Origin of the sequence: Enhygromyxa salina, from assembly GCF_002994615.1 — a bacterium.
GTDB classification, from domain to species: Bacteria; Myxococcota_A; Polyangia; order Nannocystales; family Nannocystaceae; genus Plesiocystis; species Plesiocystis salina_A.
Genome location: NZ_PVNK01000118.1, coordinates 1 through 57,671 on the forward strand (window position 1 = coordinate 1; position 57,671 = coordinate 57,671).

Here is a 57,671-nt window from a genome sequence, read left to right on the forward strand (position 1 = left end):
CCGTCTGCGACTTTGCCACGCACGGCCGCGAGCGGCCGGTCGCTCCTCGCTGCGCTCGTCGCTCGGTGGGCTGGTATGGGCTTCGCGGTGGCCTCCGTGGCCCCCTAGAAGGGGGCTCGTTTAGACCCCCGCGGCCGTCTGCGACTTTGCCACGCACGGCCGCGAGTTTCCTTAGACCCCCATGGCCGTCTGCGACTTTGCCACGCACGGCCGCGAGCGGCCGGTCGCTCCTCGCTGCGCTCGTCGCTCGGTGGGCTGGTATGGGCTTCGCGGTGGCCTCCGTGGCCCCCTAGAAGGGGGCTCGTTTAGACCTTGCGGTCACCCTGCTCTTTGCCACGCACGGTCGTAAGTTTCCTTAGACCCCCATGGCCGTCTGCGACTTTGCCACGCACGGCCGTAAGCGGTCGCGGAGTTCGCTGGGAGGGGCTTTTGGGCATCTTTAGACCACTAGCAGCCCGGGGTGCAACGCCTCGCGCCGCCTCGCTTGGCCTTTTCGCCGATGGCTTTGTCGCCAAAACTTGCAGTACGCCCGGTACAGCGGCGTTTTGGCTTCGCGCCCTCGGCGAAAATTCCGGCGCGAGGCGACACGATGCATTGCACCCCGGGCTGCTAGCTTGCCGCGGTCAGGCGGTCAGCACGGCGTGCACGCGCACGCCATGTCGCAGTTGGGCATGCTCGCGGGCACTGACGCGCCCGCACACGTCGCGCTGCATGCTCCGGCGCCGCAATTAACGCTCGCACCCATGCATACCGCGTCATCGGGACCGCACTCGATCGCGCACGAGCCCGCGCCACACACCAACTCCATGTCGCCGCAAGCGTCGACCCCTCCGTCGCAGCTGACGGTGCACGGGTAGAGAGCGGGGCACGTCACGGTCGAGACATCGCACGCGTCCGGGCCGTCGCAGATCAGCTGACACTCGAAATCCTGTGGGCACACGATGTTGGTCTCCTCGCAGACTTGGTTGCCGATGCACTCGATCACACACACGTTCCCAACACATTCCGTGCACTGGTTGGGGCATATGCCGCCAGGCGCGACGGGGTCGATGCATTCGCCGTCACCGTCGCCATCGCCATCTCCATCTCCATCTCCGTCGCCATCGCCATCTCCATCTCCATCACCATCTCCATCGCCGTCGCCGTCGCCATCTCCATCGCCTGAGTCTCCATCACCTGGGTCGCCGTCGCCGAGGTCACCATCGCCGTCACCGTTCGAGCCATCGCCGTCGCCAGCATCAGCGAGTGGGTCTTGGAACTTGGGGTTGGGCTCGATCAGGCACCCGCAAATCGCCAGCGTCAGACCGATCGATGGCAGGCGTGAGAGCATGGCAGCGCGACGTCACCGGTCAACGCCATGGCGAGGACCCGAGACCCGACCACAATAGCTCGAACACGCGTCCGCATGAAACCAGTCACTGCCATGGATCCGCAAAACAGGTCGACTCGAAGATAGCGAAAAAGTTGCGCCAAGGCAGTTACCCCTGCCATTCGCTGTCCCCAAGCGTGACGGTCCACAGCTCGCCGTCGGCATCCTCGAACGCGATCTCGAACCCGCCGATGGTCCACGTCCCGCGACCGCGGTCCTCACTGATCCAGATGTCCGTAGCGTTCGCGGCCATCAAGCGGTTCGACTCACCGTCCCGGTCATGACTCGAGATCACGAACAGGGCCGCCCCGGCCGGTATCTCGTAGCCGAGGGCCGCCCCGTCGAGCGGGCCGCAGACCTCGTAACCTTCGGCCTCCTGCCACAGCCGCATGTCGACCCGATCGGCCACGAGCGAGTCGACGCCGTCGGTGATGACCACAGGGTCGTCCTCGAACAGGTCGAGCTCTTCGATCGTGAACAAGGTGCCCGCGCGATCGTAAGAAAATTCGGCGGCCGCACAGCCACGCGACGTACAGCCGACGTCAAGGGTCGCCGAAGCCAAGACCGTGCCGCCAAAGTTCGACGGACCGACGAGCTCCGCACGGGGACCCGCGCTGAGCTCCAAGGCCACGAACACGTCCCGTTCGGGCTCGTGGTCCGCCTGCGGATCCTCGCCTCCTGCCGCGAGCAACCCGAGCAGAGCGAAGGTCAGCCCGAGCGGGTGTGAACGCGTGTGGATGGTCACCATACCATTGTGGTAGCTGGCCAGACCGAAGGGCGCCCACCCCAGCCCTCGCAAGCTTTGCGCCAGACGCAAGCGATCAGAGCACGCGAATCTCTTCGTTGCCAGCCTGGCGCAGCGCGACCGAAACCCGCTCGATGATCCCCTCGCGCTCTTCGTCGGTGATCTTTTTGCCATTATCCCAGCGCTTGATCGATCGCCGATTGATCACCCCCCGCCCGGCAAAGGCCTCGAGCAACGTCGCCCGACCCCCCTCCTGATAAAACGCCCACTCGCCCCGCATCACGAAGCGAACCTTGGCGAAGTCCCCGGTGTCTCCGATCGGCACCAAGGTCCCGGTGAAGGGATCTTGAGCCTTGAGTTCGGCGATAAATTCACGATTGGCTTTGCTGACCATTGCTCGCTCACCCGCAGGGGTTTCCGTCGATTCGCCGCCGCGTAATGCTGTTGACGTCGGGGTTGGCAGCGAGGGTCGGGCGTTCGAGCCGCCACCATGTCCGCTCGCCCCAGGCGCCGAAGCGCGTGGCGCCGGTCGAGAATACATTGACATCCCCCGACGCGCCCTCCGCGAAACGGCGCGAGGCGGCGTCCCAGACCTGCGCGGCCTCGGCACCGCTCAGCCCGCTGGTCGGTGTGTCGAACAGGTTGAGTCCGTCGAGGTAGCGCCCGCCCGCGGTCTGCTCGAGCGTGGTCTTGCCGTTGGCCGCGGCCCAGCGCTGGGCGTCGGCCATCCGCGGACCCGACCAGAACACGGCGCCGTCGCGCGCGGTCGAGAAGTCGAGGGTGTTCTCGGCCTCGTTCAGGAGGGTGCCGAAGTCGTAGGGCTGGAGCCCGAGCGGATCGAGCTCGACGGTGGTGTCGGGGACGTAGGCGTAGAGATCGACGCCCGGCTGAATCCCGAGCGCGTCCTGGCTGAGGTAGCGGTCGGCGTCGGGATCGAAGTAACGATAGCGGTTGTAGGCGAGCCCGGTCTCGTCGTCGACGTACTGGCCCGGGAACGAAAACGGGCAGGCGACGGGCGTCTTGGCCTGGTCCTCGGCCTCGGCCTCGGCCCGGGTGTCGCGACGGACCCCGGAGATGTCGTGGTCCATGCGCCAGGCGAGGTCGCCGGCCTCGTCGTAGAGCTCGGTTGGCGTGCCGAGGTGGTCGGTCGCGACGTAGTGGCGCGCGCCCTGGTGCTCGCGCGCGACGAGGCGAAAGCCGTCGGGGTCCCAGTGCCAGGTGACCAGCCCGTCTTCGTCGTCGGCGTCGAGCTCGTGGACGATGACGTTGCGGTCCCAGACGAAGATCGTCTCTTTGGTCTGGCCCGCGGCGATCAGGCGCTTGGCCGTGCGCCGGCCGAAGGCGTCGTAGTCGAATTCGACCCGGGCGCCGTCGGGCCGCTCGACCTCACGCAGCATCCCGTGGCCATTCCAGCGGTAGTGCCACACGCCCCCGTCGGGCTCGATCTTGCGGACCCGGTTGCCGTCGTCGTCGTACTCGTAGCGGACCTCGCCCGCGTCGGTCCGCACGCGCTCGAGCTGTCCGCCGGGTGCGTAGCTGCGATCGCTGCCGTCGGGGGTCTTGAACACGTTGCCGACCGCGTTCATGGCCCGGTGAAACTCGGCGTCGCGGCGGCGCTCCCGGACGAGGCGGCCGCGGCTGTCGTGGTCGAACTCGCGGTCGCCGAGCGGCGACTCGATCGCGGCGATCTGGTTCTCGCCCCGCCAGTGGTAGGTCCGCGCGTCGAGGGCCTGGACGCCGCTGCCCTCCCCCGCGGCGCTCGCAACCGAGGGCGCCGCGCTCGAGACCGTGGCCGCGACCATCGCCGCGCGCAACCCCGCTCGCCAGGTGGTGCGCCGCGCGGTCGGGCGCCCGGCCTCGTCGTGCTGCCACGCGAGCTCGATGCCGTTGTCGAAGCGCCGAGTGGTCTCGCAGCCGAGCGCGTCGACGTCGAGGGCGACGTTGGGCTCGCTTTGGTTGTTGACGTCGAAGAAGAGCTGGCGCGTGGTCCCGAGCACGTCGCGGCCAACGCTCACGTGGCCGCCGAGCGAGGTCGTCAGGGCGTCGCGGGTGCCGTTTGGGCCGTAGTACGAGCAAACCTCGTGCTCCCCGCTGCGCTCGAGCACGATCCGACCGAGGCTGTCGCGCTCGAGCTCGACCTCGCCGAGTTCGTTCTGACCGCGGATCACGGTGCCGTCGACGCCGTAGCCGAAGCGCGCGAAGCTGCCGTCGTCGTGCCTGGTCTCGACCAGGCGATCGAGGGCGTCGTAGGCCATCTCGGTCACGGCCCCGCTCGCGCGGACGATCTTGGTCACGCGCCCGAGGGCGTCGCGCTCGTACCTGCGCGTGCGCCCGTCAAAGCCGATCTCCTGGATGATCCGCCCGTTGTCGTCGAGCTCGAACTGGAACTGCTCACCGGCCTCGTTGATGACCGCGCGGAGCTGGTCTTCAGTGTCGTAGTCGTAGCGGACCGCGACGCCGGCCTCGGCCCGGGTGACGACGCGGTGCTTGTGGCCGTACTCGAATTGCACGTGGCGGGTCGCGTCGCGGAACTCGAGCACGTTGCCCTCGGCGTCGAGCACCCGCCGCTGCCGGACCCTGGTCGGGCCCTCGGTCTCGACGATCCGGCCCTCGGCGTCGTAGCGCAGCTTGGTCAGGCCGCCGCGGGCGTTTTGGACCTGCGTGAGCCGACCCTGGCCGTCGTAGGTGTAGTGCGTGGCCACGCCGTTGCCGAGCGTGGTCGCGATCACGCGCTTGCGCTGGTCGTAGGTCAAGGTCGTGACCGCGCGCTCGTCGTAGCCCTTGACGACTCGCGTGACGAGGCCACCGCGCCACTCTTGCCAGGTCCTCTCGCCCGAGGGGACCTTGCTCTCGACCAGGCGGCCCTGGTGGTAGGTCCACGACCACTCGCCCCGGCGGGCGTCGATGGCCTTGATCGGGCGATCTTCCTCGTCGTACTCGATCTTCAAGACCGCCCCGTCCAGGCCGATCTGCTCGACGAGGTTCCCGCGTCGGTCGTAGCGCATGACCCGTTCGTTGCCGTGGGGATCCTGCTCGAGCGTGCGCTTGCCCGTGTCGGGGTCGTAGTCGTAGCGAAACACCTTGCCCTTGGCATCGGTGACCGCCACGACCTGGTTGCGCTCGTTGTATTCGTAGATCGTGGCCTGCTCGAGCGAGTTTTCGACGATCGTCTTGCGGCCCTTTTGATCGTAGGTGATCAAATGATCGTAGATGCCCCCGTCGCCCCAAGTCCGCACGCACTTGGCCAGTGATCCGACGCTGTCGTACTGAAAATAAAAAGACAGCCCGGCGCGATCGGTCTCCTGGACCATGAGGTGGCCCTGGTAGGCGTAGCGCCACGCGGCGCCCTCGGCGTCGCGGACCTCGATCAGATCGTCGTTGTCGTCGTAGAGGTACTGGCGGTGGCGGACGTGGCCCTCGCCGCTGGGCGCGGGCAGGTCGAGCGAGGTCAAGCGGCCGCGCTCGTCGTGGTTGAAGCGAAGCGTGCGTCCGCCACAGTCGCGGACCCACTCGAGCCGCCCGCGCGGATCGTAGGTCAGGCGGATCTCGTGCTGAGCGTCGCCCGAGCGGATCTGAACCAGGCGAAACAGCTCCGGATCACCGCCGGCCACGGCCATGTAGACGTGGACATTGCCGTTGGCCTGGCGGACCTCGTAGTGCCCCGGCTGGACACAGGTCAGCGTCATCTTGTGGATCACCCGCGTGGCCGTGTCGCCGGCTCGGAGCTTGCGCTCGGGCAGGTGCCACAGCGGAAACTCGACCTCGCGTCCGTCGCCGCAGCGGACCACCGCGCGGGCCCGCTCCATCCACAGCGACTCGTCGAGGCTGTGACTCCAGCCGTAGCCGAGCGTGCCGGCCCTGGACGAGCCCGCCGACTCGTAGACGCGCTCGATCTTCAGGGGCAGCGGCCCGGGCAGCTGGGCGTCGATGATCTCGGTCGAGAGGTTGCCGGTCACGACGTCGACCGGGTGACCGGTGACCGTGCGAACGGTGCGGTGCCACATCTGGCGCCAGCGGCTCGCGTTGGCGGGGGGTTCGCAGCCGCCGAGCGCCCGGCTCATGCGCTGCAAGAAGCGCGAGTTGGCCCGCATCCGGCGAAACAAGGCCGCGCCGCGCCGCAGCAGGGCCTTGGCCCCGCGCATGATCGCCTTCATCGCCAGGGCCATCGCGATAGCCTTCAGATCCGGGACCATCGGCCGCATGTTGAGCACGGGCATGCCCTTGGGGATCGCCAGGACCACGCTGACCGGGAGGCGCACGGGGTCGTTGCAGCTCAGCGCGATGTCGCCGAGGCGCACGCCGTAGGACCCCGCGAGCGAGATGTTGTGCGACCCGAAGTAGAGCTCGGCGTCGTTGCCCGGCATCGGCGGCGGAATGAACATCACCCCCGGCGCCGGGATGTGCGGCATCGTCAGCTTGTTGGTGACCTCGGTCCCACAGTTGGTCACCGGCATCGAGTTGACGAACACCAGCCCGGGGCCACCGCCGAACGCCATGCCGATCCCGGCCCCGATCGCGAGCCCGAGGGGATCGAAGACCATGCCGACGAAGGGCATCGGCACCGGCGTCGGCACCGGCGCGGGCGCGGGCGGAGCCGGGACGCCGACGATGTGCGTGTCGAGACCGAGGACGGGATCGAACCAGCTGCTCTGGAGGACCATCTCTTTTAACCTGGAGTCGCAGGGGACGCGGCGGCGCCCTCGAGTTCGATCGCCTGGGCGTCGAGGGACATGGCTTGTTGGTGGAGGCCGTGCTTGCGACACAGCGACGCGAGCGCGCGGGCGGCCTCGCTCGCGCTCGAGTTGGGTCGTTGATCTTCCTCGACGGCGTTGACCGCCTCGAGCGCGCGCCAAAACATGTTCGCGGCGTCCTGCTCACGGCCCGAAGACGCGAGCAGCTGGCCCGCCATGCGGTAGGCTTCTACAGCCATGATCTTCGGCACGGGAGTCTGTGTCTCCTGCGAGGCCAGGCCGAGCTCTCCAGCCTCGTTGTAGGCCACGATCGCCTCGTCGCCACGCTTGGCGATCACCAACGCGGCGCCGATCGCCATCTGGGCCTGCAGCTCGAGCTCGACGAAGCCGGCCTCGCGGGCGCGGGCCTTGGCCGAGCCGAAGGTCTCGATCGCCGGCTCGGCGCCGCCGGCCTGGATCATGTATCCGCCGAGCACGAGCTCGTTGACGACAGCCTCGCGCGTGAGCCCGTTGGCGACGCACATGTCCCGCGCCTGGCCCTGGGCTGCGACCGCCGCGAGCGGGTCGGTCTGAGCGAGGGTCGCGGCCGAGACCACGTGGACGCGCAGCTGGTGCATGGCCTGCTCGTCCATGAACACCGGGGGGATCCCGACCTCCTGGGCCAGGGCCTGCTTCTGGTCGGGGGTCAGCGGCGGCTTGGCGCTCTTGCGGGGCGGTGGCGCGACCGCGGGCCCCGCCGCGCCGGTCAGCTGGGGCCCCGTCGCACCGGGCGGGGCGTTCTTCATCGCGTTGACCCGATCTTGCATCTGCTTGCGCAGGGCTGGTTCGTCGATCCGCGCGTCGACCCGCTCGGCCGCGTCACCGAGCTGCTCGACGACCGGCAGCGTGAGCTCGTCGTCGACCTCGACGACCACGAAGCGCGCGGCCGCCAACCGGGGCTCGCCAAGCACCAACGCCAGGTCCTCGCGCCAGCGCTCGGCGTCGCGGATCCAGACCGGCGCGAGCACGATCACGAGCCCGGTCATCGGCGGCTGGAGCCGGTCGAGGGCCGCCGCGAGCTCGAGGCAAAAGCGGGCGAGCGGGCGCTCTCCGGCGAGCTCCGGCCACAGCGGCGTCAGCGGGACGCTCGCGGGCGCGCTCTCGACCAGACCCTCCCAGTCCGCGCGCAGCTCATCGCTGCGCAGGGTCCAGCCCGCGTCGCCCGGCTCGGTCGGAGCCTCGAGCACGAAGTAGGGCTCGGTGTTGTCGTCGAGCAGCTCGCTCGCGGTCAGGTGCTCGAGCACCGTGTTGCGCAGCATGTTGCTGGTCGCAATGTAGAGCAGCCGGAGCTCGGGCGTGTGCACGAACCACTCGCCTGCCTCGACGACCTGTTCGATGGGCTCGGTCAGCGCGTCCATGCCAGAGCCCGCGAGTGTAGCCCAAAACGCCGACTCGGTCCTCAGTCATCGGGACCCCGGGCGGTCGCGCCCGCCCATGGGCCGGGGGTATTGCTCGAGCGTCCTCGTCGTCTTTGTCGTGGTCGTCCCCACACACATCTCCTCCGGTGTTCGACCGAGGACCACAGCCACGAGTTCTTCGACTGCTACAAGCTCGAGCACCATCGTGGGGCAGCCTCGGCCTGATGACCCCTCACGACGTCCACCATGGCCCCGCGCTCGAGAAAAGCGAGGCCCGCGGCCCGGCCCCCACCGCAGCCTTCGCTAGCAGCCGTCGTTGCCGACGGAGATCAACCAGCCTTCGAACAAACGAACAAACCATTGAACCCAGAATTCATCTCACTTTTGTTGACATCTTCCGCGCTGATTTACCCTAACTGCCTCAGGTCGGCGCGAGTCTTCTTGAGGCGCGTGTTCGCGGTCGAGGTCCTGGTCTGCCAGCGCTGCGACGGCTCATCGCATGGCGGGCTTAGCGCACCCCAGAGTCGACTGGTCGGAGTTCCTATGTTCCAGCGCACATGGTAGCGTTTCGCCATGGCTGCAGAAGCAACGATCAAGTGAACAAGGTCAGATCGATCGTGCGTCTCGCCGTCATGGTATGTCCCGTCATGCTTCTTAGCTATGCTCCTGAGCAGCCGGCACCTGGTGAGAACGAGCCGCTTGGGCCCGCTCTCCCCGACCAACCGCCCCTCGATGGAGTGTCTTGTCATGGCGGTGGCGCATCAGGCATTCCGAGGGCGCGCGCTGATCGACAGTCTGGAGTTCCACGGCTCTTTTTCAGATCCAGGTGACGCATGCAACTGAGGCTGATCACTACACAGGCGTTTGTGCTTCTGCTGCTGTCCGGGGCGGCGTGCGACAATCCCAAATCCGACACCGACCCGTTGGCAGAGGGAGTGCGGTTCGACACCGCGAGTTGTCGGTCCGCAATGGACGAACTGGCCAATTGCGGCCCGACCGCCGACTGCCGCCCAGACGACGACCCGGCGAGTGCGCCACTGAGCCTGCGAGTCCTCATCGACTGCGCAGCGGCTGCGTGTGCTGGGATGGCGGCTGACGAGATCGACCAGTGTCGTTTCGACGCGATGCTGTTCCCGGGCCCGACGTGCGACGTCGCTCGAAAGCTCTGCGAAGAGGGAGACGACCCTGCGGCCTGGTTGGCAGAACCGCTGTGATGCATGGCGCCGGGCTGACCGAGGGCTGGTGAACACCGAATCCAACAAATTCTGGCTTCTATCTCGATAGGAAAAATTTGGCGAGGGCCGCCGAACGCTCGCTTGGCGCGAGGATCGGCGACCCGCTTGGTTCGGCTGATTGGACGACCGGACTAGAACAGGCTGCCCTTGGACAGCACGCACTCGCCGGCCTCGCAGACCGCCTCGGAGTCGGTGCACAGATAGACCTGCGGGCACTGGACGAAGGGATCACACTTTGGACCCGACGTGCTGCACTGCTTGGCGACCGCGATCTCCTGGCCGCCCGCGTTGCACGGACAGCAACCGGGGGTGGTCTTGATGCAGTCGTCGTCGCTGACGCAGCCGCAGAACGAGTCGGTCTCGACCGCGGGGCTCTCGGGCGCTGCGATCTGGGCGTCAACCACGTTGGCTTCGGCGTTGCCGACGCTTGCGAGGCACTCCACGTACTTGGGGGTCATCGCCCAGCCGCAGCTCCAGCCCGGGCCGTTGTTGCCGCAGGTGGTGTACTGCAGGCACTCGTACTCGGCGCGCCACTCACAGGTGGTGAAGACCGGCTCGCTTGCGCAGATCTGGCCGCTGCAGCCGGTGGCCTGACACTGCTGGACGAAGCCGATCAGGCCCTTGTCCGGGTTGAGAACGGGTTGATCGATGCGCAATTGATCGAGCACGGTGTGGTCGGCCAACGCTCGCTCGGCGAGGTCGATGGCCTCCGCGAGCTCGGCGGGCAGCTCGGCCTCGGGGTTGACCTGTTGGCCGTCCCAGCTGGCGATCATGCCGTCGCCGTCAGGCGTCAGCACGAGCGCCTGGCTCGCGCCATCCGCACGGACTTCGAGCGCGCCCTCGACAACGACGACGGTGCCGCCGTCGACGACCACGGTGCCGGGCGCGAGCACGCTCGGGTTCACTTCCGGGTTCACTTCCTGGTTGGCCGCCTCGAGCGCGTCGCCGGGCTCGTCCTGGCCCTGGCAGGCGCTGAGCCCCGCGCCGAGGCAAAGGAGGATAGACATGGAGATGATCGATTGAATGTGTCGCATGGGGGATGGGGATCCGATCAGTCGTCGGATCGCAGTCTAATTACGCGAATCTGACGGCGCTCGCTACTGACCCAAATTACAAAACCGATCTGTGCGCGATCGTTCGCGGTCACCAGCCGATCGGCTGGGGTGGCGCTCCGCGATGTGCATTGCTCTTCGTCGTTCGCGGGGGGCATCGCTCGGACCGGAGGACATGAGCGGGCACGCCGAACCCGCGCGGCGATCGGGTCCGAGACACGGGCGCGATGGCCAGGGTCGTGGCGTCGAGCCACGCCGCGTGAGCCAGCTCGCCGTGGCCATCTGGTGGACCCGCAGCCCAACCTGGGGTGGGGGCTGCGCTGGCCTCGAGCCGTGGACTTGCCCAAGATCGGGGGGTGGTCGCTACAGCTTGCGTTCGTACAGCAGCGCCTGGACATCGGGCCCAGCTCGCTCAGCGAACAGGCGTTCTCCGTGCCACGTGAAGTCTTGCATGCGAACACCCACGCTCGCGCTAAAACCAAGTTGCTCGGCGAGCTCCACCGTCGCGGGGTGGGTACAGATCGTCACGACCGATGAGAAGCCGGCCCGCGTGATGTTGTGAAGGGCGTGGGTCTCGAGCGCGTGGGCGACCTCCAGGCCATCGATACGAGCGAGCGCGCCGGTCATCGCTATCTCTGCGACCTCACCTGGGCCGAGCGAACCACGCTGGGCCTCGTAGCGGCGCATGAGCTCGCCGAGCAGAGCGAGGGTCGGGCCCATCGCTGGACGTGACGCGGGGTTCAGCTGGGCGGTGAAATCGTGCGCGAGGCAAAAGCCCACACGCTGGCCTGTCTCGCGCTCGACCGCCGTCCAGGCCAGCCGCTCGGCGAGGCTCTGGTCGACGACGGCGCCGGCGTAGGGGCTGAGGTCATCGGCCCGAAGCCCACACAGTTGCGACAGGATCTCGCGCTCGACAAACACCGAGGTCGAGAGCAACGCGAGCGCGTCGCGTTCGGCGAGGGTCGCGGCCTGGATGTCCCAGCGCGAAGGCGTCGGCTTCGCTTTTGGGCGCGGGTTCGGGCTCGGGGCCGCGCCGGACTCGGACCCGGAGCCAGACTCGGACCTGGATCCGAACCACTCGGCGAGCGCCGCGACGCTCTGACTCCGCAGCCAGCCGGGCTCGACCTCACGCAGGCCAAAGCGCTCGCGCAACCGGGTCAAGAACGCCGCGGTCGTGAGCGAGTCGCCGCCGCACGTCGCCAGGCTGTGTTCGCGGTCGACCTCCGAGCAGCCGAGGCTCAGGGCCAGCATCGAGGCGAGCTCGCGCTCGAGCGGCGTCTTGGGCCCGGCAGCGCGAGCGCTTTGGCTGGCGCAGCGGGCCTCCAAGGCGATGCGATCGCGCTTCCCGGACGGTGTCAGCGGAATCTCGTCCACGACCGAGATCGTCGCGGGCACGGCCGCGGGCGGCAGGCGTCGCGCCGCGTGGGCCAGCGCCGCGCCCAGGTCGGCGCGGGTGTCGGTCGTGAACGCGACCAGGCGCGGCGGCTGCGAGGCGACAACAACGACGACCTCACCAGCGAGCACCTCGGCGAGCGTGGCCTCGACCTCACCCAGCTCGATCCGCACGCCGCGGAGCTTGACCTGACTGTCGACCCGGCCCGCGTAGTGGAATTCGCCGTCCAGCTCCTGGCCCAGATCCCCGGTGCGAAACAGCCGACCGAGGCCCGCGTCGTCCACGAAGCGGGCCTGTTGTTCCTCGGGGCGGTGGTGGTAGCCGCGGGCGAGGAGCGGGCCGCCCACGTAGAGCTCACCCACCACGCCGGGCGCGACGACCTGGCCGTGTGGATCCAACACGTGGACGCGGGCGCCCGCGATCGCCCGACCGATCGGCACACGCTCGGGCGGCAGCGCGTCGCCGGGCTCGAACACGGCACAGGTCGCGTCCCCGGTGACCTCGGTGCAGCCGTAGAGGTTGAGGATCGTCAGCTCGGGCGCCGCGTGGCGCAGCCGTGTCAGCAGCGTGTGCTCGAAGCGCTCGCCGCTGACGACCCACACCGAGCGCGGGGGCAGCCGCGAGACGTCGCCGCCGAGGTCGAGCAGCTGGCGGACCAGCGAGGGGACGAGGCTGACTCGGGTCAGGCCTTGGTCTTGGATCAGCGCGAGCATCCCGAGCACGTCGGCGCTGTCTCGCTGGGGCAGGATCACCACGCCGGCGCCACACAACAGCGGCGCGAGCGACTCCGTGATCGCGTCGATGAAGCCGAGTGAGCTGCGATGGAGGCTGCGATCGGCGGGACCCCAGGGCCACGCCTGCCACATCCACTGCAGCCGGGTGAGCAGCGCCGCGTGCTCGAGGCACACGCCCTTGGGTTGACCCGTGCTGCCCGAGGTGTAGAGCATGCACGCCAGCGATGTTGGTGTGGCCTGCCCGGGTCCTGCCGCTGGATCGGCTGGATCGGCTGAGGGCGCGCCCGGGTTGAAGTCGGGCATGGATCGCCAGCGGGTCGGGCCGCGGTCTGCCGCCTGCGAGCCCGGAGCGCCGAGGACCAGCGAGGGGCTCGCGTCGTCGATCACAAAGGCCACGCGCGCGGCGGGCCAGTCGAGCGGCAGCGGGATGAAGGCCGCGCCGAGCTGGGTCACGGCGAGCATCGCCACGATCGCTTCGGCCCCGCGTGGGAGCGCGAGGCCGACACGATCCCCTGGCCCGACACCCGCCTGCGCGAGCACCCCCGCGACCTGGCCGACCCAGCGGCCGAGCGCCGCGTAGGTCCAGGTCTGCTCGTCGAGCTGGACTCCGATCCGCTCGGCAGCGGCGACGCTGACCGCCGCGAATTGGGCGTTGAGCGTTGGGGCGTTGGGCGTGGGGGTGTTCATCGAGGGGGTGCTCATCGCGGGGAGACCTCGGTGATCGCCGCCTCGATGTCTTCGAGCGCCTGCGCGAGCCGGTCGGCGTGGGTCCGAAACGAGAGCACCGCGAGGCGCAGGACAAAGCGCCCGCGAAATCGTGTCCCGGACAGGTAGACGCGCCCGCGCGAGTTGATCGCCGCGAGCAGGCGGGTGTTGAGTTCGTCTTGTGCGAGGCCGACCTCGCTGTCGGCGCTATCGTTGCCGCGGTCGGCGGCCGGGCGCGGGAGCTGGAGCTGAAAGGTGACGATCGAGAGCTGATGTGGCGTGACGATCTCGATCCCAGGCAGCAGCGCGAGCGCGCGCGCGGCCTGGTCCGCGAGGTCGAGCTTCTCGTCGAGGTGCGCGGCGAAGGGCTGGCTGCCGAGGGCCTTGAGCGGCAACCACAGGCCCAGGCCCCGAAAGTTGCGAGACAGCTCGGGCGAGAGATCACAAAAATTGACGCTGCTGCTCTCGTGTTCGTGCAGGTAGTCGGCGGAGGCCGAGAACGCGTCCAGCAGCCAGCTGCGGTCGGCGACGACGAGGGCCCCGTTGCCGTAGGGCAGGCCCAGGCCCTTGTGTGGATCGAGGGTGATCGAGTGGGCGGACGCGAGCCCCGCGAGCCGCTCGCGCCCGCGGGCGGTGAGCATGAAAAAGCCCCCGTACGCGGCGTCGACGTGCAGCCACATCTGATGGTCCTGGGCGAGCGCGGCTGCACCACCCAGGTCATCGATGGCGCCGGTGTTGGTGGTGCCCGCGCTCGCGACCAGCACCGCAGGGATCAGCCCCGCGCGCCGGTCCTCGGCGATCATGCTCGCCGCGGCGTGTAGATCCATCCGGCCCGCCGCGTCAGTTGCGACCACGCGGATGTTTGCCCGCGAGAAGCCGGCCATCCGCGCGGCCTTGGCTGCCGAGTGATGGGCCTGATCCGAGGCGTACACGACCCCGCGGCTGATCTGGTCGGCGACCGTGTGATCGCGCGCAGCGACCAGGGCGGTGAGGCTCGCCAGCGAGCCGCCGGTCGTGAGCACCCCCGCCGCGCCTGGGCCGTAGCCGACGATCTCACACAGCCACTGGACCGCCGTCTCCTCGAGCGCGACCAGCCCCGGCGCCATGTGCTCGACGCCGACGTGCCGATTGATCGCCGCGGCGAGGAACTCGGCGGCCGCGGACAAGAACAAGCCGCCGCCGGGGATGTAGCCGAGGTAGCCCGGGCTCGCCGTGTTGACGCTGCGTGGGGTCAGCTCGTCCATGACCAAGCTCAGGAGCTCGTCGAGCGGCTGGCCTGCGCGAGGCAGGGGCTCGGCGAGCGAGGGCGCGGCCGAGCCCTGCGTGTCCGAGGCAGGCTGCTGACCGAGCGACAAAATGTGGGCAATGACGACCTCGCTGATCTGCGCAGCGATGGCCTGCATCTGCGCGGCGCTGGGTTCGAGCGGCGCACTGTTGCCGTTGCAGTCGAGAGGGGAAGCCATGGGACGTGGCGTGAACGTGACGGAGGGGTACGTCAATTGCTCGGTAGGTTGGCAGCGTAGGGATATACATTAAATGTGGTGTAAAATAGCACGCGACAAACACGCGGAGGCTCAGCCTCGACCGCGCCGAGCGTCGACGCTCGACACGAGCAAGGTGGCAGATTTGCTGCAGTGACCGGGCCCGCGACCCCACGAGCAGGGCTGGGACAACGCCGAGCTCGGGCCGATCACCGACCAGCCCGGCCTCGTCGTCGGGTGAGCAGGCCGGTGTGCTCCACGCCTCAGTGACTGTCAAGCGTCTTGGACAAGGTCATGTTCCCATGGGAAAAGTGGTTCGGTCTCACCGTGCGACGTTCACGCCGAGGTCACCCGATGCGCTCGCTCGCCAGACCTACACAGCACCACCCACTCAACCAGCTAAGCTCCGCGACATGAGCGACGACTACCTCGAGCACAACCGCGAGCACTGGGACGCCATGGTCGACGCCCACTGGGAGTCCGACTTCTATGACGTCCCCGGATGGCTCGCCGGCAAGGACAGCCTGGGGCCCATCGAGCTCTCGATGCTGCCCGACTCACTCGATGGGAAACGGCTGCTGCACCTGCAGTGCCACTTCGGGCAGGACACGCTCTCGCTGGCGCGGCGCGGGGCGATGGTGACCGGGGTCGACCTCTCGGCCCGTGCGATCGACCGTGCGAACGAGCTCGCCGCCCTCGCCAAGTTGGAGGGCACCTTCGTGCACAGCGATGTTTACGGGCTTCCCGGGGCCCTCGACGCCGCCGGCGCGTTCGACCTCGTGTTCACCTCGTGGGGCACGATCGGTTGGCTCCCGGACCTCCAGAAGTGGAGCAAGGTCGTCGACCACTTCCTCGCGCCGGGTGGCGCGCTCGTGCTCGCGGAGTTTCACCCGATGGTCTGGATGTACGGCGACGACCGGTCCAAGTTCGAGCACAGCTACTTCAACCGCGGACCCATCACGGAGTCGAGCGACACGAGCTACAGCGGCAACGCGAAGCCAAAGACGACCAACCTCGGATGGAATCATCCCTTTGGCGAAGTGCTCGGTGCATTGATCGACCGGGGGTTCATCCTCGAAGCGTTCGAGGAGTACGACTACACGGAGATCAGCTGTTTCAGTGACTGCGTCGAGGTCGCGCCGGGCCGCTACCAGCTGAAGGGACTGGAGGGCATCTTGCCGCTGGCCTACGCGCTACGTGCCCGAAAGCCCGGCGAAGACACGAGCGCCTGACACAGCCGCTCGGTGGCGTCATCGAGCGGGTGGTCAAGAAGCCAAAACGCTGGCCGCATCACCTGGTCGCAGGCCCGTCGGGCGGGCCAGTGGTGATCACCGCGACCCCGTAGCCGTCGAGTCGCACCGTGCCATCAAAGCGCTCGCGCGAGACCTCGTCGCCGGTGCTCTTGTCCACGCGTAGGACCTCGTCGCAGTCCCCAAGGGTCTCGTCCCAGTCGGAGATCACCAGGGTCCGTGGGCCGGCCGAGGTGTGCACGAACACCCCGCTCCGACGTCCGTCCCCACCGCACGAGACCACCGCGTCGATGTCGGGGGCGCCGCCGGGGCAGTTGGGAAACGAGACCAGATCGCCATGGCGCACGTGCTGCGCGAACAGCTCCTTGGCCCGGCACGCGGCCGAGGGCGCGCCGTCCCGGGCGAGCAAACCGTAGGCGTCGTCGTTGTCGGTCGCCGTCCACCGCATCTCGAGATCAGCCCCGCCGCGAACGAGGTGGATCAGCGCGGAGGCGTAGTAGGCCGCCCCAAACGCGTTCTGGTTGAGGCAGCGGGTGTAGTTGCGATCGTGATGCGCGATCGCGTTGACCTCACCGCAGACGTTGAGGATGTCGCGTCCAACCAGGAGCCGGCCCACGCCCCGGGCCCGGGCCTCGTAGGCGGGCGTCTGAGCCATCAGCAAGGCCTCGAAGCCCGCGCCCTCGGGCGTCTCGGGCACACCAAAAATATCGACGCCGAGGCTCGCGCTGAGGGCCGCGGGCCGCCAGTCGCCGTAGCGGTGCCACGACACGAACCCGACCAGCGCGTCGTCGACCTCGACGACGAGGCGGGCGATCCAGTCCATCCAAAACGCCTGATGCGTGCCGTCGATCGCCGGCCCGCCGATCCGCGCCTTTTGGCCGTTGAGGTGGGGCCCGATCAGGTCGAGGATCGCCGTGGCGACCTCCTCGTAGATCCGACGATACTGCGCGAAGCTCAGGCCGCCACCGATCAACACGTTATTAGGCTCGTTCCACACGCACCAGTACCAGTCGCGCATGGCCTGCACGCCCCACTGCTCCATGCAGCCCCAAACGATCTCGGTGCAGCGGTTGACGAAGCTCCGGAGGTTGCGCGGGTCGTCATGAGGCGGATGAAACTTGGCGAAGGTGATCATCGGCACGGCCCCGGCGTCGAGCACCCCCTGGACGTAGGCGGCGAACAGCGACCACTGGCCGATCGGGTCGGGGACTGGCTTGTCGAACACGAAGATCCGGATCACGCTGGTGTTCATCCGGCGCAGGTGCTTGTGGATCCGCTCGCGGTGCTCGCCAAGCGCGACGTGCCACCAGGCGTCGATCTCGTTGAATCCGTAGCGAAGCCGCATTCGCTGGGCCTCGGGCGCGGTCGGAGCAAGATTCTTGGTCGGCTTCATCAAAACCTCAGCGTTCAATGATCTCAACCAGCTCGCGCAGGCGCGCCTGGGGTGAGTGAAGGCGGGCGAAGGCGCGCCGGATCTCGGTCACGATCCCGGCGTAGTAGTTGGGCCGGGCCAGGACATCGAGCAGCTTCTCCTGCGGCCGGTCCCCGCCGAAGATCAGCTCCGTCGCACGATCGCCGTAGAGCTCGCGGATGTAGCCCTCGTCGAGCACGAAGAGCGGGATGGTCCCGGCCGCGGGCGTCTCGAAGGTCCGGCAGGTCACGAGCCCGAGGTGCGCGAACAAGGGCCGATAGACCACCGGATTGAACACCGCCCGGCTCATGGTCTCGATCACCTGCTCGAAGGGCACGGCCGGCAAGGTCTCGACCCCGAGCTGCTCGAGGTAAACACGATCACAATAAAAATTATCTTCGATACCCGCGCGCACGTGTTGGTCCAAGGTGCGCGCCCAGCCCTCGCCGACGAGCGCGAGCCGGCCAACGCGGTCCCGGACCCCCTCGATCGCTCCGAGCACCCTGGACATGCCCTGCCAGCGGAACTTGGTGTGTCCAACATAGACCATGTCGAGATCTTTGGCGCTGAAGTCGAGCGGGGTCTCCCAGGTCGGGTCGTAAATGTGGAACAAGAAGGTCCCGACGTTGGCCCGCAGCGGCCGCGGCGTGGGCTGAAAGATCTTGTCGGACAGGCTGTCACACAGCTCGATCCACGCCCGACTCGACGCCTCCGCGCTGATCGTCCCCGCGCAGCCCCACAGCTCGTCCCCCCCGGCCCACGACATCCGGCCGCCGGTCGAGCTGTGGTTGTAGTCGCCGTCGATCTCGATCGGGTCGTTGTACGCGCCGTCACAATCGATCACCACTCGGCGCCGCCGCGGGACCGAACCGACGAGCCTGACCCAGTCGACCCAGTCGCCGTATTGGAGGTGAGTCGTCCACTCGAACACGAACACGACCGCGTCCGCGCCGGCGAGGACCTTGGAGTAGGGCAGCCCGAGCTCCACCTCCGCTGGCCCGTAGATCGTGAGCTCGTGACCGAGGGCGCGGGCCGCCCGCTCGTAACCCTGGAGGTCGAGCATGCTGCCCGCGTTCGCGTAGCCCCAATAGACAAATACGATCTTCACCCGAGCGTCCCTTCGCCAATCACTGCGCCCAATCAGCTCGGGTCAACCCCGCAAGACCGAGACCAGCTCCTCGACCCTTTTCTCGTAGGGGTGGTGCGCGAGCAGGTGGCGGCGGACATCCTCGACGACCTCACGATAGTGGTCCGGCCGGCGGAGCGCGTCGAGGACCTTGCTCGCGACCCGCCCGGCCAGGGTCAGCTCGCGGGCCGCCGGTCCGTAGACCGCCACGGCAAACTCCGTGTCGAGCATCAGCAACGGGATCGTGTCGGCGCAAAACTCCTCGAAGTAGCGCAAGGTCAGGTGCCGGACATGCTGGAGGAAGGGCCGCTGGAGGAAGATGTTGACCCGCCCGGTGCTCATTGTCCGGATCACCTCGGTGTAGGGCACGGCCGGGTCCGTGTGAATTCGTAGCTTCTGGAACGCCGCTTGATTCACGCGAAAGGCCGGCTCGAGCTCGGACATCCCGGCGCACTCACTGGGGGGGCTGTCCCACCACAAGCCGGCGAAGCCGATCTCGCCGATCTCGTCGCGGATCTGCTCGAGCCCCGGCAAGATCTCATCCTCGAGCTCCTTCCAGCGCCACCAGTTGTGGCCGACGTAGAGGACGTCGTAGCGCTTGGGCGGGGCCGCCTCCGGGGGGATCAGGAGCGCGGGGTCGTAGCCAAAGAAGGGCAGCGTCGTGACCCGCTCGTCGTCCGACGGCAGCAAGGTCGGCTTGAGGATGTTGTCGGACAGGGCCTCATAAAAGCGCAACCACTCGCTGCGCTGGGTCTCGTTGGCGTAATTCCGATCGTAGTCGTCGACGACCGTGATCGGGTTGCACTTCGCGTCGGCGTCGAGCACGAACCTGTGCGCGCGCGGAACGTTGGCGAGGAGGTTGACCTCGGCGAGCCGCTTGACCCGGTAGATCCGCGACTCGAACAGGTACACGACCCGGTCGAAGGCGCCGACATCGGTCGAGAAATTGACCCCCGGCAAGTCCGCGCAGGGCTCCCCGAAGAACGCGATCGTGTGCCCGAGCGCGGCGCCGACCCGCATGTAGTTCACGAGCGCGTGGGTGTTGCCGGCGTTGCACCGGTGCTCCATCACGAACAGGATGTTCATGGCCGCGCCCGCCCCTGCCCCGACGTCGCCCGATCGAAGATCGCGGCGAGTTGGTCAAAGCGGCGCTCGAACGAGTGCTCGCGCGCGAGATGAGACCGCGTTCGAAGCACGGCCTCCCAGTACGGCTCCGGCCGACGCAGGGCGCCCTCGAGGTGCGCGGCCAGATCTTCACCCGGGACCAGCGCGAGCGCGGCCGGTCCATAGACCGCCTCGACAAAATCCCGCGGCAACATCAAGACCGGGAGGGTGTCGGCGCAAAAGGTCTCGAAGGTCCGGTTGGTCACGAAGCCGAGCTTCCGAAACAGCGGCCGGTGGACGACCGGCGTAAAGCGGGCTTGGCCGAGCAAGCCAATGACCTCGTCAAAGCGGACCTGGGTTCGGGTCTCGACCCCGAGCTGCGCGAGCAAGGATGGGTCGACGTCGACGCCGACGATCCCGTTGTCCGCGGCCCAGTCGGGGCGTTGATCCCAGTCCCAACCGATCAGGCAGGCGGGGCCCACGCGGTCGCGGACGGGGCCATAGTGCGACACAAAGCTGCGAAGCTGGCCCCAGCGCTGCCAATTGTTGCCGACGTAGATCATGCCGTAGCGCTTGGTGTCCGGGCCAGCGCGGCGCCACGCTGACGCGGCCTCGCGCGCCGAGGCGTGGGGCCGCGCGACCGCGCCCTCGTCGAAGCCGTGGAACAAGAAGGGCCGAACGTCGGGCCGCAGCGGCGCGAGGGTTGGCTGGAGGATCATGTCCGAGACGGCTTCGAAGGCCTCGACCCACTCCCAGCCCTGGTGGCCGTCGAGCTTCTCGAGGTGGTTGAAGTCGTGCTCGGTCCGAATCGTGTCGCCGTAGCGCGACCAGAGGTCGACGACCACCCGGCGCTCGCGGGGGACGCCGTCGAGCAGGCACGCGAGCGCGGGCATGTCGGGGAAGTCCCACGCGACCTCGACGACGAACAGCGCGAGGTCGACCCCGCGCAGGTCCGTGGTGAAGGGCAGCGAGGGCAGCTCGGGGTTGGGATCGCCGAAGATCACGACCTCGTGCCCCAGCGCCCGGCCAACCGCCACGTAGCGATGGATCGTGGCGACGCTGCGGGCGTGGAGGTCCGGCGTGTTGACGAGTAAGAGCTTCATGATTCGTCAACCCCGGGATCCTGCGTGGCCTGAACCCACGCGATGGTCTGCGCGAGCCCGCGCTCGAACGCGGTCGCGGGCTCCCAGCCGAGCGCGGCCCGGAGCTTGTCGATCCGGGCCTCGACCCGCCGCTGCTCACCCGGGCGCGCGAGCTCGTGGACGATGCGGCCCGAGGCCAGCCCGGCCCCACCGCTGAGCTGGTCCATGGCCGCGAGGGCCTGCTCGGCGAGGTCGAGGATCGTGCGCTCGCGGCCGCTGCCGAGGTTGTAGATCTGCCCGTAGGTCACCGAGTTTGCGAGGGCCCGCGCCCAGGCGTCGACCACGTCCGCGACGTAGATAAAATCGCGGGTCTGGAGGCCGTCGCCAAAGATGCGCATTGGCTCACCGCGCACGAGGTTGCCAAGAAAGATCCCGAGCACCCCCTGGTAGGGATTGTCGAGGGCCTGACGCGGCCCGTAGACGCTGTACATTCGAAAGGTCGTCACATTGAGCGGGACCTCGAGATCCCGGCGCGCGGCCGTGGCGTGGACGTAGCGCTCGCCGGCGTACTTGGTGACCCCGTAGTAGGAGATCGGTGCGCACGAGGTGTCCTCGGACGGCCCGACGCTCTCGGCGCCCGCGTAGACCGTCATCGAGCTCGCGTAGAGCAAGCGGCCGACCCGGTGGCGCAGACACTGTCCGATCACACGGAGCGTGCCGAGGGTGTTGGTCCTCAGATCCCCGACCGGGTCTGAGAACGAGCGAATCAACGAGGCGCGACCGGCGACGTGACAGACGGCGTCGATCGGGCCGAAGCGCTCGAACGCGGGCGCGAGCTCCGAGGCCAGCGCGACATCGCCCCGGATGTACTCGGCGCCCGCGGGGACGTTCTCGCGGCGGCCGGTCGACTCGTCGTCGATGACCACGACCTCGTGGCCATCGGCGAGCAGGCGCTCGGCGAGGTGCGAGCCGATGAAGCCGGCCCCGCCCGTCACCAGCACCCGCGTGGGGCTCACTGTGGCCTCCCGGCGCCGAGGCTCTGGGCCCAGGCCCAGAGTCGGCGAATACCGATCGTCGTGGTCAAGACCGGCGCCCAGTCCATGTCGCGCGCGGCCTTGCGGATGTCGCTCACGTAGATCTTCTGATCGCCGGGCCGCCAGTCGTCGAAGCGGACCGGGACGGGCGCGCCGCGAAGCTCGGCGATGACCTCACCGAGCTCGGCCCAGACCGCGAGCGTGTTCGCCCGACCGCCGCCGATGTTGTAGACCTCGCCGCCCGTGACGTCGATCGTGTCGACCGCGAGGCGAAAGGCGCGGATCAGATCGCCGACGAAGAGCACGTCGCGGACCTGCTTTCCGTCACCGAAGATCGTGATCGGACGGTCCTGGGTGGCCGCGATCAAGAAGTGCGCGAGCCAGCCCTGATCTTCGGTGCCGAGCTGACGCGGACCGTAGATGCAGCTCATGCGAAACACGACGGTCGGGAGGCCGTAGATGCGCGCGTAGTCGCGGACGTACTGATCGGCCGCGCCCTTGCTGCAGCCGTAGGGCGAGTGGAAGTCGAGCGGCTGCCGCTCGTCCACGCCGTGGGCCCTGTCTTGATAGACGTAGCGCTTGGGGGTCTCGTCGATCGCGAGGTCTGCGCACTCACCGTAGACCTTGTTGGTCGAGGTGAACACGACAACCGGCTGGCGTCCGGACCGGCGCGCGGCCTCGAGCACGTTGAGCGTACCCATCGCGTTGACCTCGAAGTCCTCGCGGGGTTCCGCGACGGAGGTCGTGACCGCCACTTGCGCGGCGAGGTGGTAGATCACGCTCGCCCCCCTCGCCGCCGCCGTGACGATCGCCGCGTCGCGAACGTCGCCCTGCACGAACGCGAGGGTCCCCGGCCGCGCGCGGCGCTGGAGCCACTCGAGGTTGTCCTCGGTGCCCGGCCTCACGAGCGAGTCGAGGGCGGTGACGGTGTTGCCCTCGCGAAGTAGATGTTCCACGAGGTTCGTGCCAATGAACCCCGCAGCTCCAGTGACCAATACATGACTCATGCGCTCCTCCTTTTGTGGCCAACGCGGCTCGGGCTCGATTCGCCCGCGCCATCTGCCTGGGCGACTTTGCGTCCTCGCGTCACGCCGTCTCGATCGAGTCGTTCAGCGAAGTTCGCGTAGGTCATGGCGACGCCGCGCGCGATCGGGACCTTCGGCTCGTAGCCGAGCATCGATCGGGCGAGCGAGATGTCTGGCCGGCGCCGCTTGGGGTCGTCGGGCGGCAGCGGGGCCTCGACCACGGGCAGCTCCACTCCGACGACCTTGCCCAGAATATCCGCGAGCTCCAGCATCGAGATCTCCTGCGGATTGCCGAGGTTGATGATCCGATGATTGATCTCGTCCTTGGTCGCAAAGCGAAAGATGCCCTCGACGAGGTCATCGACAAAGCAAAACGAGCGCGACTGCCGACCGTCCCCGTAGAGCGTGAGCGCCTCGCCCGTGATCGCCTGGCGGACGAAATTTGAGACCACCCGCCCGTCGTTGAGCGCCATCCGAGGCCCGTAGGTGTTGAAGATGCGCACGATCCGGACATCGGCGCCGCGGGTCCTGTGCGCGTCCATGAAGACCGTCTCTGCGGCGCGCTTGCCCTCGTCGTAGCAGGCGCGCGTTCCGACCGGGTTGACGTGACCCCAGTAGGTCTCGCGCTGGGGGTGCTCGAGCGGATCGCCGTAGACCTCGGAGGTGCTCGCGTGAACGATCCGCACACCTCGCGCCTGCGCTTGTTCTGCGAGCCGGAGGGCCCCGAGCACGCTGGTGGTCAGCGTCGTGAAGGGGTCCGACTGATAGTGGATCGGCGAGGCCGGGCACGCGAAATTGAAGATCAGCTCGGCGTATACGGGCAGCGGCTCGCGAACGTCGCCGATCTCCAAATGAAAGTGGGGGTCGCGCCCGGCCTCCGCGAGGTTCTCGAGGTCGCCCGTCATCAGGTTGTCGAGGCCGATGACCTCAAAGCCCTCGGCCAGCAGCCTGTCCGTCACATGCGAGCCGATGAAGCCAGCCGCTCCGGTGACCAATACTGTACGTCGCCCGATTCCCAGCGCCATGTACGCAAGTGCTAGCATGGGGGCCTGAACGCGCAATTGCATTGGACCTTGGTTCAGGGCGCAATACTCTGCTTCACCTCCGAGTCCCCTATATCTGCAGTTCCTCGCGGAACTTGCTCGCGCCTATGTGGACACAAAAACCACGCTCACCTCAACGCAAATAGTCGCCGCAGCGCGGATCGCCGTCTTCGACGTCCTCCTCCGAGGCCCCGGTCGCCGGGTACGCCTCGCGGTCACACAGCGCCGCGAACACGTTGAGGATCCACTCGGCCTGCTCCGCGGCCGTCAGCCCGTCCGGGACCTGCGGGCCCATCAGGCTGCCGGGATGCCCGACCAGGACCTTGAACCAGCCCTCGTACGCTTTTTGGCGCGCGAAGCTCCCGAGCGTGTACTCGCCGTCGTCGAACAGCTCGACGGTGCCGTCCGCGCCGTGGCACAGGGCGCAGGTGCTCGCAAAGGCTGCGTGACCGGCCTCGATGTCGGCGCCGGGCAACAGGGTGTAGTTGTTGGGTGCGGTGTCGGATAGCGCCCAGATCTCGGAGGCGCGCGGCAACCGGCCAGTGCGCATCGCGAGGACAAAGGCGGCCATGTCGTCGATCTGGTCGGTGCGCAGGACGTCGCCGTAGGCGGGGAGGCCGTCGCCCCCGCCCTCAAACCACGCGGCCAGCTCGGCGTGCGAGCTGGACCCCGCCAGAAGATCGATCGATAGTGCGTAGGACTTGTCGGCGTAGTCGGGGCCGTAGATGCCCTCGGTGCCCCGCAGATCCCAGCCGAAGAAGTTCTTGAGCCGGTAGTCGTGCCCCTCATCGTTGGCGAAGGGCGCGCCGTCCACGTCGGCGAGCGTGCCATTTGCGAACGGCCCCCCCTCGCTACCCGGGCTAAACGTGCCTTCGAAGCTGGAGTCAGCGTACCACTTGTCGAGGAGCCGGCCTCCCCGCGCGAGGTCGTATTCGGACAGATCCGTGCTCGGATCGGTGTTGGCCATCTCGTCGTCGATCTCCGCGCAGGCGGTCAGGAGTGAGCAGGCCAGAAGTGCGTGCAGTTTTTTCATCATTGAGCCCTCAGTTGGGAATTACTTTCAGCGGGTGTCATTCAGACAATGACACATCACTATCCGGCTCTAGCATCATATGATTGCCAAAGCCAGCATTCCCCATTCAATGAGTGACGAGAAACGAAGGACAGCGAGTGACTCGAACGGCGCTGACGCCGTCAGCCAGACGCGCCGACCTTCGAGCGGTCCACAATCAACAACACCCGGCACCGCGCGCCGCCAGAATTGCGGTATTCGATCGTCGTCTGCAGCCCGTAGCTGATCGAGTCCCCGGCCCGCAGTTCATGCGCGACCCCGCCGAGCCAGACCTCCACGCGGCCCTCGAGCACGGTCAAGAACTCGACCACGCCCGGGAGCTTGGCCCCCACCTCACCGGTCGACTCGCCCGCGGGCAGCTCGTACCACGCGATCTCCAGGTGCCGATCGAGCAAGCCCGGACGCAGTCCGTGCCGGGCGACACCCGAGCTGGGATCGACGAGGACCTGGCGCTCGTCGGCGCGAACCACAGCCACGGGGGTCGGCGGCGCGTCCTCGAGCAGCTCGGTCAGCGAGCAGCCCAGCGCCAGGGCGATCTGGTAGGCGAGCTTGACCGTCGGGTTCTTCTTCCCGCGCTCGACCTCCGAGAGCATCGTGCTGCTGACACCGCTAGCAGCCGCCATGGCGTCGAGGCTCAAGCCCAGGGTCTGGCGACGACGCCGGATGTTGGGACCAATGGCGCTCGAGGGGTCCGTCATGCCGAGCACGCGTACGCTATAGCGAAGGAGGGCGTCAAGGTTCACTGTGTCCAGCCTCGCATCCTCGCCCGCGCACTTTGGCGTATGAAGCCGCACCTGGACCACCGACACCCTCGCAGGGGGTCGAGCTCATCTGCGGGTGAGCCCGATCGGGTCGAACACTGCTCGGAAAATCACCATGTCTCGCATCACGTCACTCCCTTTCATCTCGCTGCTTGGACTCGTCGCGCTCGCCTGCACGACGCAGACCGAGCTCCCGGCCGACACCGGGGTCGCGACGATCAGCACCACCGCCACCACCGACACCACCGCCGAAGACAGCTCGACCACCGACACCGACGCCGAAGACAGCTCGAGCGACGACGCGGGCGCCCCCTGCAGCGGCGACGAAGACTGCCCGTCAGGTCAGGTCTGCCTCCCGGGCTCGGGTGAGTGCGGGCCCGCGGACAGCTGCCTCATTGACGACGACTGCCCCGACGGCCAGACCTGCGAGGACGGCGTGTGCGCGATCGGTGGCGACTGTGGCGGCTTCGAGTTCTCGATCGAGGCGGTGCCGCCCAACCTGCTGATCATGCTCGACCGCAGCGGGAGCATGAGCGGCAACGTGCCCGACACCAACCTCAACCGCTGGGAGGTCGCCAAGCTCGCGATCGAGCAGGTCACCACGGGCTTCGACGACAAGATCCGCTTTGGCCTCGCGACCTACTCGGCCTGCGTCGGCAACGGCTGCTCGGCCGGGACCGTCGTGGTCCCGCTCGCCGATCAAAACGCCGCCGCGATCAACGGCTTTTTGGCCACGACCGTCGGCGAGGGCTCGAACGACGGCCAGAACGTCAACAACGACGGCCTGATCGAGTATCTGTGCGACTCGGGCGACCCCGAGACCAGCACCGGGAAGTCGCTCCAGGCTCAGGTCGGCAACCCGACCCTGCAGGACCTCGAGCGCGACAACGCGATCTTGTTGATCACAGACGGGTCCGAGAGCGGCGATTGCGTCGACAACGAGATCGACGGGCCGGTCGCGGCCGCCAACTTGTTTGGCCAGGCGACCCCGGTCAAGGTGTTCGCCGTCGGCTTCGGCGGGGCCAACCTCAGCGAGGTCAACGACATCGCCGAGGCCGGCGGGACCGAGATGGGCTACCTCGCGGACCAGGCCGACGAGCTCGACATGGCCCTCGACCAGATCGCCAACGCCGTCGCGACCTGTACCTTCGAGCTCGACCAGGTCCCGCCCGACCCCAACGAGATCTACGTGTTCTTCGACAAGGACCCCGCGGGCGTGCCCAACGATCCCAACGAGGGCTGGACCTACGACCCGATGACCAACACGGTGACCTTCCACGGCCCGGCCTGTGACGCGATCAAGGGCGGGGTCGTGGTCGACATCGACATCGTCTACGGCTGCAACATGCCACCGATCGGCTGAGCGGGTCGACCTGCCCGGCCAGGCCAGGCCTCGGAGCCAGTTCGGCCAGGCCTCGGAGCCAGTTCGGCCAGGCCTCGGAGCCAGTTCGGCCAGTTCGGCCAGTTCGGCCAGTTCGGCCAGTTCGGCCATGACCGAGCTGCCCTTGTTCGGGCGCGGGCCCTCGCGGGCGACCGCTCGAGCTGATTCGCGCCGATTTGTCGTGGACAGTCACGGCCGGGCCCCGACTTCAAGGGTGAGCAGGGCCCGCGCACGCACACTCGCGCGGGCAGAGCCCCCATGTCTGTACGCCGCACCGTTCCCATCCTTCCTTGCGCCTTCGTCCCGATCCTCGTGGCGGGCGCGTGCACCTCGGACCCGAGCGACGAGAGCTTCGAGCGGGCCGGTAACCTCGTCGAGAATTTCGACCTGCCCGTCGAGGAGCCCTACTTCATCGTGACCCGCATCGACCCGACGGACTGCGTCCTGCCCGGGTGCGGCGGGTGGTTCGTCAAGTGGGTCGGTGCCGAGCAGACCCGCTGCGCCGACAACAGCTGGGAGCCCGAGTGCCACATGCTCACCCTCGACCTCTCGGCCCTCGAGCTCAGCGCGCCGGCCGAGGCCGCGCTCCGCGAGCGAATCACGAGCCAGAAGGTGTTGGTCAAAGGCGAGCTCATCGAGGTCATGACCAAGAACGAATTCGTCGCCGACACCTTGGTCGTCAGCGAGATCCTGGGCCCGACCCAAGCCCAGATCGGCCCCGCGGGCGGCCACCTCGAGGTCGTCGACGGCCCGATCGCGGGGCTCGTCGTCGAGGTGCCGCCGGGCGCCGTCGACGAGCCGACGGGGTTTTCGATCCAGGCCCGCGACACCCTCGTCCTCGACGAGGTCGACGCCGCCGTCGGCCTCGCCGCCGAGCTCAGCCCCCACGACCTCAGCTTTGATAAACCGGTCACCGTGACCATGCCCTTGACCGGGCCGATCGAGGCCGACAACCCGGTGATGATGTTCAAGCAGGGCCAAGACGGGGCTCAGATCGCGCTGCCCGAAGATCCCATGGATCAGCTCAACGGCGAGATCCGCGTGCGCGTCGGCCAGTTCTCGATCTTTCAGCCCTTTCAGCGCGACATCGATCAGATGGTCGCCGACGCCGAGTCGATGGCGAGCTGCGAGAACCTCTCCGAGCTCGAGGCCTTCGGCGACCCGTGGGCCGAGCACCTGTACTTTTACGAGGGCATGTCGGCGAGCGGGACCGTGTTCGGTGTCCAGGCCCTCGGGGGCGTCGACGCGGTCTACGACCTCTTTCACAGCCAGATCGGCGCCTATTGGTATGTCGGCCTGGGTCTGTACACGACCGTGCTCGGCGGCGCCGGCACCTACTACGCGGGCTGGGGCTACGGCGAGCGCGACTCGATCCAAGACGCCTGGACCGGCAACGTCGTCGGGGCCTCGGGCGACATCGACATCCTCAGCGCGTTCTCGGGCTTCTTGGGCCTCAGCGTCGGCGCCGCGGCGTTCACCTCGTGCGCGGACCTGAGCCACCTCCCCCATATCCCCAACAACCGCTTTTGCTACCTCGAAGAGATCCAGACCCCGTGGGACGACGCGGTGTTCGGCGCCGGGGGGACGGTCGGCCTCGGCATCAACTTCGTGCCGGAGTTTGGCGCCGGCATCAGCAACATCGGGGTCAGCGACGGCTGGTGGACCAGCTGGCAGCTGTACAACTCGTTGCTGTCGGGGGTCTTGAGCTTCGGCGGGGTCCCCCATGACCTCGTCGAGGTCTCCGTCGAGGCCCCAGCGCTCAGCGACACCGCGACCTACCTCCAGATCAACTCGCCCGACGAAAGCGAGCTCGGCCGCGGACGCGAGATGGCCCGGGCGATCTTGTTGACGGCCGCGACGCCCGACATGCGCAGGCCCGCGGCCGAGCTTGCGATCTTGCGGGGCTTGGCCCGCGACGAGGGCCAGACCGTCGGCCAGTACTGCGCGCCGCCCGACTCGCGCTGCATCTCGGGCCAGCTCGAGTACTGGAGCTCCAACAATTGCATCTCGGGCCCGGCGAGCGGCGTCGCCGAGCTGAGCCGCGTGCTCGACGGCGGCGGCGAGGAGCTCATCGGCGAGATCGAGATCGGCGAAGACGGGAGCTTTTGCGCCGACATGAGCGACGACGAGTGGTACCGCATTGTCCAGCGCGATCAGGACGGCAGCGACTGCTGGCCAGGCTACCTCGTCGAGTGCAACTATTGGATCGGCCCCGGCACAGGCGACAGCGGCGGGGTCTGCTCGCTCGACACCTGCGAGGACCTCGGAACCATCGCCTTCGACTGCGGGTCTTGAGGGTCGAGCATGGCCACGCGCGTCGCCTACTTCACCGCCGGGACCGTCGGCGCCGGACACCTCGTCCGCGGCGAGGCGATTCGCCGCGGGCTGGCCCGCGCGGGCTTCACCGGCGAGGTCCGCAGCTTCGGGCCGGCGACCGGTTTCGACGGGTGGCTGTCGGGCGACCACCTCAGCGTCGAGGTCCGCGACGACCCGATGCTCGCCGATCCGGACCTCGCCCCGCGCTCGGCCCTCGGCCGGGCGCTGCTCGACTGGCAGCCCGACCTGGTCATCGTCGATATGTTCTGGGCCCCGGTCCGTCACCTGCTCGCCCGGCTCGGCTGCCCGGCGTGGCTGCTGGTCCGGGCCTGCCCGCCGGTGTGGCTGACTGGCGCCGGCGCGGTCCGCTTCGACCCGGGGGCCTGGGACCGGATCGTTGCGATCGAGCCGATCGGCGCCGAGGTCTTGACCCACGCCATCGACCCAATTGTGATCGCCAACCCCAACGAGTGCGCCGGGCCGGGCCGTCTGCGCGAGCTGCTCGGGGCCCCAGATGATCGGCCCCTGGTCGTCGTCAGTCACGCTGGCAAGCCAGCCGAGCGCGGCGAGCTCGAGGCCCGGGCCCAGGCGCGAGCGCCTGCTGGAGCGACGGTCGTGCGCCTCGACCCCGACGGCCCCGGCCGCGGTCTGTTTCCAGCCGCGCGGACCCTCGGCGGGGCCGACCTCGTCGTCAGCGGCGTCGGCTACAACTCGTTTTGGGAGGCCCACTGGCTCGGCTGGCACGAGCGGACCGAGTTTTGCCCCTTCGCGCGCAGCATCGATCGCCAGGGGCTTCGCCTCGCCCGCTTTCGCGGCCACCGAGCGCGAGCCAACGGGGCCGACACCCTCGCCCAGTGGGTGCTAGCGAGCTGAGCGGCCGCTGCTTGCAGGATGCTGGCCTCGGCCACAACAAGCGAAAGACGAGGGCACGACGGCGCAAAGTTTACGGCAGCTCAGCCCGTCGCTCCCTGCTCAACTCGGGCCATTATTGCTGAAGACGCCACGACAGAAGCCCCAATTAATCGAGAGCTCGTTCACGTCAACACTGACACATCGGCCCATCATGCCAGCCTCCGCCACGGGAGCCCTTGCCGGAACGAAGGGAAGCGTCGCCCCATCGCCCCCCGCCCCCGCTTTCACGGTGCATGAAATCCGCACGATCAGCGAACAGTCGGATCGCTACCACGGCTGGCCAACGCTCACCCGCCGCCGCAGCGGTGAATTGCTGGTGGTGTGTTCCGGCGGACGTCAGAGCCACGCCGGCCCCTTCGGCCGGGTCGAATTGATTCGTTCGTACGACGACGGGGCGACCTGGACCTGGCCCCGGACGATCCTGGACAGCCCGATTGACGACCGCGACGCCGGAATCACAGAGACCGCGCAGGGGACGCTGCTGGCCACGACCTTCACGTCGGTCGCCTTCGAGCTTTACTATCACCGCGCGATAGCGGCTGCTGCAACCGACAACCCGACGATGCCGAAGGCTCAACTCGCGCGGTGGCAGGCGGTCTGGCGGCGACTTCCCGAGGGGCAGCACGCCAACCTTCTGGGGTGCTGGATGCTGCGCTCGGAAGACGGCGGTCTAAACTGGTCGCCGGCCCAGCGCGTGCCCGCAAACAGCCCACACGGGCCGGTCAACCTGAGTGATGGTCGCCTGCTGTACGCCGGCGTGGGGTTGTGGACCGACGAGCGCATCGTTGGAGTCTGGACCTCAGCAGACGACGGTCGCTCGTGGGATCTGCAGGCACGGCTGCCAGTTCGGCCCGGCGATGTTTCGGCCGAATACCATGAGCCCCACGCTGTTGAAGCCAGCGACGGCCGCTGGGTTGTGCAGATCCGAAACCACAATTCGGCCAACGAGAGAGAGACGCTGCAGACACAATCCACCGACGGCGGCCGAACCTGGACAACACCCCGCCCGATCGGTGTCTGGGGTCTGCCCTCACATCTGCTTCGCCTGTCAGACGGACGCTTGCTGATGACCTATGGCCACCGTCAAAAGCCCCTCGGCAACCAGGCCCGACTGAGCGAAGATCACGGCGCGACGTGGTCCGCTCCCATGATCATTCAGGGCGACGCGGCGTCGGAGGATCTGGGTTATCCGTCGACCGCAGAGCTCTCGCCCGGTCGCTTCGTCACCGTGTGGTACGAGAAGCTGCCTGACAACCCTTTGGCTCAGCTGAGGATGGCCAGCTGGGAGCTTGTCGTATGTTGATCAGGTGCCCTGAGTGACCTTGAGCATGCCGCAGCGCAGGCGCACTCGCGTCGCGCGATCAGTCGGCGCAGCCCAAGCGAAACACCGCGGTGTTGCGCTCGTCGTGAATCAGGACGCCAGCTTCGGTCGCTACGATCTCGACGGACCCCGCGATCGTGTCGTCGCCGAGCTCGAACTCGAGCCAGGGCTGCTCGACGGAGCCCTCACCCCTGTGGTGGAACAGGCGCAGAGGCGCGCCAGCCAGGGCCCAGGCCCGACCGTGGCCGTCGTCGGCGATCCCGAGGATCGGCTCGGGCACGCTCTCGAGCGGGACCCAGGCCAGCTCGTCTGCGTCCCAGCGCCGAATGTCCTCGACGAGGTAGGGATCGTCCAGGCCCTCGAGCCAGGCGCGACGCGCCAGGATCTCGCCGCCGACACGCACGAGCGCCGCCGACTCGAGCTCCTCGTGCAGGGGCGCGCCGAGCTCGGTCCAGGTCGCGCCGTCCCAGGCGAGGACCTCGTCGTCGACGGTGATCACAACCAGCGAGCTCGCGTCGCCGGTCAGCCCGATGATCGATCCGCGGCCCTGTTGGGCGCCGAGGAGCTCGGACCACTGCGCGCCGTCAAAGCGCCAGACCCGGCCCGTGCCTGCGCTGGTCCCGATCACGAACACGCGATCGCTGGCGCTGCCCCACAGCTGGCCGAGGCTCTCGAGCCCCGGTTGCTGCGGCCAGGCCTCGGTCGCCCCGCCCTCGAGGCGCTGGAGCTCGTGGCCGCCGTCGCCGTCGAGCGCGACGCTGAGCCAGCCCGAGTCGACCCCCTCGGGCCAAAAGCCCTTGATGACTCCGGCGCCGGGGCCCTCGTAGAGCTCGACCACCGTGACCCACGCGCCCTGCCCCTCGTCGAAGCGGCGCAGGGTCTGGGGCGTGCGCTCGAACACCGCGTCGAGGTCGTGGGCGGCGGCTGGCCAGGGGAAGATCGAGGTGAACTCGAGCACGGGCTCGAGCGCGATCGGTGGCACGGGCACGAAGGTGTGGATGCTGGGAGACAGACCGAGGGTGTAGATTCGATCGGGGCCGCCAGCGACGGCGCGGATCTGGCCTCCGGTCTCGCCGAGCTCGTGGATCGTGGCGTCGAAGATCTTCGTGGGTGGTGAGCTGCCATCCCAGCGGAACATCGCCGGGTCCGAGACGCCCACCTGCGCGTAGACGGCGTCGTCGTCGGGCAGCAGGCGCCGGGCCGCGCCCTCGAGCATGACCTCGGTCCAGGCGCCCTGAGCCGAGCGGTGTACGAGCCGGGTCGTGACCATGTTCTTCGCTGCCCACAGGCCCCCCTGGGCATCGACCGCGATCTGCTCGCCGTCGAAGCTCGGATCGGGGTGTTGCTCGACCTCCCAGGCGCCGTCGACGAAGTGGGCAAACCACCCATCCTCGGCGCTGAGCCACAGCTCGCCGTCGGCCAGCGGCCAAAAGTCGAGGCCGTAGTCGAGCGCGGGGCCCTCGAGCGGGTCCCAGCCTCCGTCGACCCAACGCCACAGCTGCGGCGCGCAGCAGCCCGAGCTGCCCATCAGGTAGACCTCGCCGTCGTCGGCGACGCGGATGAGGTCGATGGTCACTCCGTCGAGCTCTCCGTCGATCGTGGACTCGAGCACGGCCCCGTCCCAGTACATCGCGTTGTTGTTGTTGGACAGCCAGACCTCATCGAGGCTGCGCGCGGCGACGCCCATGGAGCTGGCGAGCTTGTCGAAGCCCAGGTCCTCGTGCCAGACCAGGCGGGCGCCGTCGTAGGTCAAGAGCGCGCCGTCGCCGTAGGCCACGAAGTGATCGCCCTCGGACCACAAATCTTGGAGGCTGGGCAAGTGCGTGCGCGCGAGCGTCCACTCGCCCACGATCTCCATGCAGGCCTCGCCGGTCTCGGTCGAGGACTCGGTCGAGCCCGTGCCCGTGTCTGTCGCCGTGGCCGTGCTCGTGCCGCCCGAGGAGGTCGTGCCCGGGCCCTCGTCGCCCGGCAGCGGTCCGCCGCAGCCCAGGACCAGGCCGAGGAGGCTGGCCGAGACGACGAGCGGTTGCCGGGGGCGGCGGGCGGCGGAGGCGTTGAAGACCATCCACGCATGATAGCTGGTCGAACTCTAAAGCTCGTAGGTCTGAAAGGCTCGGCGCGCACCGATCGACGAAGTTGCCCCTGCCGCGTCCACATGGTCACCACCTGACCGCGGGGCGGCCCGCAGAATATTCGCCGCGGGCGCGCTGCTGATCACCGCGGCGTTCACGACCGCAGGCCCCGACCGCAGCCGCCCCTACCACCAAAGCTGCTCGTCACCATCGAGCACACCATCACCATCGCGATCGATGCCCAAGCGCTCCCCCGACCCCAAGGGCACGCAGGTATAGGTGACCTCCGCGCCAAAGGCCAACCCCCGCACCTGAGCCTCGCTGAGGCTCGGCAGCGCCGAGAAGCTCGAGGTGTACCCCCCACCCTCATACAAGAGCCCCAGCTCAAACGGCCCCAGCCGCGTCTTGGCGATCAGCTCGCACTCCCCCGCGTCAGCCCGCCCACGCAGCAGATCAATCCGCGCATCGACCTCTGCCCAGGCCTGCAGCTTGCCAAAATCCTGCTTGCGAAGGGTGACCTGCTGGCCGACGACCGGCGCGAGGTTGCTGTCGAACGCGAGCAAGAAGCTGGCAACCTCGACCATCGTCTCGAAGTCATGGAAGCCCTCCGGCGCAAAGGAGAAGCCATTGAAGACCCGAAACAGCTGATCCTTCGAGCCATCGTGGGCATAGCCGAAACCGCGGACCTGATCCCCCTGATGGCTCGCGTCGTAAAAGGGCTGGCCCGGCGTGTTGAAAAATGGGTCCCCGCCGGCCATCCCAAACGCACCCACCCGCGTATAAAAATTACGCATATGGGGGATCTTGAGGGTCTGCCCGAGCTCGGCGTACACGACCTGCCCGTCACTGCCAAAGAAGCCCGGCCGCGCGACGCCATACTCGGCGTTGGCCTGGGGGTCGATGCGGTGGCAGCTCTCACACGTAAAAAAGTTGAGGTCGCCGGTGACGACTGACAGGTTGTTGAAGAAGAAGTCCCGCCCGGCCTGCTGCTGGGCCGTCAGCGAGTTGTCGAGGTTGCGGATCGGGTTGGGCGGATAGGTGAGCTGCAGCGCAAAGTCCGTGAAGGCCTGCATCTGCTCGTCGCTGAGCATCTCGTCACGCCCGACCAGGCCCGGAAACGCGATGTTGAACACCTTGAACGCAGCGTCCTCGTTGAACGCGCCCGTGTCAGGCTGAGCGCTCGGCTCCTCACCCATGCCGTTGCGGTCGCCGCGCCAGTGCATTGGCCCGTGATTGTCGAGGCCGCGCAGGCTCTGGGTCAGCATCGGCCCCTTCATCGGGTGATAGTCGATGTCCCCGATGCCGAAGTCGGTCCGGACGTTGTCGGCCACGGGCGTGACGTCGCCGTCGGGGTCGCCCAAGTCCCAGGCCAGCTCGTCCTTGTCGCCGAAGATATGGCACGAGGCGCACGACTGATCGCCGTGGCTCGAGGTCATGGCCGCGTCGTAGAGAAAGCGGCGCCCGGCGACGAGCTCGGCCGGCTCGGACGAGTGCATGGTCAGGTGGTCGATCTCCTCGAGGGCGTCGGTGTCGATGATCGAGACGCCGTTGTCGAAGCGGGTCAGGACGTAGAGCCGGTCGTTGGCCTCGTCGAGGACCACGCCCGTGGGGCCGCCGCCGGTCACGGGGATCTGGTCGAAGGCGTCGGGGTAGAAGCTGTCGTCCTCGAGCTCGGCGGTGTAGTAGATCGCGACCTTGTCGTTGCCGAGCACGGCGGTGTAGAGCACGGCGCCGTCGTCGGTGATCGCCATGCCGAGGGGCTGAGACACGCTCAGCACGCTCTCGTCGTTGGGTACCGGGGCGCAGCAGTCGTCGTAGTCGATGTGCTTGTTGAGCACCCGCGGGTGGGCGCCCTGCTCGTCGAGGACGGTGATGCGGTTGTCGACGATGTGGCCGCGGACGGTGGTGTCGGCGAAGATGCCCGGGCCCTCGAAGCGGACGTGGTTTCGGGCCTCGGTGTTGGTGACGTAGACCTTCCCGCTGACCGGGTTGACGATCATGTTGAACAGCGTGGTGCCGACGCTGGTGAACACGCCGCCGGGGACCAGCTCCGGGGTCGGCGCGTTGGCGTCGATCACAAACACGTCCTCGTCGGGGAGGTTGAATTTGACCAAGTCGTCCCAGGCCCGACCGAGCTCGTCGACCCAGTGGGCGCCGTCGAAGCGGACGATTAGGCCGTTGTCGGGCTCGCCGATACCAGCGTGATTGATGTTGGGGCCGGGGAGACCGCCCGCGTCCTCGCCGCCGTCGGATATCAGGCCCGGCGCGATGACGGTGGTCTGATTGCCCGAGTTGAAGGCCGCGGCGTAGACCCGCGAGCCGTCGGCGTCGACGGCGAGGGCCCGCGGCGTGTCACTAAAGAGGTTGACGATGCTCGGCGGCGCGCTGGGCTGGGCAGCATCAAACACCCACACGTCGGCCCGACCGACGCTCGGCGTGGTCAGCTGGGGATCGAAGGGGGCATTTTGCCCGCGGTGGGCTGCGGTGATGAAGGCCCGCTTCCCGCCCGGCCCGGCAAACACGATGTCCCGGGGCTCGTCGCCGACCTGCAAGGTACGCTTGACCCGAGCGTGAGGACCAACGGCGACCACGCTGACACTGTCTGACAGGTGATTGACCACCCAGACCTCGTGGTTGTTGCGTGCAGCGACGGCGACGGGTTCGAGGCCGACAGGCACCGAGTTCTCGTGCTCGAGGCCATCTTCGGTGATCGCGTAGATCTCGAGGCGACTGTCAGGGGTGTTGACGACGAACAGCCGGTGGCCATTGGGCGAGATCGCGAGGGGGCGGACCTGGCCGCTCTCGAACGCAGTGAACGGCTGTGACGCTCTTACCTCATCGGGTACCGCAAGAAGCGCGATTACGGACATCAGCGGGAACACGAGATTGCGGAGGGCCATGCCGTCATGATTGATCAAAATGACAATAAATTTCCAGAACAATCTGTGTGTTTTTTGTATCTGCAATCACAGTCTCCCAGGACCTGGGGGCCGAGCGCAGCGAGGTTGTCGGGGCGCAGCCCCGAGTCAGGAGACGTTAAAGATACGCGTAACAGATACCCATATTAGCGAGGTGCGAGATCGCGCGTCATTCGAGGGCAAGCAGAGCCATCTTGACGCGCCGCGCATGCTCGGCCTCGGGGTCTTTTACGCGTAAGCCCATATCAACCGAGCGCCGGGCGAGATCGCACGCTTCGGCGAGACTGGCGAGACACCGTGCGCGCTCGACTTCCAGCACGCGCAGACGATCGAGGCCATCGAGCAGCCGCTCGCGCTCTTGCGAATCGGCACCGCGTGCCGCACAGGTCGCGAGCGCCCGCACCAACCGCCCCTCGTCGAGCTCGGCGAGGCTATCGTCGAGCTCCCGAATCGCACGCACCCGCGCCTCTACCTGCCCGATCAGCGGCTCGAGGGTCGAGACCGCGAGCTCGATCTCGGCCGCCTCGCCCGCGTTCTCGCCCCGATGATCGACCATGCGCTGAACCAACAACGCGAGCCGCGAGACCAGCTCGTGGACGTCCTTGGCTGGCTTGGCCTGAACGATCGTCGCGAGTCGTGCGACCAGAGGATCCGACGCCGGCAGCGCCGCAGGCCCCCTGCGCAAGCACAGCAATGATCGCCCCCAACGCAAGAAGCGGCGCTGGTTGGTCTTGCGAAAGCCCATCATCATGAGAACGCCGAGCACGACGAGCCCGAGCATCACCGCCGCCGCCGCGAGTGGGTGGACCAGCACCCCCAGACCGAGCGCAATCGCGCCACCAACTCCACCGCTAATCCCTAGACCGAGCCGCTGCGCGCGGGTCAAGCCCGCGGGGCCCCGCGCCGAGTCGGTCCCGTCGAGGGGCTTGATCTCCACCGGCACACCGCGGGCGGCGAAGCGCTGCTGCAGCGCTTCGGCGGTGCCGAGGTCGAGGTCGTTGAACAGGGTCACGGGCAACCGCAACATCCGCTCCTGCTCGGCCTTGGAGTACATCCGCGCGTCGCCGATCACGAAGTTCAGGGCCGGGACCTCGCCCTCGGCGAGCTCCGTGCACAGCTCGCGAAGGTTGGCCACGAACGCGCCGTCTTCCTTGGCCTTGCGCAGGACCAGCTTGCGTCGCTGCTCGGGCGGGACCTCCGACCCGGCGTGCTCGAACTGGACAGCGAGCTTGCCACAGCCGAGGCACAGGCGCTGGCCCACGGGCATCGAAGCGCCGCAGCTTTGACAACCCATTTGAGCGAGCGCGTGGCTCGGCAAGCTCGCGTCGCCGCTCAAGACATCGGCGACCAGGCCCGCGGTCTCCGGCCGCGCGCCAGGGTTGACCGCCAGCAGCTGGGTCACGAGCTCGTCGAGCGCGGGCGAGAGCCCCGGGCGCAGCGACGAAGGCTTCGGGGCGGGCTGGTCAGGAGCGCGCAGGAGCGCGTGCGTATCGCCAAAGGGCAGCTCGCCCGTCAGCGCGCGGAACATGAGCACACCGAGGGCGTAGAGATCGGCCCGACCGTCGACCGCGGTCCGCGTGAGCATCTCGGGCGCGGTGTAGGGCGAGCTCTCGAGCACCAGGCTCGCCGCGGTCCGCGTCGAGAGGATGTCGGTCCGAACCAGGCCGACGTCGACGAGCCACGCCCGCCCCGAGGGGTCGCTGACGATCTTGTTCGGGGAGAGGTCCCGAATGACGACGCCCTGCGCGTGGAGCCCGGCCAAGAGTCGGCACAGCGGGGCGAGCTTCTCGGCGACCTCGTCGGGGCTGGCGGGGGCGCGGGCGTCGAGCCAGCGCTCGAGCGACTCGCCCTCGACCTGCACCCGCAGGCGCCACGGCGACGCGTCGGGCTCGGGCTCGAGCTCGGGCTCGTCACCCTCGACCGGACCCCAGGCCAGGAGCTCGGCGACGCCCTCGGGCGCGAGCTCGGCCAGGTGGGCGATGTCTCGACGGTAGCGCCTGCGGACCGACGCATCAGACGCGAGCTCCGGGGCGAGCTGCGCCAGCCGGGCGGCGCGTCCGTCCGCGAGCTCGAGCTCCCAACGCAGCTCATTGTTGCGCCGAGTCGGGCCCGCGCAGACCCGGGCGTTGGTCAGGAGCGGGTCGACGCGGAGCCGAGGGGAGAGCGTGGTTGTCATAGCGCCTGAACCTCTTCGAGCGCCTCGACCCGCGCGCGGAGATCGTCGAGGCTCTCGTCGGTCTCGACCGGCCCCCGCCCCGAGCGCGCGCGGATCCGCAGGGTCTCGAGCGAGCCCGAGAGCTCGGCCATGCGCCCGGCGAGGTGGTCGCGCTGGTGGAGCAGCTCGCGGGTCTCGGGCGCGCCGTCGTTGAGGTCGCGGCTGCGCAAGTCTGCGTCGATCCGGGCCAGGCTCGCCGTCGTCGCGCTCGCGAGCGTGACCGCCCCGGCCAGCTCCTCGTCGACCTGGTCCGGACCGAGCTGCTTGCGAAGATCCAGGCTCTGGCGCACGACAGCCCGCAGCGCGTGGCGGTGCCGTGCCTCCGGCAGCGCGGGGGCGATCTGCTCGACACGATCGAAGGCGGTCCGCAGCCCCGGGCTGAGGACGTCGGGGGCTGCACCCACGCTGCGCGTGACGGCCTTCGCCGAGTGGATCGACATCCCGATCATGGCCGCGAGCGCGCCGACGCCAAGGATCACCGGGGCGGCGACGCCAGTCTGCCAGATCCCCCCCATCGAGGTCAGGGCGATCAACCCGACGCGACCGACGAGCTTGCCCGCCTTGGACCGGACCATCGGGTGCTTGAGGCTCGAGCCCGCGTGAGCCTCGGACGCGAAGCCGAGCGCGGCGAGCGAGGTCACGATCGCCTGCGCGCTGCGTTCGGCGACCGACGACACGAACACGACCGGCAAGCGCGGGATCTTTGACTCGAGCGCCTTGGCTGCGGCCAGGCCGATCTGCGGGTTGCTCGCGAGCCACTCGCGCAGACGATCCCGCATGGCGCTGTCGAGCTTGTCGCCGACCTCGCCCGGACCCGTGATGATGACGCAGTGCTCGCCTCGCTCGACCGTGACCGCGCTCAGGCCACAGTTGAGACACATCGCAAGGTGCTCGAGCAGCGCGTGGCCACAGCCCGCGCAGCGCGAGCCCGCGACCGAGGGGACGAGCGCGAGGGCCTGAGGGTTCGGGTCCAAGGCGGCCCGCGCGAGGGTTGCGAGGCGCTCGGCGACGACCCCGGCCGAGGGCGGACGATCGGCCGGGCTCTTGGCCATCAACGCCTCGACGAGGCTGCGCAGCTCCGGCGAGATCGCGTCTGCCAGGGTCGGCACGGGGTCGTCGCGGTGGCGAGCGAGGGTCCCGAAGGGCGTCGCCGCCGAGTAGGGGACCTCGCCGGTCAGCATCTCGTAGAGCATGCAGCCGAGCGCGTAGAGATCGGCGCGCGCGTCGACGGCGATCGGGTCGAGGGACTCGGGCGCCATGTAGTCGGGCGTGCCGAGGATCGTCAGCGCGTCGGCGTCGATACCCGAGAGCGAGCTCGCCCGGGCCATGCCGAAGTCGGCGATCTTGAGCACGCCCGGGCCCGTGTCGAGCTCGGCGACGAGGACGTTGGCGGGCTTGAGGTCGCGGTGAACGATGCCGTGCCCGTGGGCGTAGGCGAGCCCGGCGGCGAGCTGACGGCCGAACTCGATCACCCGCGACTCGGGCAGCGGGGCCTCGCGGGCGATGACCACGTCGAGGCCCACACCGTCGACGAGCTCCATGCGCACGAAGGCCCGGCGCTCGCCCGCCTCGCCCTCGCCCTGCGCCGGGCCGTCGACGCGCACGAGGTTGGGGTGGTCGAGCCCGCGCAGCAGCGCGGCCTCTTGGGCGAAGCGGGTCACGGCGACCTCGTCACCGTCGCGTGAGGCGTGGAGGAACTTGCCCGCGAAGCGCTGGCCCTCGCTGTCGAACACCTCGTGCACGCTCGCGACCGCGCCCCGCCCCAGGAGTCGGCCGATGCGGTAGGGCTGGGATGGATCGCTCACGGGGCGGCGGAGAACTCGGGCCTGCGCGGGTCATTCCCCGGCCCGCCCAGCTCACTGGGGTTGATCACGGCGTGGTCGAGGCCCGCCGGGGAGTCGTAGGAATTGTAGCCGATCACGATGACCGAGAGCAGCGCCGAGGCGTCGACGGTGTGAACGCGATCGGAGGTGGAGATCCGCGCGATCTCCCACTCCCCACCGTCACCGACCGGGGCGAAGGCCTTGTCCGCCACGGGGTCGACGTCGACGGTGACGTTGACGGTCGCGCCCACAGGTCGGGTCAGCGCGAAGGGAAGGACCAAGCTGCGTGGTCTCTTTGTCGTCTCCAAGACTCGGGCCGCGCGTCCCGAAGACAGCGCAGCGACAACGCGGCACTGAGGCGACCTTGACGCTTGACGCTCGCCGCTCGGGTGGGCGACCGTGATCACGGTGAACGAACGCCACACGACGGACCTGGCCGAGGCCCGCTTCGCGGCGCTCGTGACCGAGGCCGAGACCGCTCGCCGTCGCGGCAACTGGCGCGAGGCCGCGAGCTGCTTCCTCGCTGCCGCCGCGATCCAAGACCCCGCGCAGGCCCCCGACAACGGCCTGACCCGCTCGCATTCGCTGACCCTGCGCGCGGCCGACTGCCACGTTCGCGGCGGGGCGCTCGGCCACGGCTGGCGGCTGGTCCAGCGGCTGCTCGAGACCTCCGACATCCAGCCGCCGACATCCTCGACCAGGGCGCTGCTCGGCTCGACCTGGCGAAGGGGTCGCTTTTTGGTCAAGGACGCCGAGCTCGCTGGCAAGGTCGAGACGCCCACGCCCGCCGACGAGCGGCGCATGATCGTACTAAACCAGGCCGCGAGCAGCCTGTCGCTGGTTCACCCGGCGCTCGCTGACGCCCTTCGCACCCTCGGACTGACCGAGGTCGCGCGCTTCGGCCAGGCCTCGGATCGCTGCCGCGCGCTGGCCAGCGAAGTCGCGATGCAGACCCGCATCGGCGGCCCCTTCGACAAGTCGGTCAAGAAAATGATCGAGCGCTGCACCGAGCTGGCGCAGCAGACCAACGAGCCCCTCGACGAGGCCTGGCGTCAGCTCGCCCTCGCGACCTACGAGTTCAGCCACGGGCGGTGGCGCAGCTGCGTCGAAGCCTGCGAGCGCGCCGACACGATCTTCGCCGAGCTCGCCGACGAGGGCCTCGACATCGCCCATGAGCGCGCCCGCGTCGCCGCCCTGCACTGGTTCGCGCTCGCGTGGCTCGGCGAGCTGGTCGAGCTGCGTCGGCGACTCGACCGGCGGATCCTCGAGGCCGAGGGCCACAAGGACTCGCTGATGCTGCTCGAGGCCCTGACCGGCCAGCCGATGTTGGTCTGGCTCGCGGCCGACGAGGTCGAGCCCGTCCGTGCTCGGACCCGCGAGCTGCTCGAACGCCAGCGGGCCGTGGTCGGGGCGCCGTGGCCCGAGAGCGGCTACCGCCGCCAGCAGTATCGAGACCTCATGGCCGAGGTCCACGCGTGCCTCTACCGCGGCGATCCGACCCCGGCGTGGGCGGCCGTGGTCGCTCAGTGGCGCGAGCTCGAGTCGGCCTTCTACCTGCCGATGCGCATGCTCGGTCTGGAGATCCGCGTGACCCGGGCGCGCGTCGGCCTCGCGCTGATCGAGCAGTTCGATCGGGACCCCGAGCTCGCGCGCGCGCGCCTGCTCGCGCAGTCGGGGCTCGGGTCGAGCAGCTGGGATCGCGCGCGGGTGCTCGGCGACGTCAAGGGTCTGATCGACCAGACGCGGCGCGACCCGAGCTGCGTCGCGCCCGGGTTGAGCAGCCTGCTCGGCGCTGGGCTGCACAACCTCGAGGGTCGACGCGAGGACGCGCAGATCAGCCTCGACGCCGCCGTGCGCGAATTCAACTCCGTGGATATGCAGCTGCACCGCGAGTGCGCTCGCTATGCGCTCGGGGAGCTGATCGGCGGGGGCGAGGGCGGGCAGCTGCAGGATCAGGCCGAGACCTGGATGCGGCGGCAGAAGGTCGCCTACCCGCGCAAGCTCGCGGCCTCGCAGGCGCCCGGGTTTGGGTTGGCGTAGGAATTTCGGAGCGGCGTGATCGCGCTGCGAATGTTCAGCTGGTTCATATGCCCAGCAGCACCCACGCCGCTGCTCTGGCATGCTCCTCGACGTGATCGAGACCCACCAAAGAACTGGATTCCCTGACGTCCCGATCGACCCCACCCGGGGCGAAGATGTCGACAACCGCGACCTCCTCGGTCTCGAGGACCACGCCGCGGCGCTCGCGGGGTTCATCAAGATGTGCAGCACGCCGATGACGATCGGCATCCAGGGCGACTGGGGCTCCGGCAAGACCTCGCTGATGAACCTCGTGCGCGCCAAGCTCGACGACGGCAGCACGCTCAACATCTGGTTCAACACCTGGCAGTACGCGCAGTTCGGCAACGAGGATCAGCTCGCCAGCTCGATGCTCGTGAACTTGATGCAGAAGGTCAAGATCAAGGGCAAGCCGTCGAAGTCGGTCTGGCACAACGCCAGCCGCTTCATCCGTGCCGTGGTCCAGGCGACCAAGGTTAGCGGCGGAGGTGCAGCTCTCGAGGGCAAGTCCATGCTCGACGTGCTCGAGGGCCGCAGCGACCTCGACGAGGCCGGCCTGTTCGAGCAGATGAAGATCGACTTCGCCACCGTCATTCGTGACTGCCTCGATCAGGAGCGCGAGGGGGTCGCGCACGAACGTGTGGTGATCTACATCGATGACCTCGATCGTCTGGCCCCAAGCAAGGCCGTTGAGCTCCTCGAGGCCGTCAAGAACCTGATCGACGTCGAGGGCTGCGTGTTCATGCTGGCGATCGACTACGACGTCGTCATCCGTGGCCTGCGCCAGCGCAAAGACTACGCGACCGAGGACTTCCGCGAGAGCGAGGGCAAGAGCTTCTTCGACAAGATCATCCAGGTTCCCTACCGGATGCCCGTCGAACGCTATACGACGCAAGACTTCCTTCGCAGCCACTTCGAGCGGGTCTACGGGGCCCTGACCGATGACGCGGAGGGCTTCTTCGAAGATGCCGCAGCCGAGTTGACCGAGCTGTCGGTCGGCAACAATCCGCGCGGGCTCAAGCGCGCGCTCAACATCCACTCGCTGTTCTCCCACCTCATCCAGATCGGCCGCGAGGATGATGAGGTCGGCGACAGCGAGCGCCTCGTGACCTTCGTGCTCGCCTGCGTTCAGGTCGCGCTTCCGCAGATGTACTCGCTGCTGGCAAAGCACGAGCCGCCGTTTCGCACGCTAATTTCGCTCACGATGCCCGAAGTCTACAATCTACTCGAGCGCAGCGACGACTCGGGAGACTTCCGCACGATTGCCTACCAGCTCGACGCGCGCGTCGACGAAGTGCGTGGCTATGAGCCGACCCCGGCTCCCGAGGAGGAGGACGACGACGACGACGGACCCGCCGACTCGCTCCGCAGCCTGATCTCGGACCTCCGCCGCATCGTGAAGGCCAGCGACACCGCGATGATCAAGCGGATCCGGGGCCTCGCCCAGATCGCGCTACAGGCGCTCGATCTCGACAGCGACAACATCTACTCGGACTACGAACTCGAGATCCTCGACAACGCGCTGAGCGTGACGTCCTCGACCACCCTGGAGAGCGGCGAGGCCGAACAAGTGGAGACAGCAACTCCACCCACCCGCCGTGGAGTTGGCTTCAAGGAGCTCTCCGAGACAGTCCCCGCTTTCAGCGGTCGTCCGATGCTCGTGTTTCGGGATCCGGTCACCGGCGAGTCCGATGAGAACTTCAAGCGATGGCCCGACTACGAGGCCGACATCAAGCGGCTGCGCCTGATCGTGGATGGCGAATCGGTTCGAATCAAAGCCGAGACCCAGCGCGTCCTCGAGCTGCGAGAGCAGCGAGCCCTTCGCGCGCAAACCGAGGCCGAGCGGAATGGCCGCTTCAACGCCAAGCTCTACTGGCTGGTCGACGGAGACGCCGACGCACGTAGCGTTGATGCGCTGTTTCACGACTGGAAGGCGATTCAAAGCGCCGTCGTGGACACACGCAGCCCCAAGGGTCGAGGGGCCTACGACGCTCGCGTGCTCGCATGCCTGCGGTTGCACGGAGGGGAGTATATTCCTGCCCGCGTGATCGAGGAGCAGGTCGGCGGCTCACGGACTCAGCTCCGCGCATCATTGAACAGGCTGATCGAGCGCGGCGAGGCCACCTACAAGGGCCGCGCCCGCGGAACCCGCTACGCCAGCATCTAGCAGTCCGGGGTGCACTGCATCGTGTCGCCTCGCGCCGGAATGTTCGCCGAGGGCGCGAAGCCAAAACGCCGCTGTACCGGGCGTACTGCAAGTTTTGGCGACAAAGCCCTCGGCGAAAAGGCCAAGCGAGGCGGCGCGATGCAGTGCACCACGGGCTGCTAGCCCTAAATCAAGCGCTGAATTTAAAAAGCTGAATGATTTAGGGCTAGTACGAGCCGCAAGGCGAGCGTTTGGGGTGAGCGAAGGGGGCTTTGCCGCCGCAGCGAGGGGCCTTTTTGAAAGGCCCCTTGAAGACTAGAAGGCCTGAGTCGAGCGCGCAGCGCTTGATTCAGGGCTAGCAGCCCTCATCACTCCGCCAGCCAGCTGCGCAGCCCACAGACCCGGGCCTGCGCGCGCTTGAACGCCCGGGCGTGATTGCGCCGGTCGATCGTCGACTGGGCGTCAAACAGCTCGAAGGCCTCGCGCATCCCACCGAGCCGGGCGGCCGCGCGCTCGAGCACGATCCCGCGGAACACATCGAGGTCCCCGAGCTCAAGCGGGCTACCGCGTGTGAGCAGCTCCTCGATCAACGCGTCCGCGGCCCGCTCGAGCTCGCCGAGGACCGCGCCGCCGCCATGGCCATGGTGCGACTCGTGGGTCAGCGCGAGGGCGACGTGGCCATCCTCGATCCGCGCGGCCTCGGGCGCCTCGGCCAGACACAGCGCCCAGGCCCGGCGGACCACGTTGTCGAGCTGGCGCAGATTGCCGGGCCACTCGGCGGCGCACAGCAGCTCGCAAGCCTGACGACTCAACGCCCGCGAGCCCCGCCCGCCAGCCTCGTCGCAGCGCCGCGCGGCCATGAAGTTCGCCCACCCGGGGATCTCGTCCCGGCGCGCGTCGAGCCCCGGCAGCTCGACGACGAGCACGTGAACCCGGTAGTAGAGATCTTCGCGAAACTCGCCCTGCGCGACGGCGCGCTCGAGATCGACGTTGGTCCCAACGATGATCCTCGCGGCGCAGCGCCGGTCCTGGCGGTCGTCACCGAGCACCCGAAAGCTGCGATCCTCGAGCAGACGCAAGAGCCCGGCCTGGCAAGCGAGCGAGAGCTTGTCGATCTCATCGATGAACAAGGTCCCGGCCCCGGCGCGCGTGACCCCGCCGTCTTGGTCGCGGACCGCCCCGGTGAACGCCCCGCGTCGCCAGCCAAACAGCTCGGCGATCTGCATGTCGCGGGGGACCGACAACAGATCGACGGTCACGAAGGGCGCCTCGGCCCGCGTCGAGCGTTCGTGGACCCAGCGCGCGATCGATGACTTGCCGGTCCCGGTCGGGCCGGCGAGCAACAGCGTCTCGGGCAAGGTCGCGTAGGTCGCGAGGCGCGTCACGATCGGCCGCATGCCCTCGCCCACGACCGGCAGGTCGAGATGACCCGAGGTCACCGCTTTGTCCGAAGAGCCCGACCGGGTCGGGGCGCTGCGCGTGCGGTCCATTTGCTCGGCTCGCGGCGGGCGAGCGACAAGAAGGTAGTCCTGTCACCAGGACGCGGAACCCAGTCGACGCGGCAGACATTGCGATTCGGGCGGCCCGCCCGCCGCGCGTCCGCGGTGGACGTCGGCTTGCGTCCGCCGCGGACGCAGCGGCGCGAGAGACTGGTCTTTTGTACCAAAGATCAGGGCGACTCCGACCAGGCACGCGCGTTGCTTAGGCCCGCGGCATGGACACCCAATCCACTCGCACTCACAAATTCATGCTCACCTCACTCAGCTGTCTCGCCGTCTTGGTCATGTCCACCGGGGGCTGCGATACGGAGGAGCTCGAGGCCACACCACCCGAGCTCGAAGAGGCCGCCGCGCCCACCGCCGACGACGCCCCGCTCGTCAGCGAGACCCCCGATCAGATCCAGGGCCTGGCCCCGGTCGGGTTCGACGAGGAGCGCCAGCTCTACGACTACGACCGCGACGCCGACGGATACTCGGACTACGCCGAGTCGCTCGACGGCACGGACATGAACGACCCGCGGAGCAACGCCGCGCTCGACGACGCGCCCGAGCCCGACGGGCTCCAGGCCGACTTCCCCGACGGAGACTGCCGCTCGGGCTTCGAGCACGCCGGACCGCGCCTGTGCATCAGCGAGGAGCTCGCGCCCCAGCGGCGGTACTTTCGCGCGGCCAATTTCTGCCGCAGGCGGCACAGCACAGTCTGCAGCTACGAGGATCTGACCTACCTCTACCTCAACACCGACGACGACGAGTACTACAACCCCAAGAACAAGTGGATCGGCAACATGGTCGACGACAACCAGGCGCTGTGCGGCAACCGGAGCATCGACTACGACAACGATCCCGACTGGCGTGACTTCGAGGGCGTGTGCGACAAGTTCGACCGCCGCCGCTTCTGGTGCTGCCACGACGACGACCAGGGCGGCGGCGGCTGGTGATCAGTGCCCGGACTTGGCGACCAGCTCGGCCCAGTTGGCCCGACCGGCCGCCGCATAAATGATGCGATCACCAACCTGAGACTCGATGCCCTTGAAGGTCGTGTGGCTCACCGCTCCGCGATTCACGGCCATCACGTTGATGGCTTGGTCGTGGAGCGCTTTTGCCATCTCACGGTAGGGCACGCCCGCGCCCTCGACGTCGACGCTGAACAAGGTCGTCCCCCGCCGGTTGCTGGTCAGGACCCCGACGAGCTGGGCGACGCCGGGATCGTGGACCTCCTGGACGAGCAGGTTGCCCGCGATGCTCATGCCGAGGATGACCGAGTCGCAGTTGCACGAGTCGAACAAAGGCAGGTGGCGTTCGTCCACGCACTCGGCCACGATGTGGATCTCGGGCTTGATGCGATCGATGACGCTGACGGCGGCGGCGACGATCGCGTCACTGTTGCGATCGCTGTAGTCGGGGCTCAGGACCATCGCCATCCGGCAGCCGTCGATCGCCGCGCGCGCGTAAGTGTCGACGTCGTGAGACGAGCCGCGGATGAAGACCACGTCCTTGGCCGCGAAGGGCAGCTCCTCGATCGCGGTGCTGACGATCACGATCTCGCTGTCGCCGTACTCGGGGTCACCGCGGATCTCGTCGATGACCTGCTTGACGCGCTGCTCGCTGGGGAAGTGAACGAGGAGGATGTGATCCCGAACCATGGCGCGACCGAGCCCTTTTTGTGCGTTGGACATGGCCGTGCTCGCCCAATCCATGACCATGCCGAAGAACAGGCTGAAGGTGGTCAGCCCGAAGATGATGATGAAGACAATCGTCCCAATTCGCCCGCCGACCGTCGTCGCCGAGTAGTCGCCGTAGCCGATCGTCGTGACCGAGACGACGCTGTGCCAGCACGCGTCGCCCCAGCTCAGGGTCGGAACGACGGTCCGCTCGAACAGGTAGAAGGTCAGGGCGTTGCCGACGATCGCCACCGTCAGCAGCAAGGCGACGAGGCCCAGCCCGGTCGAGCGTCGGGCGCGAACATGGCGCGCCAGTCGTACGAGTCGCAGCAGCAGCACGGTCGTCCTCGCCGCGGACCCTAGCACGGGCCGCCGTCGACAGCGCACGACGGCGGCGCTAAGGTCCGCTGCGATGCGCCGCGCTGCGATCACCTGGCTGAGCCTGCTGACCCTCGCCTGCACGACCCAAGACACCAAGCAGGCCGAGCCCGCGGCCAAGGCAGACGCGGCGACCGAGCCCGCGCCCGAGCCCGAGCCCGAGCCCGAGCCCGAGTGGCAGCCCACCCGCCGCGAGCCCAAGCCCGAGATTGCCCGCAAGGATCTGGTCGCCGAGGATCTCCCAGAGGTCCCCACGCTCGAGACCCTCGCGCTCGCGCCGAGCGGCGAGGGTGAGTTCGCGCTGCCCGAGGGCACCGACGAGCTCGCCCCGCGGGCGGCGGTCGCCCTGCGCGGTGGTCTCTTGCTCGCCGGTCAGGCCTACTTTCAGCGCCGCCCCGGTCGCCCGTCGCCGAGCTGGCGCTGGCTCGGCTTCGTCGCCAGCTCGGACCAACGCACGAGCTCGACCAAGCTCGACTCCGGGGCGGTCCGGGCCGCGGTCGCCGACGGCAAAGGCGGCGCATTCCTGACCGGCACCCACGGGATCGGCTTCGACGCCCGCGGGTGGTTCGGGGCCGTCGACGGCGACGCCCAGCTCGGTGTCCAGGTCGACCTCGACAGCCCCAACACGACGGAGATGTTCGACGTGCTCGTCGGCGCGACCGAGGGTGAGCTCGCGCTTGTCGGCGGCTACGTCGACGCCCAGGGCTGGCTGGTCTCGCTCGACGCCAAGGGCGAGCAACGCTGGCAAAAATTCATCGGCAGCTACGGCTACACCCAGATCCGGGGCCTGGCCCGGCGAGGCGAGGGCCGCGAGGACCTGCTTGCGATCGGCTCGCGCGCGAAGGCCTTCGGCGAGTCGTGGTGGGCCAAGTGCCCCGGCGACGGCGGGGCCGGAGCCGCGGGGGACGACGTCGAGCAAGACAAGCTGACGATCGAGGGCGCGGACCCACACCAGCTGCTGCGGGCGATCGTCGACCTCGGTGACGCGGGCTTCGTCGCCCTTGGCACCGCGAAGAAGAACTACCTCCAGGCCCACGATCAGCTCGTGGCCGTGGGCTTCGATCGTGACGGCGCGCCGACCTGGTCGAAGGTCGTCCCCGACGTCCGGGTGACCGACGTGTTCGGCGGCCAGACCCGGGGCGCGGCCGCGGTCTTCGTGGTCGCGGTCCCGTCGACGAACCCCGAGGCCGCGCCTGCGCTCGCGCTCGTCGAGCTCAGCGCTGCGGGCCCGACCACGGCCCGGCAGCTCGACGACAGCGAGGGTTGGGCCAGCGCGGGCTTCGTTGACGGGGCCGAGGGCGGCGTGCTCCTGAGCTACGCGCCGAGCGAAGCGGGCATCAAATGGCGGCAGTCGCCGTCGGCCAAGTGATCGCGATCTGACCCGGCCTCGGGCCGTCGTGGACGCCCAACGCTGGCCGGGCCCCGGCCAATTCTCCAGCTCGCGAGTTCGGTACGGTCCGCCGTCACCGTCCGTCACCGCGGTCGGTCAAGACCGCCCCCCTTCGTCCGAATATTGCCATTAGATCGGTCCTGGGCCCGGTTCGGAGCCTCGGTCAGAAACGGTGACAGCCGCACGCCGCGGTGATCCCCACGTGACCCCAGCGTCGCTGACGGTCACGAGGATGGGGTTCATGCTGGTCGTGCGTCGGGGCGGCGAGCCTTCACCCGAACCCCCGACCCGCAGCTCAACAATCACCACAGTCGTCGAAGCTCGCCGGACAAATACCCACATTACAAAAGGGATACATCACCATGGCCATCAAGTTCGGACGCAAGCAGATCCCCTCGGGCTTCGCCCCCAACGAGTTCACCTACCAGGGCCGCCCGGCCAAGGACCAGGGCGACTTCGCCGATGACGTCGGCATCGCTGACATGGCCTCGGTGAATCAGTTCGACGACCGCAACAGCTCCAAGTACTACCACGCGGGCGTGCTCGAGGCCCGCGGGACCTGGTTCGTCTACACCGAGTGGGGCCGGATCAGCGGCGGCCGGAGCTGGTCGGGGGCCTCGCCCAAGTCGGGCATGAACTTCATGTTCACCAAGTGCGCGAGCGAGGCCGAGGCCCGGGCGGCCTTCGCCAAGCAGTGCCGGTCCAAGAACCTCGGGCGCCTGACCAAGAAGCAGGTCGGCAGCAAGACGATCTGGGTGGCCAAGACCGACAAGGCCGGCAAGGCCAAGGACGCGTACATTGTCCAGTCCCTCGCAACCCGCGAGCGCGGCCTGCCCGACGCCTACTCGATCAAGGACGACACGGGCGTGGTCAAGGCGGCCAAGCCCGCGAGCAAGACGAAGGCCGCCAAGTCCAAGTCCAAGTCCAAGTCCAAGTCCAAGCCCAAGCCGAGCAAGAACTTCCAGCCCCAGGTCGTGGCCCTGGCCAAGGACCTCGTCGGCGGGACCCGCGAGTACGCCCGCGCCGCGTCCCAGGCGACCGGCGTGATCCCGACCATGAGCTCGATCACCGAGGTCCGCGACGAGTTCTTGCCCCTCGCGATGGAGCGCATCGCCGGGATCTCCAAGGCCAACCCCAAGCGCAAGCGCGAGAGCCAGAGCGCGTGGGAGCGGCGGCTGCTCGACCTCCAGATCAGCGACGACAAGCTCGTGAGCATCTCGAAGCTCGTCGCCGCGCTCGTGCCCCGGGTCATCCCCCGCGGCGGCTCGGCTCGCCAGCGCGCCGCGGCCACGATCCTCTCATCGGACAACGTCCTGTCCATCCAAAACGACCTCGACGCCTTCGCCTCGTCGCTCCAAAACGAGGACTTCAGCGTCGAAGACAAGAAGACCGAGGACGAGATCGACCCCGACAAGGTCCTCAACGCCCAGCTGACCTGGATCGACCCCAAGTCGACCAAGGGCAAGTGGCTGGCCGCCGTCTACAAGGCCATGAGCAACAACCGCCACTCCTACATGAAGGGCAAGCTCGTGATCAAGAACATCTTCGAGGTCCGGCGCCCCGATCGCGATGAGAAATTCGTCAAGGCCGTCGCCTGCGTGGCCAAGAAGCTCGGCAACAAGAAGGTCAAGGAGCGCGCGCGGCTCCAGCCCGTGCGCCGCAGCGACCTCGCCGACATCCAGGCATACGCCGACAAGGCCAACGTGTTCCTCGGCATTCACGGGACCCGGGCCGTCAACATTCACCCGATCCTCGGCGGCAACCTCCGGCTCCCGCGCTCGCTGCCCGGGGCCCAGATCACCGGGGCGGCCTTCGGTCACGGGATCTACTTTGCGACCGATTGGCGCAAGTCCTACGGCTACACCGGGCACGGCAACAGCTATTGGGCCTCGGGCGGCAACATCCGCGGTCGCGGCTTCTTCATGTTCCTGTCCGACGTGGTCATGGGTGATCCCTACATGGCGCGCTCGTGCGGATCGTGGGCGAGCCCGCCCAAGGGCAAGGACAGCGTCGCGGCCTACGACAAGTACGTGTCGAGCCTCGCCAATGACGAGCACATCATCTTCGACCCCAACTATCAGCGCATTCGCTACGTCGTCGAGGCCAGCTTGAGCTGAGCGAGCGCCTGCCCCTCCCCCGTCCGAGACCCACCACCACGAAACGAGCTTCGCCATGACCACCGCCACCGCCACCGACATCAACACCGACGATCAGCCCAGCATCGCAACCGAGCGCACCTGGCAGGACGCCGTGTGCACCCTCATCGACCACGCGTCTGTCCACGGCAGCTGCTTCTCCTCGGGCGAGCTCGCGCGGGCGCTGCGAGTCGAGCGAGCGGACTTTCGCTTCGCCGTCACCGAGCTCGGCGAATTCGTCAAAGACCTGTTTCATCAAGGCGCGATCGAATACCGCGATCGCCACGGCCAGGTGACCGCCGCGGTTCAGGTCCCGCGCCGAACCGACGGCCGCAGCCGGACCCCGGCCGGGACCGAGGTCTTCGTCTACGCGCCGACGCCGGTCCTCGGTCAGGCCCACGACTTCGAGGTCGAGATCCCGCGCCCGGGCTTCACCCCGACCGCGCTCGAGCGCCAGCGCTTCGCCGCGGCCGCGGCCCAGGCCAACGCCGAGATGGTCGCCTCGGTCCACGGTGACGGGCGCCTGTGCATCCCCCGGCGCGCGTTCGAGCAGCTGTCGCACGCGACCGGCGTGTCGATCCGCGGCGGCGACAAGATCTGGGTTGGGGTCGAGCTCGGCGCGGGCGAGACCTTGCGGGTCTACCTCGAGCAGCGCGACGGCTGCGACGAGCACGGGCTCCAGCCCGACCGCGGGCGCGTGCGCTTCACGGCCCCAGCTTCGCTGACCAGCTTCACGCCCGGGGCTCGGTTTGCGATCGAGGTTGACGGTGATGGTCTGAGCATCGCGCTCGATCCGCTCGACGGGTGAGCATCGATCGATCGCAGCTCCCGGCTCGAGCCATGCTCGGGCCGGTTTTTTTGCGCGCTACATCGGCACGCAGTCGACGGGACCCCACGGGGCCCCGATCGCCGCACACGGCGCGCTGTAGCCGTCCATCGTCGTGACCACGTCGACCTGCCCGGTCATGATGTCGACCGAGTACAGCTCGTCGCTCCCGCTGCACGCATACAGGACCTCGTTGCCGGGGTGCATCTCGGCGCCGACGCTGGTGAAGTTGAGGCTGAGGGCGACCTGGTCCTTCTCGACCGAGGGGTCGCTGCCGTCGAGCACGCGCAGGACGTCGCCGGACGCCTCGATGAAGTAGAGCTCGTTGACCTGGGCGTTGGACCAGGTCAGGCCGTGATTGCCGACGTTGAAGTTGAAGTTCGTGATGACCTGGGTCGAGGCGTCGGACGGGTCGATCTCGAGCAGCACATCGGAGCCCGCGCTCACGCCGTACATGAGGTCGTTCGAGTTGACGGCGATACCCGCGATCCCCGACTGAGCGAAGACCCCGACGAGCTCGGCCTCGCAGGTGCACGGGTCGAGGGTCATCAGGTTCTGATCGCGGACGGCGTACAAGACGTTGTCGAGGAAGGCGAGCGAGGTGAACTGCTTCTGCGGGACGCCCATCGGCAAGGTCACGTCGTCGCAGATGATGTCGGTCTCGCCGAGCTGGTCCTCGGACAGGTCGATCCGAAGCAGGCGCACGGCTTGTCCGACCTGGTCGGAGGTCAGCAGCCACTCGCCGAAGATCGGATCAGGGTCGCCATCTCCGTCTCCGTCGCCGTCGCCATCTCCGTCGCCGTCGCCGTCGCCGTCGCCATCCCCGTCCCCGTCCCCGTCTCCGTCCCCGTCGCCATCTCCGTCCCCGTCGCCATCTCCGTCCCCGTCGCCATCTCCGTCTCCGTCTCCGTCGCCATCTCCGTCCCCGTCGCCGTCGCCCGGGTCACCGTCGCCATCACCGTCCTGGTCACCGGACTCCGAAGGCTCCGCGGTCTCGCTCCCGGCGGTCTCGCTCCCGGAGCCCGTGCCCCCGTCACCCTCGGCGACCCCGTCGTCACCGCACGCGAACACCACGCAGACAAAACCCAAGATCAACAGCTGACGATTAACCATGCGCGCCTCCTCGCAGACGGTCCCGCGGGTCGGCGCGCGCTGTCAACCGCGCTCAGCCCCGCGCTCGTCGCCGCCGCAGCCCGAGCAGGCCAACCCCGGCCAGCAGCCACCAACCCGACGGCGTCGTCCCGCTCGAGCTCGGAGCTGAGCTGCACGCGCAGCCCTCTTTGCTGCCGTCAAAGTCGTCGCCACCAAAGTCCGTCGCGCCCGTGGTCCCCGCGTCGCCGTCTTCGCCTCCGTCGCCACCATCTGCGCCGCCCTCGTCGGGGTCGGGCTCGGGCTCCGGTGGAACCTCGGCGTCACCGATCCCGATCGCGACAGGATCGGACTCGACGATGTTGCCGGCCCAGTCCTCGGCGACAGCGACCATGGTGTACACGCCCTCGTTGACGAACTGAGCGTTGAAGAAGCCGTAGGGGTCCGCGAGGTCCGAGGCCACGTCCGCGCCGTTGATCTCGAGGCGGACCTCCTTGATCGAGTAGCCCGAGGGGTCCTTGAAGGCGTCGACGAGGATGTCGAGCGAGCTGTCGACCGCAAAGGTCTCACCCCAGATCGGCTCGGTGATCGCGACCGTCGGCAGCTTGGCGTCGTCGAACTCGTCCCACGCCGGCCCGCACACGTCGCTGACCGAGCTCGTGGGCGTACCCGCGCACCAGCTGTCCCACGAACCCGAGCCCTGGTTCTGAGGCTGGGCCATGAACCCGCCGCAGCTCGGGCCGGGCGCCCAGTTACCCTCGAAGTCGGTGCACGGGGTCACGTCGAGGCCGCTCTCGGCTTCGATCCACTGCAGCGCCCCCTCGAGCAGCGAGTGGGTCCCGTTGCCACCGCAGCCGCCGCTGACCGTCGACGCGATACCAAAGGTCCGCCAGCTCCCGTCGGGGAACTGCACGAAGGCTGGACCACCAGAGTCCCCCGGGCACACCGACGAGGTCCCCACGCCGCCGAGCGAGACCTTGTTGCCGGGCTTGTCGACCGCGAGCAGGGTGGTGAAGCCCCAGTTCTTGGTCCCGGTGTCCCCCTGCAAGGTCTGGCCAAAGCCAACCACCGCGACCTGCTGGCCGATCTGGATGATCGTGTTCTCGCACGGGCCGGCGACCGGCGGCGTGATCGGCAGATCGGTGACCGGGTTCTGAAGCCGGCAAAACGCCCAGTCGTGGCCTTGGTCGTCCGTCCCGGCGTAGTCGGGGTTGGTCCGGCAAAACGCGATGGGCTCGGTCCGCCCGCCGCTGAACGCGCTCTCGCCGAAGCGAATGGTCTTGTTGCCGCCGCCGCAGTGAGCCGCGTACACGACCAGCTGCTCGTGGATCAGCGTGCCCGTGCACAGGCCACCGCCACCGCTCACGGCGACCGCCGTCGGCCAGGCGCACTGGCCCACACCCGAGCCGTTGGCGATCAGCGGATCCTGATCGGGCCCATCGATACCCTCGGGTGAACCGGCCTGCGCGAGGCAGGGGAGCGTGAGCACGGCAAAGAAAGAAAGGTGGGCGAAGGGGGATAGGTTTCGCGAGCCCATGAGACGGCGCCGATAGTGCCCTCTCCCGCCAGATTTTTCCTGTAAAACCCCACACTCCTCATATTTCCGCGTAAAATGTGACTTTGCGGACCGGCGCTCGCGGGGCGCATCGTACGCTGGCACTGATGGGCCATGTTGGAGCGCCGAGCGGATCGCGTCCGAGCTCGCAGCCATCGTCGAGCCCCGGCCGGTCCTCGCCCAAGCCGACACCTGGTGTCGCACACTCTTGCCCATTGTCAGTGGTTGTTTCAGTAGCCCACAACGCCCGCCCGTCAGCCTATAGTGGACCCGTGACGCGCTTTACAAAGGAACTGGGGTTGATGTCGCTCGCGCTCGTGCTCGGCTGTGGAGATTCGACGAGCGACGGCGGGGCTGAGGCCAACTCGGCCGGGAGTGAGACCGCGGACGAGAGCGGGTCGGCGAGCAGCAACGAGGGCTCCGATCAGGACGGCGGCGACGGTGACTCCGGTGACGGCGACGGCGACCCCGGTGACGGCGACGGCGACCCCGGTGATGGCGACGGCGACCCGGGTGATGGTGACGGCGACACGGGTGATGGTGACGGCGACACGGGTGATGGTGACGGCGACACGGGTGATGGTGACGGCGACACGGGTGATGGTGACGGCGACACGGGTGATGGCGACGGCGACACGGGCGACGGCGACGTCGACGCGTGCGCGAAGGTCGACTTCTTGTTCGTGATCGACAACTCGATCTCGATGCTGCCCGAGCAGGACGCCCTGACCGCGGCGTTCCCGGGCTTCATCTCCGCGATCGAGAACAGCCTCGACACCGACGATCACATCCTCGTGACCGACACGGATCTGAGCGGCTGGTGCACGCCCGGCAACTGCGCCAACCCCAACAACCTCCACGAGACTTGCGAGGGGCCCAACGGCTACGCATGCACGATGGAGGTCGAGGAGTGTGACATCACCCTCGGCGCGGGCGTGGTCGAGCCCGCCGGCCAGGGCGCGAGCAACATGTTCTGCGACCCCTTCGGCGGCAACCGCTACATCATCGAGGCCGAGCCCGACAAGAGCAGCATGTTCGACTGCATGGCCCACGTCGGCCTCGCCGGTTTCCCAACCGAGCGCCCGATCGACGCGATCGTCCAGGCTGTCAGCGAGCCCCTCAACGCCCCCAACGGCTGCAACGACGGCTGGCTACGCGACGACGCGATCCTCGTCGTCACCTTCATCAGCGACGACGACGGCAACAACGAGGTCAACTCGCCCCAGGAGGCCTTCGACGCCGTGCTCGCCGCCAAGGGCGGCGACCTCGATCGCATCGTCACCCTCGGCCTGACCCCCGGCGACGACAACAACTGCTCGTTCACCCCCGGCGCCGGCGATCACTGGGTCGAGTTCATCGACAAGTTCGGCGACCAGGGCCTCCACGGCCCCAGCTGCGACGACGACTACGTCCCCTTCTTCCAAAGCGCCGTCGACGTCATCGTCCAAGCCTGCCAAGCAAACCCAATGTAGTTTTAGACCCCCCCGGCCGTCAGCGACTTTAGACCCCCCCGGCCGTCAGCGACTTTGCCACGCACGGCCGCAAGCGGCCGGTCGCTACGTCGCTACGCTCCTTCGCTCGGTGGGCTGGTATGAGCTTGGCAGCGGTCTCCGTGGCCCCCTAAAAGGGGGCTCAATTCGCTTCGAAGGAGAGGGGGCGTAGTGCGGAGATGTTCGCCGACATCCTCCACACCAACCCGACCTCCACTAGCGCAGCGACCGACCGACCGGCCGCTTGCGGCCGTGCGTGGCAAAGTCGCTGACGCCCGGGGGGGTCTAAACCAGCCCTTTTTTAGGGGGCCACGGAGACCATTGCGTAGCTCATACCAGCCCACCGAGGGAGGGAGCGCAGCGACCGACCGACCGGCCGCTTGCTGCCGTGCGTGGCAAAGTCGCTGACGCCCGGGGGGGTCTAAACCAGCCCCCTTCTAGGGGGCCACGCAGACCTTTGCCAAGCTCATACCAGCCCACCGAGGGAGGGAGCGCAGCGACCGACCGACCGGCCGCTTGCGGCCGTGCGTGGCAAAGTCGCTGACGCCCGGGGGGCGTCTAAACCAGCCCCCTTCTAGGGGGCCACGGAGACCATTACCAAGCTCATACCAGCCCACCGAGGGAGGGAGCGCAGCGACCGACCGACCGGCCGCTTGCGGCCGTGCGTGGCAAAGTCGCTGACGCCCGGGGGGCGTCTAAACCAGCCCCCTTCTAGGGGGCCACGGAGACCATTACCAAGCTCATACCAGCCCACCGAGGGAGGGAGCGCAGCGACC

General features: G+C 68.2%; 39 protein-coding genes. 13 read left to right on the forward strand and 26 right to left on the reverse strand.

All coding sequences use genetic code 11. The features are described 5' to 3' along the window. Positions 1-631 precede the first annotated feature (631 nt). The 5 genes from ENSA5_RS11455 to ENSA5_RS11475 all read right to left on the reverse strand — a co-directional run bounded on the left by ENSA5_RS11455 (position 632) and on the right by ENSA5_RS11475 (position 8,202). Positions 632-1,330 (reverse strand): hypothetical protein, encoded by a 699-nt coding sequence (locus tag ENSA5_RS11455; protein ID WP_106391681.1) that lies wholly within the window; start codon positions 1,328-1,330, stop codon positions 632-634. 148 nt (positions 1,331-1,478) lie between these two features. Continuing rightward, complete coding sequence (locus tag ENSA5_RS11460) at positions 1,479-2,117, reverse strand: hypothetical protein (protein ID WP_106391682.1); 639 nt, start codon at positions 2,115-2,117, stop codon at positions 1,479-1,481. A gap of 73 nt (positions 2,118-2,190) precedes the next feature. After that, positions 2,191-2,508, reverse strand: coding sequence for a hypothetical protein (locus ENSA5_RS11465; protein WP_106391683.1), 318 nt, complete (start codon positions 2,506-2,508; stop codon positions 2,191-2,193). A gap of 7 nt (positions 2,509-2,515) precedes the next feature. Next, complete coding sequence (locus ENSA5_RS11470; protein WP_106391684.1) at positions 2,516-6,775, reverse strand: DUF6531 domain-containing protein; 4,260 nt, start codon at positions 6,773-6,775, stop codon at positions 2,516-2,518. A 5-nt stretch (positions 6,776-6,780) separates the two neighbouring features. Next, positions 6,781-8,202 carry a tetratricopeptide repeat protein gene (locus tag ENSA5_RS11475; protein WP_106391685.1) on the reverse strand — a complete coding sequence of 474 codons (1,422 nt, stop codon included), beginning with the start codon at positions 8,200-8,202 and terminating at the stop codon, positions 6,781-6,783. Between the two features lie 833 nt (positions 8,203-9,035). Between ENSA5_RS11475 and ENSA5_RS35835 the strand changes: the two genes are divergently transcribed. Beyond that, on the forward strand, positions 9,036-9,416 hold the full coding sequence (locus ENSA5_RS35835; RefSeq protein WP_146155583.1) for a hypothetical protein: 381 nt from the start codon (positions 9,036-9,038) through the stop codon (positions 9,414-9,416). A gap of 152 nt (positions 9,417-9,568) precedes the next feature. On the opposite strand, the gene ENSA5_RS11480 is transcribed toward ENSA5_RS35835, so the two are convergent. From ENSA5_RS11480 to ENSA5_RS11490, 3 genes are all read right to left on the reverse strand, one after another. Then, a complete protein-coding gene (locus ENSA5_RS11480) occupies positions 9,569-10,444 on the reverse strand; it encodes a hypothetical protein (protein WP_106391686.1) in 876 nt (291 codons plus the stop codon). Between the two features lie 408 nt (positions 10,445-10,852). Further along, positions 10,853-13,318: a non-ribosomal peptide synthetase gene (locus ENSA5_RS11485; RefSeq protein WP_106391687.1), complete on the reverse strand. Its 2,466-nt coding sequence runs from the start codon at positions 13,316-13,318 to the stop codon at positions 10,853-10,855. After that, positions 13,315-14,784 carry a pyridoxal phosphate-dependent decarboxylase family protein gene (locus ENSA5_RS11490; protein ID WP_106391688.1) on the reverse strand — a complete coding sequence of 490 codons (1,470 nt, stop codon included), beginning with the start codon at positions 14,782-14,784 and terminating at the stop codon, positions 13,315-13,317. Before ENSA5_RS11490 ends, ENSA5_RS11485 begins: the two co-directional genes overlap by 4 nt. Positions 14,785-15,215: 431 nt before the next feature. Here ENSA5_RS11490 and ENSA5_RS11495 point away from each other — a divergent pair, with 431 nt between their 5' ends. Then, the gene (locus ENSA5_RS11495) at positions 15,216-16,034 is read left to right on the forward strand and encodes a class I SAM-dependent methyltransferase (RefSeq protein WP_106391689.1); all 819 of its coding nucleotides are present in this window, start codon (positions 15,216-15,218) and stop codon (positions 16,032-16,034) included. A gap of 58 nt (positions 16,035-16,092) precedes the next feature. On the opposite strand, the gene ENSA5_RS11500 is transcribed toward ENSA5_RS11495, so the two are convergent. The 9 genes from ENSA5_RS11500 to ENSA5_RS11540 all read right to left on the reverse strand — a co-directional run bounded on the left by ENSA5_RS11500 (position 16,093) and on the right by ENSA5_RS11540 (position 25,692). After that, positions 16,093-17,445 (reverse strand): hypothetical protein, encoded by a 1,353-nt coding sequence (locus ENSA5_RS11500; protein ID WP_106391690.1) that lies wholly within the window; start codon positions 17,443-17,445, stop codon positions 16,093-16,095. 7 nt (positions 17,446-17,452) lie between these two features. Then, a complete protein-coding gene (locus tag ENSA5_RS11505; RefSeq protein ID WP_106391691.1) occupies positions 17,453-18,571 on the reverse strand; it encodes a glycosyltransferase family protein in 1,119 nt (372 codons plus the stop codon). A gap of 42 nt (positions 18,572-18,613) precedes the next feature. Beyond that, positions 18,614-19,675, reverse strand: coding sequence for a CgeB family protein (locus ENSA5_RS11510; RefSeq protein ID WP_106391692.1), 1,062 nt, complete (start codon positions 19,673-19,675; stop codon positions 18,614-18,616). Next, positions 19,672-20,796 carry a CgeB family protein gene (locus ENSA5_RS11515; RefSeq protein ID WP_106391693.1) on the reverse strand — a complete coding sequence of 375 codons (1,125 nt, stop codon included), beginning with the start codon at positions 20,794-20,796 and terminating at the stop codon, positions 19,672-19,674. The genes ENSA5_RS11510 and ENSA5_RS11515 overlap by 4 nt, the downstream gene beginning before the upstream one ends. After that, positions 20,793-21,791, reverse strand: coding sequence for an SDR family NAD(P)-dependent oxidoreductase (locus ENSA5_RS11520; RefSeq protein ID WP_219906770.1), 999 nt, complete (start codon positions 21,789-21,791; stop codon positions 20,793-20,795). The genes ENSA5_RS11515 and ENSA5_RS11520 overlap by 4 nt, the downstream gene beginning before the upstream one ends. Beyond that, a complete protein-coding gene (locus ENSA5_RS11525) occupies positions 21,788-22,816 on the reverse strand; it encodes an NAD-dependent epimerase/dehydratase family protein (protein WP_106391695.1) in 1,029 nt (342 codons plus the stop codon). Before ENSA5_RS11525 ends, ENSA5_RS11520 begins: the two co-directional genes overlap by 4 nt. Then, positions 22,813-23,901, reverse strand: coding sequence for an NAD-dependent epimerase/dehydratase family protein (locus tag ENSA5_RS11530; RefSeq protein ID WP_308726543.1), 1,089 nt, complete (start codon positions 23,899-23,901; stop codon positions 22,813-22,815). Before ENSA5_RS11530 ends, ENSA5_RS11525 begins: the two co-directional genes overlap by 4 nt. 109 nt (positions 23,902-24,010) lie before the next feature. Then, on the reverse strand, positions 24,011-24,913 hold the full coding sequence (locus tag ENSA5_RS11535) for a hypothetical protein (protein WP_106391697.1): 903 nt from the start codon (positions 24,911-24,913) through the stop codon (positions 24,011-24,013). Positions 24,914-25,071: 158 nt separating this feature from the next. Further along, positions 25,072-25,692, reverse strand: coding sequence for a helix-turn-helix domain-containing protein (locus tag ENSA5_RS11540; RefSeq protein WP_181197645.1), 621 nt, complete (start codon positions 25,690-25,692; stop codon positions 25,072-25,074). Between the two features lie 133 nt (positions 25,693-25,825). On the opposite strand from ENSA5_RS11540, the gene ENSA5_RS11545 reads away from it, so the two are divergent. The 4 genes from ENSA5_RS11545 (at position 25,826) to ENSA5_RS11560 (ending at position 31,622) form a co-directional block, all read left to right on the forward strand. Then, positions 25,826-27,073: a VWA domain-containing protein gene (locus tag ENSA5_RS11545; RefSeq protein ID WP_106391699.1), complete on the forward strand. Its 1,248-nt coding sequence runs from the start codon at positions 25,826-25,828 to the stop codon at positions 27,071-27,073. Positions 27,074-27,349: 276 nt separating this feature from the next. After that, on the forward strand, positions 27,350-29,386 hold the full coding sequence (locus ENSA5_RS11550; RefSeq protein ID WP_106391700.1) for a DUF6748 domain-containing protein: 2,037 nt from the start codon (positions 27,350-27,352) through the stop codon (positions 29,384-29,386). 9 nt (positions 29,387-29,395) lie between these two features. After that, positions 29,396-30,280 (forward strand): hypothetical protein, encoded by an 885-nt coding sequence (locus ENSA5_RS11555; RefSeq protein ID WP_106391701.1) that lies wholly within the window; start codon positions 29,396-29,398, stop codon positions 30,278-30,280. A 268-nt stretch (positions 30,281-30,548) separates the two neighbouring features. Further along, on the forward strand, positions 30,549-31,622 hold the full coding sequence (locus ENSA5_RS11560; protein WP_219906771.1) for a sialidase family protein: 1,074 nt from the start codon (positions 30,549-30,551) through the stop codon (positions 31,620-31,622). Positions 31,623-31,680: 58 nt separating this feature from the next. Here ENSA5_RS11560 and ENSA5_RS11565 read toward each other — a convergent pair whose 3' ends face one another. The 5 genes from ENSA5_RS11565 to ENSA5_RS11585 all read right to left on the reverse strand — a co-directional run bounded on the left by ENSA5_RS11565 (position 31,681) and on the right by ENSA5_RS11585 (position 40,949). After that, positions 31,681-33,705 carry a hypothetical protein gene (locus tag ENSA5_RS11565; RefSeq protein WP_106391703.1) on the reverse strand — a complete coding sequence of 675 codons (2,025 nt, stop codon included), beginning with the start codon at positions 33,703-33,705 and terminating at the stop codon, positions 31,681-31,683. Between the two features lie 192 nt (positions 33,706-33,897). Next, positions 33,898-36,612 (reverse strand): YncE family protein, encoded by a 2,715-nt coding sequence (locus ENSA5_RS11570; protein WP_219906772.1) that lies wholly within the window; start codon positions 36,610-36,612, stop codon positions 33,898-33,900. Between the two features lie 187 nt (positions 36,613-36,799). Further along, a complete protein-coding gene (locus ENSA5_RS11575) occupies positions 36,800-38,806 on the reverse strand; it encodes a serine/threonine protein kinase (protein ID WP_106391704.1) in 2,007 nt (668 codons plus the stop codon). After that, on the reverse strand, positions 38,803-40,650 hold the full coding sequence (locus ENSA5_RS11580) for a serine/threonine-protein kinase (RefSeq protein WP_106391705.1): 1,848 nt from the start codon (positions 40,648-40,650) through the stop codon (positions 38,803-38,805). Before ENSA5_RS11580 ends, ENSA5_RS11575 begins: the two co-directional genes overlap by 4 nt. Continuing rightward, the gene (locus tag ENSA5_RS11585; protein WP_146155584.1) at positions 40,647-40,949 is read right to left on the reverse strand and encodes a hypothetical protein; all 303 of its coding nucleotides are present in this window, start codon (positions 40,947-40,949) and stop codon (positions 40,647-40,649) included. The genes ENSA5_RS11580 and ENSA5_RS11585 overlap by 4 nt, the downstream gene beginning before the upstream one ends. Positions 40,950-41,076: 127 nt before the next feature. On the opposite strand from ENSA5_RS11585, the gene ENSA5_RS11590 reads away from it, so the two are divergent. Both ENSA5_RS11590 and ENSA5_RS11595 read left to right on the forward strand, forming a co-directional pair. Next, positions 41,077-42,708: a hypothetical protein gene (locus tag ENSA5_RS11590; protein WP_146155585.1), complete on the forward strand. Its 1,632-nt coding sequence runs from the start codon at positions 41,077-41,079 to the stop codon at positions 42,706-42,708. A 79-nt stretch (positions 42,709-42,787) separates the two neighbouring features. Continuing rightward, positions 42,788-44,893: a KAP family P-loop NTPase fold protein gene (locus ENSA5_RS11595; protein WP_106391708.1), complete on the forward strand. Its 2,106-nt coding sequence runs from the start codon at positions 42,788-42,790 to the stop codon at positions 44,891-44,893. A 347-nt stretch (positions 44,894-45,240) separates the two neighbouring features. On the opposite strand, the gene ENSA5_RS11600 is transcribed toward ENSA5_RS11595, so the two are convergent. Beyond that, on the reverse strand, positions 45,241-46,311 hold the full coding sequence (locus ENSA5_RS11600; RefSeq protein WP_181197646.1) for a sigma-54-dependent transcriptional regulator: 1,071 nt from the start codon (positions 46,309-46,311) through the stop codon (positions 45,241-45,243). Positions 46,312-46,619: 308 nt separating this feature from the next. Here ENSA5_RS11600 and ENSA5_RS11605 point away from each other — a divergent pair, with 308 nt between their 5' ends. After that, a complete protein-coding gene (locus ENSA5_RS11605; protein ID WP_106391710.1) occupies positions 46,620-47,309 on the forward strand; it encodes a hypothetical protein in 690 nt (229 codons plus the stop codon). On the opposite strand, the gene ENSA5_RS11610 is transcribed toward ENSA5_RS11605, so the two are convergent. Then, positions 47,310-48,371 carry a potassium channel family protein gene (locus tag ENSA5_RS11610; protein ID WP_181197647.1) on the reverse strand — a complete coding sequence of 354 codons (1,062 nt, stop codon included), beginning with the start codon at positions 48,369-48,371 and terminating at the stop codon, positions 47,310-47,312. 73 nt (positions 48,372-48,444) lie between these two features. Here ENSA5_RS11610 and ENSA5_RS37490 point away from each other — a divergent pair, with 73 nt between their 5' ends. From ENSA5_RS37490 to ENSA5_RS11620, 3 genes are all read left to right on the forward strand, one after another. Then, entirely contained in the window at positions 48,445-49,779 is a 1,335-nt protein-coding gene (locus tag ENSA5_RS37490; RefSeq protein ID WP_181197648.1) for a hypothetical protein, read from the forward strand. Between the two features lie 383 nt (positions 49,780-50,162). Continuing rightward, positions 50,163-51,917, forward strand: a complete 1,755-nt coding sequence (locus ENSA5_RS11615) for a hypothetical protein (protein WP_106391712.1) — start codon at positions 50,163-50,165, stop codon at positions 51,915-51,917. A 55-nt stretch (positions 51,918-51,972) separates the two neighbouring features. Beyond that, positions 51,973-52,743 (forward strand): hypothetical protein, encoded by a 771-nt coding sequence (locus ENSA5_RS11620; protein ID WP_106391713.1) that lies wholly within the window; start codon positions 51,973-51,975, stop codon positions 52,741-52,743. Between the two features lie 57 nt (positions 52,744-52,800). On the opposite strand, the gene ENSA5_RS37495 is transcribed toward ENSA5_RS11620, so the two are convergent. Both ENSA5_RS37495 and ENSA5_RS11630 read right to left on the reverse strand, forming a co-directional pair. Then, positions 52,801-53,874 (reverse strand): NHL repeat-containing protein, encoded by a 1,074-nt coding sequence (locus tag ENSA5_RS37495; RefSeq protein ID WP_181197649.1) that lies wholly within the window; start codon positions 53,872-53,874, stop codon positions 52,801-52,803. Positions 53,875-53,926: 52 nt separating this feature from the next. Then, positions 53,927-55,339, reverse strand: a complete 1,413-nt coding sequence (locus tag ENSA5_RS11630; RefSeq protein WP_181197650.1) for a trypsin-like serine protease — start codon at positions 55,337-55,339, stop codon at positions 53,927-53,929. Positions 55,340-55,677: 338 nt separating this feature from the next. Between ENSA5_RS11630 and ENSA5_RS37500 the strand changes: the two genes are divergently transcribed. After that, positions 55,678-56,877, forward strand: a complete 1,200-nt coding sequence (locus ENSA5_RS37500) for a hypothetical protein (RefSeq protein WP_181197651.1) — start codon at positions 55,678-55,680, stop codon at positions 56,875-56,877. Positions 56,878-57,671: the final 794 nt, after the last annotated feature.

Coding starts and splice junctions, on each gene's coding strand:
- ENSA5_RS11535 (WP_106391697.1), bottom strand. CDS start 24,913: ATGATGAAAAAACTGCACGCACTTCTGGCCTGCTCACTCCTGACCGCC.
- ENSA5_RS11605 (WP_106391710.1), top strand. CDS start 46,620: ATGCTCACCTCACTCAGCTGTCTCGCCGTCTTGGTCATGTCCACCGGG.
- ENSA5_RS11465 (WP_106391683.1), bottom strand. CDS start 2,508: ATGGTCAGCAAAGCCAATCGTGAATTTATCGCCGAACTCAAGGCTCAA.
- ENSA5_RS11470 (WP_106391684.1), bottom strand. CDS start 6,775: ATGGTCCTCCAGAGCAGCTGGTTCGATCCCGTCCTCGGTCTCGACACG.
- ENSA5_RS11575 (WP_106391704.1), bottom strand. CDS start 38,806: ATGACAACCACGCTCTCCCCTCGGCTCCGCGTCGACCCGCTCCTGACC.
- ENSA5_RS11525 (WP_106391695.1), bottom strand. CDS start 22,816: ATGAGTCATGTATTGGTCACTGGAGCTGCGGGGTTCATTGGCACGAAC.
- ENSA5_RS11615 (WP_106391712.1), top strand. CDS start 50,163: ATGGCCATCAAGTTCGGACGCAAGCAGATCCCCTCGGGCTTCGCCCCC.
- ENSA5_RS11485 (WP_106391687.1), bottom strand. CDS start 13,318: ATGAGCACCCCCTCGATGAACACCCCCACGCCCAACGCCCCAACGCTC.
- ENSA5_RS35835 (WP_146155583.1), top strand. CDS start 9,036: ATGCAACTGAGGCTGATCACTACACAGGCGTTTGTGCTTCTGCTGCTG.
- ENSA5_RS11545 (WP_106391699.1), top strand. CDS start 25,826: ATGTCTCGCATCACGTCACTCCCTTTCATCTCGCTGCTTGGACTCGTC.
- ENSA5_RS11500 (WP_106391690.1), bottom strand. CDS start 17,445: ATGAAGCCGACCAAGAATCTTGCTCCGACCGCGCCCGAGGCCCAGCGA.
- ENSA5_RS11480 (WP_106391686.1), bottom strand. CDS start 10,444: ATGTCTATCCTCCTTTGCCTCGGCGCGGGGCTCAGCGCCTGCCAGGGC.
- ENSA5_RS11530 (WP_308726543.1), bottom strand. CDS start 23,901: ATGCAATTGCGCGTTCAGGCCCCCATGCTAGCACTTGCGTACATGGCG.
- ENSA5_RS37495 (WP_181197649.1), bottom strand. CDS start 53,874: ATGGTTAATCGTCAGCTGTTGATCTTGGGTTTTGTCTGCGTGGTGTTC.
- ENSA5_RS11555 (WP_106391701.1), top strand. CDS start 29,396: ATGGCCACGCGCGTCGCCTACTTCACCGCCGGGACCGTCGGCGCCGGA.
- ENSA5_RS11475 (WP_106391685.1), bottom strand. CDS start 8,202: ATGGACGCGCTGACCGAGCCCATCGAACAGGTCGTCGAGGCAGGCGAG.
- ENSA5_RS11495 (WP_106391689.1), top strand. CDS start 15,216: ATGAGCGACGACTACCTCGAGCACAACCGCGAGCACTGGGACGCCATG.
- ENSA5_RS11565 (WP_106391703.1), bottom strand. CDS start 33,705: ATGGTCTTCAACGCCTCCGCCGCCCGCCGCCCCCGGCAACCGCTCGTC.
- ENSA5_RS11455 (WP_106391681.1), bottom strand. CDS start 1,330: ATGCTCTCACGCCTGCCATCGATCGGTCTGACGCTGGCGATTTGCGGG.
- ENSA5_RS11620 (WP_106391713.1), top strand. CDS start 51,973: ATGACCACCGCCACCGCCACCGACATCAACACCGACGATCAGCCCAGC.
- ENSA5_RS11515 (WP_106391693.1), bottom strand. CDS start 20,796: ATGAAGCTCTTACTCGTCAACACGCCGGACCTCCACGCCCGCAGCGTC.
- ENSA5_RS11490 (WP_106391688.1), bottom strand. CDS start 14,784: ATGGCTTCCCCTCTCGACTGCAACGGCAACAGTGCGCCGCTCGAACCC.
- ENSA5_RS37490 (WP_181197648.1), top strand. CDS start 48,445: ATGCGCCGCGCTGCGATCACCTGGCTGAGCCTGCTGACCCTCGCCTGC.
- ENSA5_RS11550 (WP_106391700.1), top strand. CDS start 27,350: ATGTCTGTACGCCGCACCGTTCCCATCCTTCCTTGCGCCTTCGTCCCG.
- ENSA5_RS11460 (WP_106391682.1), bottom strand. CDS start 2,117: ATGGTGACCATCCACACGCGTTCACACCCGCTCGGGCTGACCTTCGCT.
- ENSA5_RS11510 (WP_106391692.1), bottom strand. CDS start 19,675: ATGAACATCCTGTTCGTGATGGAGCACCGGTGCAACGCCGGCAACACC.
- ENSA5_RS11595 (WP_106391708.1), top strand. CDS start 42,788: ATGCTCCTCGACGTGATCGAGACCCACCAAAGAACTGGATTCCCTGAC.
- ENSA5_RS11570 (WP_219906772.1), bottom strand. CDS start 36,612: ATGGCCCTCCGCAATCTCGTGTTCCCGCTGATGTCCGTAATCGCGCTT.